Origin of the sequence: Ursidibacter arcticus, assembly GCF_009761375.1 — a bacterium.
GTDB classification, from domain to species: domain Bacteria; phylum Pseudomonadota; class Gammaproteobacteria; order Enterobacterales; family Pasteurellaceae; genus Ursidibacter; species Ursidibacter arcticus.
In genome coordinates this window covers 1-47,066 of sequence record NZ_LEKM01000136.1, presented here as the reverse complement: position 1 = coordinate 47,066, position 47,066 = coordinate 1, and the positions used below count along the sequence as shown (strand labels likewise).

Genomic DNA, 47,066 nt, shown 5'->3' with positions numbered 1-47,066 from the left:
GACGCCACGCTGGCGTCCGAATGAAAAAAGACTTTGTCAATAATCTGAATCATTATATAAATTATTATATAATGATTTATAAAAGATGACAAACTAGCTTATATTCGTTTTGCTAATTTAAGTTAAATTGATACCGAATAAAATGTTGATAAACTTCATTTGCTTTCAAAATCCCACCCAAATGCCACCATTCTGGGTGGTTTGGCGTATCAGGGAAAAATTCAGGCTCAAGAGCAACACCCGCATAATCAGCGTAAACACCACCTGTTTTATTCGGTTGCCCTGCTAACCAATTCCCTGTATAAAGCTGTAATGCAGGCTTAGTTGTACGCAGTTCAAGTGTTATATCCGCCACAGAAAGCACTGCATCAGGCGTACAAGCGGTAAGATCTGCTGATTTTTTTGCAAGTAAGAAAGCGTGGTCGTAGCCTTTTACACATTTCTGATCCTGATCTTTTAGTAAATCCTGTCCAATAAATTTGGCTTGTCGAAAATCAAAACTCGTATTCTCAACGGCTTTTAATGCTTGATTTGGAATACCATTTTCTGCAACGGGCAAATAATAATCTGCATTGATTTGTAACTTATGCTGATGAATTGTATCTTCATTAGATAAATTAAAATAAGCGTGATTAGTTAAACAAAATGGCGTGTCTTGATTACTTATCGCATCAAAGATAACTTCAAGTTGATTATCCTTTAAACGATATTCCACATAACTTGTTACTTCTCCCCCAAATCCTTCTTCGCCATCTGCAAAAACTTTCTGAAATCTCACCGCTTGTGCAGTAGCAAACTCAACGCCCCAAACTTGCTTGTCTGCCCCTAACACACCACCGTGTAAGCTATTTTCACCGTTATTTTTAGCAAGCTGATAACTTTTTCCATTCAGCTGATAACAACCATTGGCAATACGGTTCGCATAACGCCCAACTATTGCCCCAAAATAAGCGGTCTGTTTTTGCCAATTTTCTGCAGATGTAGTTACAAGCACTTCTCGTTCTTCATTGGGTAATTTCACTAAACAAGAGAGCCAACTGGCACCTAGGTCTGATAGGGTAATTTTGAGATATTCGTTTTCAAGAAAATAAAGGTTCATATTTTGTTCTCTTTATTTATAAGGGCTAATGTAATTAGCCCCTACATTTCGGACATTTGGTTCATACGTAGGGGCATTTGGTTCATATGTAGGGGCAAAATTACATTTGCCCTAAATGAACGTTCTATTTAACTTGATGAACCCCATCACAAGCAGTACAAACATAGAAGGTTTCTTGAATCCCCGTTTGCTTCTGATAGTTTTCTGCAATTAACTGACGTAATGCATCAACTTTTTGATTTGGTACAAGGCAAACAATACAACCACCAAAACCACCGCCAGTCATTCTTGCTCCACCATCTTTACCAATTGCTACTTGTGCCAATTCAACAAGATAATCTATTTCAGGCGTGGTAATTTCAAAATCATCACGCATTGAATCGTGAGAATCTGCCATTAACACACCTAATTTCTGCATATCATTTGCTTTTAATGCCTCTACGGCTTCTAATACACGATGATTTTCACTAACGACGTGTTTTGCTCGTTTATAGGCTAACTCGTTAAGTTGCTGTAATTCAGCTGCTCTTTCAATAAATTGCTCAGGTGTAACATCACGCAATGCTTTAACACCAAAGAATTGTGCGGCTGTTTCACACTCTTGGCGGCGGCTATTATATTCCCCTGTAACAAGATCGTGCTTAACGTTAGAATTGATAATTGCAATAGAATAGCCTTGTGGTACAGGCGTTGGCGTAATATCAAGGCTACGGCAATCGATCATTATAAGATGATCTTTCTGACCCAATGCGGAAGTCAGTTGATCCATATTGCCACAGTTTGCACCAACAAATTTATTTTCTGCTTTTTGACCAATCAATGCAATTTCTGCCAGTGTTAATGAAAAATTCCCTAACACTTGGCAAGTCTTCCCGATAGCAATTTCTAATGCGGCAGATGAACTTAGCCCAGATGACATCGGCACATTACTGGTCATCGCAATATCTGCACCTTGAATAAATTCAGGGCAACGCTCTTGAATATATTTCACTACGCCACGCACATAATTTTTCCATTTATCTTCACTTTGTGGAATCGGCTTTTTAACATCAAACGCATCGGTTTCGTTAATATCAATGGCATACACTCGCCAAATAGAATCATCTCGCGGGCTAAAGCTGACTGCCATTCCATAATTGATCGCACAAGGCATAACAAAACCATCGTTGTAATCAGTATGCTCACCGATAATATTAACTCGCCCCGGAGCAAATACCGTTTGCAGTGAGTCATAACCAAAATGTTGTTCAAATTGCTGTTGTGAAAGTTCAATTGGGTTCATTTTCTCTTCCTTCTATTTATTATTTTTATAATGAATTTCATCACTAACGGCTAATAAACGTTCTGCCGCTTGCTCTGGGGTTAAATCACGCTGAGTTTCTGCCATCATTTCATAGCCAACCATAAATTTACGCACCGTTGCCGAACGTAAAAGCGGTGGATAGAAATGAGCGTGCAGTTGCCAATGAGAATTATCCGATTGATTAAAAGGGGCAAAATGGAATCCCATTGAGTATGGGAAACTAATGTTAAATAAATTATCGTAGCGAGTAGTCAGTTTTTTCAATGCAAGTGCAAGATCTTCTCGCTCTGTTTGATTTAACTGCGTAATTTGCGTGAAATGTTTTGATTTTGGTAGAAGCAAGGTTTCAAACGGCCAACTTGCCCAATATGGCACAACCGCAATCCAATCTTCTGTTTCTACCACAATTCTTTCTCTTTTTTCTAATTCACGTTGGGCATAATCAATTAACAGTGGCGAACCGTATTGCTTAAAATAATCTGCCTGACATTGATCTGCTGTGGCAATTTCATTAGGCAAGAAATTACTTGCCCAAATTTGCCCGTGAGGGTGTGGATTAGAACAGCCCATCATCTCGCCTTTATTCTCAAAAATCTGCACCCATTGATAACGCTGACTTAGCTCCGTTGCTTGAGATTGCCAAGTTTGAATCACTTTTTCAATTTCGGCTGGCGTTAAAAGTGGGAGCGTTTTGCTGTGATCGGGAGAAAAACAGATAACTCGGCTTTCGCCTTGAGTGTGTGAAATTTTAAATAATGGGTCGTGATTAGAGTCTGGAGCAGGTGTATCAGGTAAAAGTGCAGAAAAATCATTTTTAAACACAAAAGGTTCAGTATAGTTTGGATTAACTTCGCCTGTAATCCGCTTATTACTAGGGCAAAGATAACAAGTTGGATCATAACTTGGTTTCTCGTCTTGTACCAAGGCTTCTTGTTGCCCTTGCCAAGGGCGTTTTGCTCGATGTGGAGAAACTAAGACCCATTGATTTTTAAGCGGATTAAATCTGCGATGAGGGTGATCATTCAGTACAAATGTTTCATTCATATTCACTTCCTTTTCAGATACCAATTTGGTTAAAAGTATAGCGAAAATTATATCAATAAAAAATGATTTTGATCACAAAATAAAATATAACTCCATAAAATAATTATAATTTGGAGTATCTCTGCAAATAAAATTACTTCATCATTTGTCGATCATTATCGCATAATTTGAATAACTGTACAAAATATCAGTTTTATTTGATGATTTTTTTTTTGAAATCAGGCAAAATAGCTGAGATTTTATATTTCAATAATTTAGAGGATACTATGGCAAGTGTAAATAAAGTGATTATTGTGGGTAATTTAGGTAACGATCCTGAAATGCGAACAATGCCAAATGGTGAAGCAGTAGCAAATATCAGCGTTGCCACCACAGAAAGCTGGACAGATAAAATGTCGGGCGAACGTCGTGAAATTACAGAATGGCACAGAATTGTATTTTATCGCCGCCAAGCTGAAGTTGTTGGGCAATATCTGCGTAAAGGCTCACAAGTATATGTTGAAGGGCGTTTAAGAACTCGCAAATGGCAAGATCAAAACGGGCAAGATCGCTATACCACTGAAATTCAAGGCGATGTATTACAAATGTTGGGTAGCCGTAATGCACAACAAGGTAATGGATACGGTAACGATCAAAATCAAGGTTGGGGGCAACAATCAGCACCATCAAATAACTACAACCAAGGTGGAATGAATGATGGCTATGCTCAAAATCAAAGCTACAATGCACCAAAAGCTCAACCGCAACAAGCTAAACCTGCTCCACAAGCAGAACCCGCATTAAATAACTTTGATGATGATATTCCGTTCTAATATTTAACAAAAAAACATAGTAGACAAAAAGGTTGGTCTTTTTGCGAACTATGCCTCTATTGAACAAAAGAGTTGGTTTTATGATTCCCTTACCATTATTACCAACTCTTTTTATTTAAAAATCCTTCTATCCGATTTGTCGTCTTTTCAATATTTAATTTTTGGATATTTCTCATAAGTAAGTAGATATTCAAAATATCGCTTAATACTGGCATAAGTACTTCTTACATCTCGATGTTTATAAGTGCTAATCACATTACTAAATTATTTCCGTTCATTTCGAATAGAGATACCTATGCCTAAGTATCATTATTCGTCCTTATATTCAATCAGTACTCTTGGGGTGAGTTTAGTGATCAGCTCATAGTTGATTACACCGATGGTTTCTGCGACTTCTTCAATCAGTAGTTCTTCGCCCCATAAAATCACTTCATCGCCCACTTTATCTTGGCTATCAATGCCTAAATCAACGGTCATCATATCCATTGATACTCGCCCAACAATAGGAACTTTACGTCCATTGATAAAGACAGGTGTGCCTTCAGGGGCATTTCTTGGGTAGCCATCACCATAACCAATCGCAACAACGCCAATTTTGGTATCTTTCGGGCTAATCCAGCCTGCACCATAGCCGACAGGTTCGCCTGCTTTATGGGTGCGAACGGTAATTAGCGATGAAGAAAGGGTCATTACAGGTTTAAAACCAAGTTCAGTAATCGGGCGATTATGGGGGGAAATACCGTGCATTATAATTCCTGGGCGAACCCATTCATAATGGGCTTGCTGCCAATACAAAATACCACTTGATGCGGATAAACTGCGTTCTACTGAATACCCTTTATTCACTTCTTCAAATACCGCAATCTGTTTTTCACTATAACCACATTCTAATTCATCTGCTCGGCTAAAATGGCTGATAAAGCTAATGCTTGCAACTAAAGGACATTGGCTTAATCGTTGGTAAAATTCTGTTACTTGTTCAGGGTGAATACCTAAGCGGTGCATTCCTGTATCAATTTTCAACCAAACATTGACTGGAAAATAAATTTTTGTTTTGCGTTTCCAAAAACCTTTCGCTTGCTCTTTCTGCCGCTCTTGTGCCACTTGCTCTAGCATTTCTAGTTGTTCAATACAGTGAATGACTGTGTCAAAACGGCGAGATAGCGTTTTAAGCAGTTCTTCTCGGTCAAAAAAACCTTCAAGCAACACGATTTTTCCTGCATAGCCACTCTCTTGAATACTCAGAGCCTCTTTAATTCTGGCAACTCCAAAAGCATCTACCATATTTTCAATAGTTTTAGTCACACGGCGAATACCTTGCCCATAGGCGTTTGCCTTAACGACAGCACAAATTTTACTATTTGGAGCAAGTGATTTAATGAGTTTCAGATTATGGCGTAAAGCACTACCATTGATTGTTGCAGTTGCTGGTTTCATAGGATTTGATGATATAGGTTGAAAAGAAAGGTTCGATTATAAACTTTAAGTAGAAAAATGCGAATGGGATTTTAGATTACATCATTCTAAAATTAAATAAGGGATACCAAAGTATCCCTTATTACAACAACTAGTTACAACGGCTAGTTATATTTATCTCTCTTGTAATGCCTGCTTCATTCGAGTAATTGGTTTAATGAGATATTGGAATACGGTTTTTTCACCTGTTTTAATATCTACTGTTGCAGTCATACCCGGCGTAATTTCCAATACATTCCCCGCTCTATCGGTAATATTATTACGTGTAGTTTCAACCAACACTCGATAATATGCCTGATCTGGGTTTAATTTTAGTTCACTTGGTCGTCTTTCATCTTGTAGAGTATCAGGGCTGATCAACACCACTTTACCTTCAATTCCGCCATAAATTGCATAATCATAAGCACTAATTTTAACAATAGCTTCTTGTCCAGTGCGAATAAAAGCAACATCTTTCGGACTAATGTAAGCCTGAACCACGAGTTTGTCGTCAATAGGGACAATTTCTAAAATATCTTGTGCTGCTTGAATAACACCTCCAATTGTATTCACTCGGATATTTTTCACAATACCTTTCAATGGAGCTCTAAGTTGTGAACGTTCTACTGGATCTGCTCTTACCGCCATATTTTCTAAGGCTTGAGCTAATTCAGATTCCGTACGAACCAATTCTTGGTTAGCATCTGAACGATATTTATTTTTCCTTTCAGTAATTTGCTGGCTAAGCTCTAAGGATTGACGTCTTAATCGTAAAAGTTCAACTTCTGACATTACCCCACGATTAACCATAGGCTGAGTAATCGAAATTTCACGATCTAACACTTTCTTACTTTCGCTTAACCCTGCTATAGCTTCATTTAGTGTCTTTTGGCTAGCTTGATAAACTGCAAGTTCTCGTGCTTTTAATTCTTCTGATATATGTTCGGGAAAAACCAACGGAATATTGTGAGCCTCAGCTTGTAAACGAGCAGAAATTGCTTGTAAATTATTAACTTTTGCTTGGCTTTCACGAAAAATAGCCGAACTTCTTGTATCATCTAGCACCAATAATACTTGGCCTTTTTCAACAATATCCCCTTCCTTTACTCGTATTTCTTGCACAATACCAGGGTCGATACTCTGAACAATTTGATCTCGACTACTTGGAATAACGCTACCTTGCCCACGAGTTACTTCTTCAAGAGGGCTGTTATATGCCCATATTACAAAAACAACGATAAAGATAAAAAACAATACGATAACAGAAAAAGTACCTGTATGTTTTTCAACTTGTAGGGCTGCATTTAGATCATTTAATAACGGCAGATCTGCTTGTGCTATTTTTTCTTTTTCATTTTTTATACTAGGAGGTGTATTTTCTTTCTTCATTAGATTCTGTTCCTACGCTTTTAGCTATTCTCTTCTGATGATTGCTCAGACGAAGCCTCAGTAGATTTATGCTCTACTTTTTTAGTATTAGATACGTTATCTTGTTCTTGTAAATGGCGTAATACCGCATCTCTAGGTCCATCAATCACCACTTTACCTTTATCAATCACAATAATACGATCGACTATTTGCAATACTTGTGGACGATGTGTCACAACGATAAAAGTACGATCTACCGACCAACGAGCTAATGAATTGAGAACTAAATTTTCAGAATTTTGATCTAGACTATGCGTTGGTTCGTCCAGCAACACCACTCTCGGATCACGCAATGTCATACGAGCTAAAGCAACCAATTGCTTTTGACCACCTGAAAGCCCCATTCCATTTTCACCTAATGGCATATCCAGCCCTCTCGGGTGATCTTTAATAATATGATCTAATCCAAAGCGGCGAAGTGCCATTAATAATTCCTGATCTGTTGAGAAATTATCTTGGCGAGCAAGATTTAGATTCTCTCTCAATGTTCCTAAGAACAATCTCGGCGATTGTGGCAATTGAGCAATCTGACTTCTTAAGAAATTAGGGTCAAGTTGGCGAATATCCACATTATCTAAAGTTACACTTCCTTCAACAGGTTCGTATAGACCAGAGGTTAAATTTAATAATGTCGTTTTACCGCTACCCACTCTACCTAAAATACCAACACGTTCGCCCGGCTGAATTTCAATATTAACGCCTTCTAAAGCAAGATGCCCTTCTTTGCCATATTTGAATGAAACATTATTGAAATTAACCTTTCCTTCTACTCTATCTAAGCGAATATATTGATGATCTGGACGGCGTTCAGTTGGACGATCCACAATATTATTTACCCCAGATAAGGCAACTTTTGCTTGTTGGAAACGAGTGGCTAAGCCTGCAATTTGTGACAATGGTGCTAATGCTCTACCAGAAAGAATCACAGAAGCAATTAATGCCCCCATAGTAATTCTCTCACCTTCGACAGTACTGTGAATTAAATAAGTCCCGAATAATACTAAAAAGACGGTATTTAGCTGCTGCATTCCCACTGCAAAGTTAATCACAAAGTTATTGAGATCTTTCATTTTGGTCTGAATACTTGCTGTTTTCGCAGTATATTGATCCCAACGTTGTTGTGCCCAGCTTGTTGCATTATTCACTTTTAGGGTTTCAATTCCTTCTATTGCTTCTACTACTAGCCCTTGTCTTTGTGATGATTCTTTCATTGACGCTGTCATATAGTAAGCAATTTTAGGTTGTACCAATAAACCAACAATAATTACCAATGGAATTAAAATCATTGGCACGATAGCCAATTTGCCACCAATTAACCAAATCACAAAAACAAAGAGTAATAGGAATGGTAAATCAACAAGTACCAATAAACTGGCACTCGTCATAAATTCGCGTACAGATTCAAAATCCCTCAAATTATTAGCATAAGATCCTGATGAAGCAGGCTTATCCGCTAATCGAATTGACATAACTCGCCTAAAGAGAGCGGAGCTAATAATCAAATCGGCTTTTTTACCTGCAATATCGGTTAAATGCCCACGAATAAGTTTCGCAATAAATTCAAAGGTAATCGCTAAAATAACGCCGATACTTAGTACCCATAAGGTTTCATAGGTTTTATTAGGAATAACTCTATCGTAAACGTTCATTACATATAATGAACTTACTAAGGCTAAAAAGTTAATTAAGAATGTGGCAAGAATAACTTGGAAATAATAGGGTTTAAATCGCCAAATGACTTTCCAAAACCAAGCTTTAGGCAGATGATATTCGGGTAATTCTGAACGCACATCAGCCATAATTTTAGGTTTAATAAACCAACAAAATCCCAGATATCTCTCATCTAATTCTGTGTGCGATATTTTTTTTAGCATACCGTCTGTTTGACGAATATGATATTCTCGAGCCGTGCCACTACCTTCAATTTTTGTAATCACAGCTCCTTCTTCACCACCTAAAAAAACAACGACAGGAACCGCTAAAGAAGGGATACTTGTTAGTGGGCGTTTGGAGATATTATTTTCAAAACCATTAGCTTTTAATAATTCAATCAACGATGAATAATTAATACGTTGGTATTGATCTCTCACAATCTGTGCCGATAATGCTTCTTTTGCCACAGGAGAGCCTAACAGTTGAGTTGCTAATGCAACGTGTTCAATAATTGATTCCATAAAATCACTTCTTTATTTTTATAAATTTAGGTTAATTCGTTGAATACCAGCCCATTTAGCCACTTGAGCCTGAGAAATAAGATAATTCAGAGCTGCAATGCGGTAATCATTTTTAATATTCACTTCTTCTACTTGAATTTCGGTTAATTCTTTATAGGAATTAAGCACATCCAATAAAGAACGCTGCGCTATATCAAATTGCAATTCAACTGAGGATAATACCCGCTTCTGAGAAGATATCTGCTTGGATACAACTCCTAAACGACGATTATTCTGTTTCATATCAATTTCAGAACTTCTTGCTTGTTCTTGTAATTCCAACAAAATTTCTTGCAATTTAGCTTTTGCAGCAGCTTCTGAATACTGGTTATGATCAACGGAATGGTAAGCTGCGGAGTCGAAGATATTCCAAGATACACCTAAGTAAACTTCATACCCCTTATTATACACTTCACCTTGTAAATTAATTGCTGGCAGTAATTTGGCTTTAGCTGCTTTTACACCTGCTTGAGTACTCGCTAATTCTTCTTGTTGAGCTAAATACGTAGGATTCTGATTTAATGATGAATTTTTGTAGTCCGCAATAAATTTCTCAGGCTGTCTATTTGGAAATGGATCAAATAGATCATTTTCTGAAATTGGCGATTTTGTATAACGATTAATCTGGCTAAGAGAAACATTGAGTACTCGACTTTGTTGCTCAATGATAGACTCCACTTGTAGCAATCTTGATTTTGCTTCTTCTACTTCAAACTCACGACCTTCATCATAGTTTGCAATAGTTTGAATACTGCGCAAAATATTTTGATGGCGTTTTAAACTTTCTTTATACACAACAATATTTTCTTTTGCTCGCAGAGCTGTCAAATAAAGTTCTGTAATTGTTTTACCGACCTGTTCTTGCGTTTCATCTTTTTTAAATTTAAAGAAGCCTTCTTTATGACGATCTCTCTGAACTTCACTTTCAATTGCCCCCCAAGAGAATAAATTAATCTGCCCTTTTAAGGTTGGTCGAGAACTTTTTTTATCAGCTGTATCTTTATGTTTTTGTGATAATACTTGAGTATTCGCTACAGAAAGAATAGGGTAATGACCTGCCTGTGATATTTTTGTTTGTGTTTGTGCAACTGCTACATTTGCTTTCGCCTCTAATACTCGTGGGTCTTCATTGAGTGCATAGCGTAAAATATCTTGAAGTTTTGTAGAGTTTGCATTGACTGACAAGGTATAGAACATCGCCAATAATCCTAAAGATAAAGATGAGTATTTCATTGTTTATATCCTACTTTAATTGAAATTATTTAATGTATTTTCATCGTTAGTGGAAAGATTATAGATCAAATACATGATAAATAGAATTGAATTATTCCACTAAATCGCAACAATATAATCAAAGAACAAAATAGACACATAATTTTCTTACAAAATTATAATGATGCACTCTATTTTCTTCATAAATATATTTAATAAGGCATATTTAATACACTCCAGACTGATGACAAACTCTAATTTTTTGTATTCAATAAACCGATGCCAGCGTAGAATCCTTTGTATAAGAAATATCAAAAAAGACTTTATCAATAATCTAAGCATATTCATATTCTTTTGAAAATCCCCCAAATTGGCGGTATTAAGTTTTATGGAATACCTGAAAGGTAAATCCTCGCTGATAATATTTAAAAGGAATGCGAATCTGAAACATCAATCTGGAAATAAGCACTTTTGTACAAAGAGGTGCTATGTAAGTAAAGTTGGATTAAACACAAAAGTGCTGGAAGAATATATAAGAAATCAAGAAAAAGAAGATATACCAATTTTAATCCCTCTCAAAGTTCTCTACAACTTGTAGAGTTTGAGAGAGAAAATTGGTTATTTGATCGAAGTAAACATTCTTTCAAAACGTAACCCACTTGGGAACTGATTTGGTTTTTTATCCAGGCTTAACCAAATCACCGATGCTTTACCAACAAGGTTCTTTTCGGGTACAAAGCCCCAAAAACGACTATCTTCACTGTTGTCACGATTATCGCCCATTACAAAGTAATGCCCTTGTGGAACAAGCCATTCGCCAGCTGGTAAGCCTTCTTGTTGGTAGAAATAAGGTGCATAATTAAACGGTTGTGGGTTATTTAAAATTTGGTGCGTTACATCGCCTGTTTCAGTACGTTCTAATTGCATTTCACCGTGATATAAGAAATCAGGGTTTGGTTTTGCATCGCTATAAGTAAATGTGACTACTTCACCTGTGTCGCCACGAGTTAAAGTCAGATGTTGCGTTGCAAAATCGTATTTGATTTTATCGCCACCTACCGCAACAACACGTTTAATGTAATCCACGTGCGGTTGTTTTGGAGCTTTAAACACAACAACATCACCACGTTGTGGTTTACCCGTTTCAATCAAAGTATTTTGCCAAATCGGATCTTTAATGCCATAGCTAAATTTATTCACAATTAAAAAATCACCAACACGCAAAGTCGGTTCCATTGAGCCACTTGGGATTTGGAATGGTTCAAATAGAAAAGAACGTAGCACGGTCACAAAAAATAGCACCCCAAAAAGTGATGCAAAAAATTCACCCACTGCTGAACGTGGTTGGATTTCTTTCATCTCTTCATCTGTTAATGCTCTGCCTAAGCGTTTTTCTTCACGGGCGATTTTAGCCTTACGACGTGGGTCGGCACTGAATTTGTAAAATGCGAAAAACGCACCACAAATGACAACTAATGCAACTAAAATAATTGAAATCGTATTCGGCAGCTGCATTCCGTCTAACACTTTCCAAACGCCATATAAAATGGCGATAAAAATAATTGGCATAAGATTTGCCATTGGTTTCTCCTTATGTCTAATCATAAGCGGTTAGATTTGCAATATATTTTGCAAAACCAACCGCTTGCCATTTTCATTTATTAATCTTTACCCACGTGTAAAATCGCTAAGAATGCTTCTTGTGGAACTTCCACATTACCTAACGATTTCATTCGTTTTTTACCTTCTTTCTGTTTCTGTAAGAGTTTTTTCTTACGGCTTACGTCACCACCATAACATTTCGCTAATACGTTTTTACGCAACTGTTTTACCGTTGAACGAGCAATAATATGGTTGCCGATAGCTGCTTGAATCGCAATATCGAATTGCTGGCGTGGAATGAGTTCTTTCATTTTTTCTACTAACTCACGCCCACGATATGGTGCATTGGCTTTGTGGACGATTAAGGCTAACGCATCAACACGTTCACCGTTGATCATAATATCCACACGCACCATATCTGCTGTTTGGAAACGTTTAAAACCGTAATCTAACGAGGCATAACCACGAGAGGTTGATTTTAATCGGTCAAAGAAATCCAATACAACTTCGCCCATTGGGATTTCATAGGTTAAAGCAATTTGGTTACCGTGATACACCATATTTGTTTGTACGCCACGTTTTTCTACACAAAGTGTAATAACGTTACCTAAAAACTCTTGTGGAACAAGCATATTACATTCTGCAATTGGCTCTCGAATTTCTGCAATGTTGCTAATTGGCGGTAACTTCGATGGGCTATCTACATAAATAATTTCGCCATTGGTCTGTTCGACTTCATAAACTACGGTTGGTGCTGTGGTAATTAAATCAAGATCGTATTCACGTTCTAAACGCTCCTGAATAATCTCCATATGCAATAAACCTAAGAAACCACAACGGAAACCAAAGCCTAACGCTGTTGAATTTTCTGGCTCGTAGAATAAAGAGGCATCATTTAAGCTCAATTTACCTAACGCATCGCGGAAAGCTTCATAATCATCTGAGCTGATTGGGAATAAACCTGCATAAACCTGTGGTTTTACTTTTTTAAAGCCCGGTAAGGCTTCAGTCGCAGAGTGATGATGAGAAGTCAGCGTATCACCTACTGGGGCACCTAAAATATCTTTAATCGCACAAACTACCCAGCCTACTTCACCTGTTTTTAATTCGGCGGTATCAACTTGCTTTGGCGTGAAAATCCCTAAACGATCAACATTGTAAGATTGACCTGTACTCATTACTTTGATTTTATCGCCTTTTCTGATTGATCCGTTTTTAACTCGAACAAGCGAAACTACCCCTAAGTAGTTATCAAACCAAGAGTCAATAATCAGTGCCTGTAAAGGTGCATCAGGATCACCTTCTGGGGCAGGAATTTTGGCGACAATTTCTTCGAGAACTAAATCAATGCCTAAACCTGTTTTTGCTGAACAACGCACCGCCTCCATTGCATCAATGCCGACAATGTCTTCAATTTCTTCTGCAACACGTTCTGGCTCTGCTGCAGGTAAATCAATTTTATTTAAAATTGGTACAACTTCGAGATCCATTTCGATCGCTGTATAACAGTTTGCTAGGGTTTGTGCTTCAACCCCCTGCCCTGCATCAACAACCAACAAAGCACCTTCACAAGCGGCAAGAGAGCGAGAAACTTCATAAGAGAAATCCACGTGTCCTGGTGTATCGATAAAGTTTAATTGATACGTTTCACCATCTTGTGCCTTATAGTTCAATGTAACACTTTGGGCTTTAATCGTAATACCACGCTCACGCTCAAGATCCATTGAGTCTAATACTTGAGCTTCCATTTCTCGATCAGATAAACCACCACAGGTTTGAATTAAACGGTCTGATAACGTTGATTTACCGTGGTCGATATGTGCAATAATTGAAAAGTTACGAATATTCTGCATTTTCATAAGGGCAGCGAATGTCCTATTTGTTGTAAGTTAAAAGAAAAATAATCGGCAGATTGTACCTGAAATTAGCAAAAAATGTAAAAGGAAAGCGGTGAGTTAGTGTGAAAATTTTGCAATTTAAACCTAATTAATCCCAAAGTATTTCTATATCAAGCATAACCTGAATATATCTCATTCATAATCCACATTGTTTTGTAAATTCTCTTCTATGGTAATATAGTGATTAGATATAATTTATCTAGCTCCTATAATGATAATAACAGAGGATTCTATGGGATTTTTTGATTACAAAAACTTTGATAAAAAAACAGCTACTACCCTAGCAAGCGAAAGCTCTAAATTAGCTATTTATACTAACGCCGCCTATTTTATGGGACTTCCTGGTGCCAAGCTATTAAATTTTTTAGGCTCAATCAGTGGTAGCTACCATTCAAATAAAGTTAATATTGCTCCACCTAAAAATTGGCGGGAAATTGAACCCCACGAGCTAGGTTTGCCACAATCCAGTAAAGATAAATTTGGCTATTATACCTTTGAAAGTCCAGTTTGGGGAAAACCGCTTATTACTGGAGGCCCTCAAGCTAAAATTTTTGGTAAAACTGACACTAATGGCAAAATCACACAAGTGTCTATGGTATGGTCTGGCACTAATGATTTATTAGATATTGCTGATTATTTCCACCTCAATTCGGGTAAAGTCGTTCCACCAATGGAACCTCTGCTCAATACATTAAGAGAGTATGCCATTTCACAAGGGTTAAATGGAGAAGACGTTCTTGTGACCGGTTATAGCTTAGGCGGTGGCTTAACTAACCTAATGGCAAAATATAGAGAAACACTCGCTGACGGTTTCTATAAAGATTCGAACTATTTTGGTTATGCTTCACCATATATCTATGATAATGCTGATGTTATTTTTAATATGGGATTTGAAAATGATGCGGTGTATCGAATTTTAGGCGACAAAAATACATTCAAAGAATCTATTCAAGATCTACAAGGCTTTTTTGTCAATCCAGATAAAGCATTTTCAAGTGGTGCAGATAATGTCGTTTCTTTTAACAATAATTATGCCTCTTTTATTTGGTCTCAAAAACTTGTATCAATCCTTAACAGAACACTAGGTGGTTGGTCTGCCCACGCAGATGGGGTTAGAAGCGATATGATTGATCGTATTATTAACTCTGAGTTTTACGATTATATGCATAAAGATAGCACCATTGTTATTGATCATCTTTCGGCTTTAAACCGTTGGTACACCTGGGTTAAAGATAAACCACAACAAAAAATGAGTGAAGGTCGTTCAACATTCATTATTGGGAATGAATACAATAATTTGCTTGAAGGTGGTAAGGGACACGACTACATTGAAGCAAGAGGTGGAAACGATAAAATTAAGACTGGTGTAGGATTTGATCGAGTAGATGGAGGAACTGGTGTTGATACGGTTATTTTAGACGGCTCTAGATTGAATTGGAATTTCTATCGTCTAAAAGATGGCACGCTGTTTGCTAATGCAAATGAAAGAACAGGATTAAAACAGCTTGATAACGTAGAAAAAATTGCATTTTCAAAAGAATTACGCAGTTTAATTAGTGCTTACGACATTAAAGAAGATCATCTACAAGATAATCGTTATCTTATTAAGTCACGCAATCAAAAAATTGGCTATAAATCTCACATAGAAGGAACCGAAAATGATGACTCTTTAACAGGAAGAGTGGTTTTTGGCAAAGAAGGCGATGATCAATTATCTGCTCATCATAAATATGGCAGCTTACTTCACGGTGGTGAAGGAAATGATATTCTTATCGGAAAAAATGGGAGTGATGAAATTTACGGTGCAGAAGGTAATGATTACATCTTCGCTGGTGCTGGGCAAAACCTTGTTTATGGTGGCGTAGGTAATGATATTTTTGCATTCGGTAGCCAATCTAAAGGAAGAACAATTATCAGAGATTTTAACTCTCATTCGGGAGATAATGATAAACTACTGTTTTCTAAAGAATTATTCTCATCAGCTGATGATGCGCTAAGTTCGATGAAACAAACAGGCAAAGATGTTACTTTCACAAGTAAAGGCGTTTCTGTTCTTATTCAGAATACTCTTATCAGTGAGTTAGATTATTCTAATGTTGGTATTCTATAATTTTTGTAAAGATAGGTGGAAGCACCTATCAGATTATTGACGAACTTATTTCGTGTAGGGTGGGCTTAAGCCCACCATTTTGTAACTTATTGATTTTAAAGATGGTGGGCTAAAGCCCATCCTACAGATTTTACGTTCTTTTGAAGTTTGTCATCAGTCTGATAGGTAGAAGTACCTATCTTTTTTACATTACCTTTCTAACAAATTAATCTTTTCTTTGCGAAAAATCAGCTTTCCTATAAAGATTATCATTGATGATATTTTAAAATGGGCAAATTTTTGCTATAAAGAGCGGGTTTCAAATTCAATTTACATTCTTAATAGGAGAACTTATGGAATTAGTATTTATTCGTCACGGTTTTAGTGAATGGAATGCTAAAAATTTATTTACAGGCTGGCGTGATGTTAATTTAACAGAACGTGGTGTTGAAGAAGCTAAAGCAGCAGGTAAGAAATTACTTGAAGCAGGCTATGAATTTGACATCGCTTTTACTTCTGTTTTAACTCGTGCCATCAAAACTTGTAACATCGTGTTAGAAGAGTCCAACCAACTATGGATCCCACAAGTGAAAAACTGGCGTTTAAACGAGCGTCACTATGGTGCATTACAAGGTTTAGACAAAAAAGCAACCGCTGAACAATATGGTGATGAGCAAGTTCATATTTGGCGTCGTTCTTATGATATTTCTCCACCTGATTTAGATCCACAAGATCCGAATTCAGCACATAACGACCGCCGTTATGCACACTTACCAAAAGATGTTGTTCCAAATGCGGAAAACTTAAAAATTACACTTGAGCGTGTATTACCATTCTGGGAAGATCAGATTGCTCCTGCTCTACTTTCAGGTAAACGTGTTCTTGTGACTGCTCACGGTAACTCACTTCGTGCATTAGCAAAACATATTATTGGTATTTCTGATGAAGAAATTATGGATTTTGAAATCCCAACAGGTCAGCCATTAGTGTTAAAACTTGACGACCAGTTAAATTTTGTTGAGAAGTTCTATTTATAATAAAATCTGGGGCTGATAGTATTTCAGCCTTTATTTTTAAATATCGAAAAAAGAAAGATCTATGAAAAAAATTAAGCTACTCCCATTATTTTTCACCCTATCTTTAACCTCCTGTATTGCTCCAACAACAAACTATTATTTTGATTCTAGTGCTCTGTCTTCTAGAATTTACAATAAGTTTTGGGCAATGGAACCTAAAGACGATATTGCTAATATTATGCAAATTAAACCTGACGGTTCAGCGACTTTATATCGCTATAGCTGTGATAAATTCAACAATTATAAAACTAAGAATAAAGGGAACTTAGGACAACTAGTTGAATATATAGCAAATCAGGCAGAGCAAAAACAAAAAGGTTCTGGAGATTTAATTAGAGAGTTTGTCAAAATTGAACGCTATAAATTAGAAACAATAGGAGCAAATGAAATTAAATTACATGCTATTATTGTAGGTGGATTTTCTAGTATAAAATTTAATACAGTGAGTCACAAGCACTTAACTGCCACACAGAATATATTAGGAATAACAAAAAACTTTAAATATACAGCTGTACCAACCGCATACACTCCTAAATGTTCATAATAACTGTAGAAGATCAAACTGGTAGTTTGATCTTCTACAATTTAAGTTCAACTCTTATTCTTCCACTTCTGCTGAAACTTCATCACTCTCTTCGCTGTCAATTTCACAAATTCGCTCTAAACTTACCACTTGTTCATCTTGAGCAGTACGAATAATGCGTACCCCTTGAGTGTTTCTACCCACTAAGCTCACTTCATTAACACGAGTACGAACTAGTGTGCCTGCATCAGTAATTAGCATAATTTGGTCATTTTCTTCAACTTGAACTGCTGCAACCACTTTACCGTTACGTTCGTTCACTTTAATTGAAACAACCCCTTTTGTTGCACGAGATTTAATCGGATATTCACTTAAAGCAGTACGTTTACCATAACCATTTTGCGTTACGGTTAGAATTTCGCCTTGGGTATGCGGAATCACTAAGGATACCACTTTATCGGCGGTTAAATTAACACTTGATGTTTCTTCTGCATCTTCATTTTCAACAGTTTCAATTTCCACCTCTTCTATCTCATCAGTAGAAATTTCTGTGGTAGCTAATTTAATGCCACGCACACCTGTTGCGACACGTCCCATTCCACGCACTTGGGTTTCCGCAAATCGAACAACACGCCCTTGTGCAGAGAAGAGCATTATTTCGCTTTCACCATTAGTAATATCAACCCCGATCAACTCATCGCCTTCGCGAAGTTTTAACGCAATCAGACCGCTTGATCTCACATTGCTAAAGGCATCTAACGATACTTTCTTCACCGTTCCACTTGCCGTTGCCATAAAGATAAATTTGTCTGCACTAAATTCACCATTTGGAACAGGTAAAATAGCCGTAATACGTTCATTTTCTTCTTTTACCAGTGGCAAGATATTAACAATTGGTGTTCCCCTTGCGCCACGACTCGCTTGTGGAAGTTGGTAAACCTTCAGTTGATATAAACGTCCACGGCTAGAGAAACAAAGAATGGTATCGTGAGTATTCGCCACTAATAAACGCTCAATGAAATCATCTTCTTTCATTTTCGTTGCAGACTTACCCTTACCGCCACGACGTTGGGCTTCGTAGTCGGAAAGTGGTTGATATTTCACATAACCTGCGTGAGAAAGCGTCACAACAACATCTTCCTGAGCAATAAGATCTTCTAAATTGATATCACCTGATGCGGCGGTAATTTCGGTACGGCGTTCATCACCAAATTCCGCTTTCACTTTTTCTAGCTCTTCACGAATAACTTCCATTAAACGTACTGGGCTATTTAAGATGTGTAATAACTCACCGATAATCACTAAAATTTCTTTATATTCATCTAGAATTTTTTCGTGTTCTAACCCTGTTAAACGATGTAAACGTAATTCAAGAATTGCTCTTGCTTGCGTTTCAGAAAGGAAATATTCGCCATTGCGTACACCGCAATTTTCTGGAGCATCATCAGGACGAGCAACATCAACGCCAGCAGCTTCAAGCATTGGAGAAACATTGCCTAATGCCCAAGAGCGAGAAAGTAGTGCTTCACGCGCTTCATCTGCAGTTTTAGAATGACGGATTAACTCAATGACAGGATCGATATTTGCGAGTGCAATTGCCAAACCTTCTAAGATGTGAGCTCGTTCACGCGCCTTGCGTAATTCAAAAATAGTACGGCGAGTAACCACTTCTCTACGATGTAGTACAAAAGCTTCGATAATTTGTTTTAGATTAAGCACTTTTGGCTGACCGTGATCCAGTGCCACCATATTGATACCAAAGGTAACTTGCATTTGCGTTAGGGCGTAAAGGTTGTTTAAGACTACTTCGCCAACTGCATCACGCTTAATCTCAATCACAATGCGTAAACCATCTTTATCCGACTCATCACGCAACTCGCTGATCCCTTCCACTTTTTTATCTTTGACCAATTCTGCAATCTTTTCGATCAATTTTGCTTTGTTCACTTGGTAAGGAATTTCGGTAACGATGATTTGCTCACGACCTTTAGCGGTAGTTTCAACACTCGCTTTTGCACGCACATAAATTTTTCCACGACCTGTACGATAAGCATCTTCAATCCCTTTACGTCCATTGATAATGGCTGCCGTTGGGAAGTCAGGGCCTGGAATATGTTGCATTAGTTCTTCAATACTAATTTGATCGTTTTCAATATAAGCCAAGCAACCGTTTAATACTTCATTTAAGTTATGAGGTGGAATATTTGTTGCCATTCCCACCGCAATCCCCGATGAACCGTTCACTAACAAAGCTGGAATTTTTGTTGGCAATACATCTGGAATCATCTCTTTGCCATCATAGTTTGGCGAGAAATCAACGGTTTCTTTATCTAGATCAGTGAGCAACTCTTGGGTAATTTTTTGCATACGGACTTCGGTATAACGCATTGCCGCAGGTGCATCGCCGTCAATTGAACCAAAGTTCCCTTGCCCATCAACTAACATATAGCGTAATGAGAACGGTTGAGCCATACGCACAATAGTGTCATATACCGCTGAATCACCGTGAGGGTGATATTTACCGATCACATCACCAACCACGCGGGCAGATTTTACATAAGGCTTGCTCGCGGTGTTGCCACTCTGATCCATTGAGAACAACACTCGGCGGTGTACAGGTTTTAAGCCATCACGCACATCGGGTAAAGCACGTCCGACAATGACTGACATTGCGTAGTCAAGGTAAGATGTTTTCAGCTCTTCTTCAATACTGATGGGGGTAATATCTTTGGCTAATTCGCTCATTGAAATTTCCTAATCACGTTACAAAAAATCCCCATTTTCTCAGGGGCAAAAATTGGACGAGAGTATAACACAAAAGCGACATAAACGGGGGATTTTCCTAATACGAAAAATCATTCAACCTTTTTGCAAAAAAACGCTAAAATGTCACTGCTTATTCTCAGAATAACAACAATAGATAAAAGGAGTGAACAATGATTAAAGATATTGACGAACTAACAGAAGAACAGATTGAAATTTGTTTAAACAGCGGTACAGAAAGACCATTTACAGGCAAATTCTTAAATGAAGATAGAGTGGGGACTTATCGTTGTGTACGTTGCCATAATGCACTTTTCCGCTCTGACACTAAATTTGATGCAGGCTGTGGCTGGCCAAGTTTTTATGAAACGATATCAGAAACATCGCTACGTTATTTAGATGATTACAGTTTAGGTCGCCATCGTACTGAAATCCGTTGCGGACACTGTGATGCTCATATGGGACACGTTTTCCCAGATGGCCCACCGCCAACAGGATTACGTTTCTGTTTAAATTCTGTCGCATTAAATTTTAAATGGGACGAAACAGGCGAAGAAATTGATGGGTAAATAAAATTAGCAGATACAGTATTTTAATTAATTATAAGAACTGTATCTGCCCAAATTTAAATAAAAAGCACTATTACTTCGCTAATTTAACTTCTGATAACCACTTATCAACTAAGCGTTTTCCTTCTTCGCTTGAACCAAAACGTTCAAAGTCTAATTCCACTAATTTAACACCGGATAATTTAACCGATTGTGGAGCCACTTCTGCGTTCACATTGGTTGGAATTTGATAAACACCGTGTTCACGCCAAGGAATTTCTTGAGCTTCTTTAGATAATACCCAATCCATAAATAGTTTTGCGTTATCTAAATTTCTTGCTCCCTTGATAATACTGCTTCCCCCTAACGCATACCCGACTCCATCTTCAGGTAATACGGCTTCAACAGGTGCACCTTTTTCTTTTTCAGTGGCATAGCTATGTACAAATCCAACGGTAGCTGTACTTTCACCACGAGATAAATTGGTCGTCACTAGGCTACTTTTTACATATTGAGAAATGTTAGCATCAAGTTGCTTTAAGTATTCAAAGGCTTTTTCTTCACCCCATAACTGAATTAACGTTGCGATAATGGTGTAAGTTGTGCCAGAAGTACGCGGATCAGGTAACTGTACTTCCCCTTTCAATTTAGGGTTAAGTAAGTCTGCCCATTTTTTAGGTGCTTCAATGCCTAACTTCTGTAATTTCTCGGTATTTACCCCAAAACCAAGAACGAGCATATAAACAATAGAAGTAAAATCACCTTTTTTGCTGTCCATTAAGTTTTTAAATTCAGGTAAGATTTCAGCTTGATTGGGTGAGCGGTAAGCTTCTAATAAACCGAGTTGCCCTGCTTGGAAATGAGGTTCGATTGTGCCACCATACCAAATATCAGCTTGTGGGTTATCTTTTTCCGCTTTAATGCGTGCAAAAATAGTACCTGTTCCACCGTGAATAAATTGGGTTTCTACATTGTATTTCTGCGAGAATTTTTTGGTCATATTTTCACAGACGTTATTTTGAACAGTACAGTAAACGGTTAATTTACCCTCTGCATTTGCATTGCTTGTAACAAACAGCGGACTTGCAAGGCATAGGCTTGCGACTAATGACTTGAATTTTCTTTGCATTTCACATTCTCCTTCAAATGAAATTAAAGTGTAACATCTACGCAAACGATTGCAAATAATCACTTAGATATAATCTATGCTAAAATAAGCTAACTTAACCTATTGATGTAATTAGTGATGTAATGATGGACTTACTCAAGCAAATTCAAATTGTACTTGTTGAAACTTCCCATAGTGGCAATATCGGCTCAACTGCTCGAGCGATGAAAACAATGGGGCTATCACATTTACGTTTAGTTTCCCCCAAACAAGAGATTGATGAACAAGCAATCGCACTTTCCGCAGGGGCAAAAGACCTCCTTGAGCAAGCTCAAGTTTTTAACAGTTTTGATCAGGCGATTGCCGATTGCCAGTTGGTTATTGGGACAAGTGCCCGTTTACGTCATTTACAAAGCAGTTTAATTGAGCCAAGAGCCTGTGGCGAACTCGCTATTCAACGAGCAATACAAGGTAAAGTCGCCATTGTCTTTGGACGTGAGCGAGTCGGTTTAACAAATGAAGAGCTACTAAAATGCCACTATCATTTAAACGTACCAACAAACGCTGAATATGGTTCATTAAACTTGGCTATGGCTGTGCAGTTAGTGAGCTATGAAGTGCGAATGGCGTGGTTAAATTTTTCCAAAAACTTGCAAAAAAGCCCACAAAACTCACCGCTTGTAGAGAAGGCTAACATCAACTACCCTTCGGCTGAATCATTGGAGCATTTTTTCAATCATACTGAGCGATTATATCGTGAGTTGGGGTTTATCCGTAACGATGCAGTAATGTTAAAACTCCGCCGTCTTTATCAACGTTGCGAATTAGAAACAGCGGAATTAAACTTATTAAGGGGAATGCTTACTTCAGTAGAAAAAAAGATACACCAAGATTAGCTGGTAAAAATTACCCCTAAACTCACCGCTTGTGTTGCACCTGTGACACTTGGAAGATTAGAAGGCAAATGATGAATGCGTTGATAAGCTAACCACGCAAAAGCGGCAGCTTCCACATAATCAATATCCAAACCATATTCTATGGTGGTACTTACTGTCCAATGAGGCAGTAATGCGGTAATTCGTTCCATCAGTAGTGCATTCCTTGCTCCGCCACCACAAATTAACAATACGCAAGGTAGATGTTGTGGATTATTGATTTTTTGTAAGGCATCTGCAATCGTCTGAGCGGTAAACTCAAGCAAAGTTCGCTGTACATTCTCCGCAGGAATACTCGGCAATATTGCGTGATATTTCGCCAATTTTTGTTGTAACCACTGAAGATTAAATAGCTCACGCCCTGTGCTTTTGGGCGGCGGTTGTTGAAAAAAGGGTTCATCGAATAGCATATCTAATAACTGTTGGTCAATCTGCCCTGTTCTTGCCCATTCACCATTTTGATCAAACCGCTTACCTTGTTGGGTTTCGATCCAAAGATCTAATAATGTATTACCTGCTCCAATATCGTAGCCAATAGTTTCTTGCTTGGGAGCTAATAGTGATACATTACTAATTCCACCAATATTTAATACCGCAGTAATCCGCTGTTCATCTGCAAAAAATGCTTGATGAAAGGCTGGTACTAAAGGTGCACCTTGCCCACCATATGCCATATCTTTACGGCGAAAATCCCCCACCGTTGTAATACCTGTTTTTACTGCAACTAAGTGCATATCGCCAATTTGAGTGGTAAAAGGAAACTGAGATTGTGGTGAATGCCAGATAGTCTGCCCGTGGCAACCAATTGCTTCAATTTGAGATGTTTTTAATCCTAGTTTAGCTAAAAACTGGTTGATACACTCTGCATAAAGCAAACCCAGTTGATGATCGACTTCGCCAAGTTGTTGTAAAGTAACTTCGCCTTTCTTTACTATTTCTCCAATAGCAAAACGAAGTGGCTCGGGCATTGATGTAAAGTCTGATGCGATCAATTTTGGTGGTGTTTGAGCAAAATCCATTAATGCTAAATCCACACCATCTAGGCTAGTACCTGACATTACGCCAATATAGTATGCTGTTGCCATTATTGTTCCTTCGTTTGTGTATTCGTTATGCAATATTTTCGACCCATTCTACCGCTTCAGCTAAATCAGCTTGCCAATTTTGTTGAAGTTGTGCCACCCATTCTGCGATATGTTGTTGCCACTCTTCACCATTATCAGTTTGAGCAAGCTGTGCTACTTTTTGCAATTTAATTAAGCCAACCGATGCTAATGCACCCTTGATTTTATGAGCTTCATCAGCAGTGGCTTTGCGTTGCTGTTCATCGTTCGTTTGTTGCCATTGCTGTAAATACTGGTTGAGATAATTGAGATAATCGGGCATCAATTTTGCAAAGAGTTCAAAATTAGCTAATACCGCTTTTTTTCCCATTACTTCGACTAATTCGCCCAAAATGCGACAATCGAATGCTTGATTATCTGCACGCTGACTTGCTACAAGCGGGCGGTTTTCACTCGAATTTTCCAAAAATCCTTCATCGAAATGGCGGTTTAAACAATCGGCTAAAGCTTCTAATGAAAGTGGTTTACGCAGAATATCGTCCATTCCTTGTTGCTGATATTCTGTTTTAGTCTGCATAATGTTAGCGGTTAAAGCCACCAATAGCGGTAAATAATCTACATCACCATTTTCGTAACGTTCACGCAGTTTTTGAGCAATTTCAAAACCAGTCATATCGGGTAATTGAATATCTAATAGAAGTAGGTCGTAGCTATTTTTATCAAATAACTCAAAGGCCTCTGCCCCTGTCATTGCGACATCTACATCACACCCAAATTTATTAAGCATTGCCTTTGCCACGACAATATTGACTTCGATATCTTCAACTAACAACACCTGTAAAGCGTGTTTGTTTATAGACATTTCCTGTTTTGCTGAAACTTCGTTTGCTTGAATAGTTAAAGTAAAAGTTGCCCCTTCATTCGGCTTACTTTCAACCGTTAAATCGCCTCCCATTAACTTCGCTATACGTTTTGAGATCGCCAATCCGATACCGCTACCAATCGCTTTTTTGCCATCTTCACTCTCAACTTGGTAGAACATTGCAAAAATTTTTCGTTGATCGCTCTTTTTAATGCCGATCCCTGTATCTCGTAAAATAAAGCCAAAATGATCCTGATCATAACGAACAACTTTTAGATAAATATCACCACCAGCAGGAGTAAATTTCACTGCATTGCTAACCAAATTCCACAAAATTTGGCTAAGACGGGCATTATCTACATAAATGAAAGGGGGTAAATCGTGAGCATACTCAATGTGGAATTTAATTTTTTTCTGCTCAGCCATCAAATTAGCAAAGTGGCTAATGTTACTGATGAGCTGTGAAAACTCTATTTCGCTACGAAATAGTTCAATACGGCGACTATCAATTTTTTCTAGGTCGATAATATCGCTAAAAATATGCCCCAATGATACCGCACTAACGTTGATCGTTTTTAAATATTCTCGCTGTTGTTCCGACAATTCCCCTTCCAATAAAATACGACTTAACCCAATAATGCCATTAAGTGGGGTGCGTAGCTCGTGGCTAATTGTCGCCATCAATGTCGTTTTATCTCGGCTATTTTTTTCGATAACTTCTTGATAACGCTTGCGTTCGGTAATGTCTCGACCAAATCCCATAATACAATGGCGATCTTGTACTCGGTCATAATAAGGCACTTTGCGAATTTCAAAACAAGCTAATTTATTATTAGGGTATCTGATCCATTGTTCATAAGTTACCCCCATATTTGTATCGAGAGTTTCTTTATCTGTGGACATTATCAACTTAGCGGTTTCGTCCGAATAAACATCGGCTGGCATTAAATTGATCAGCTCTTTTTCTGTTTTACCCGTCAGCAATTCCATTGCTTTATTACTACCTAAAAAATGCCCTTGTTCATCACGATAAAAAACTAAATCTGGCGAGGCATCAAAGAAAGAACGTAAAAATTCCGCTTTCTGTTCTAATTCCACATTTAAACGAGCATCTTGTTCTCGCAATAATGATAAATCTTCTAGCGACTGTTCTAACCGCATTCGAGAGCGTTCTAGTTTTTCTACAATTAAATTGTAAAAATAGAGTACAAAAGGAGCGGAAATTAAGCCAAAAGCAATAGAACGAAAAATATCATTTGCTTGAATATCCCCTGTGAAGATCAAACTTAATAGCATCTGAACCACTATTGCAAAAACCGCCAATACGACTAATCCAAGCAATGCCGCCCAGCCTTTTCCTAAACGTAAAACCCAGTTTACATAGTTTTGCCCATACTGTTTCAGATTTTTCATTATATGATCCTTATAGGTCTATCAAGATTTTAACGCCAATAAAACAAACAAATAATGGCGATAATTGCAATCAATACGCCTAAATAGTTAATTTTATTGATTTTCTCTTTAAAGAAGAAAGCACCAATCAATGTGCCTAAACAAATCACCCCTAAGTTCATTCCAGTAAAAACAAGGGTTGGATCATCTTTCATTGCTTGGTGAGCTTTAATATAAAATAAAATGTTACCAAAGTTTAATACGCCTAATAATAGGCCAGTCAATACACTTGGGACATTCCATTGTGTGCGTTTAAGTAATAAATAGATAAACATTACACAACCTGCACCAATAAAAGAAATTAGTAAGGTCAATGGGAAAGCCGAACCCGATTTTGCCATCTGCTTAAACAGAATATCAATGATACCAAAACCAATCCACACTAACGCAAGACTGACTATCGCTGTTTTGCCCCCTTTATTCATTCCTTCGTGGCTTTTCCATAATAGACAACCTAACGCAGAAAATGCCAGCAATAAGGCAATGAGTTTGTTACTCGTTACCGCTTCACCAAATAAGGTGAACGCAGCCAAAATAGGTAAAAAGAGAGAAAGTCGTTGTGCTGCATCTGTACGGATAATTCCTGCAAACTCTAGGGCTTTAGCTTGGATTAAAAAAACCGTTGGTAATAAAATACCTAATGCAAAAAAGAGATAAGCGGATGGGTTAGTTTGTACAATTTCAACAATGGTCTGCCCTTTGAAGTCAGGTTTAAGTAAAAAATAGCAAAGTGCGGTAGCGACCACATAATTCATTGCAATACTTTGGGCGATAGCCACCCCTTTACTGCGTGCTATTTTAATTAACACACCAACAAAAACGCTACATAAGACAGCTAAAGCAAGTTCTAACATTTTGTTTCCTTTTTAACTATTTTGTTATTCAATGAAGTTTAAATAAAGCAGATTTCACCTATAAAAAAGGTAGGATTTACAATTGATATTGAAAATCCTACCGCTTATTTATCCAACTTTAAGCCCAACCGTTATTACGTTTACGGCGTGGTAATAATAAAGGAATAATTAGTCCTAACAATAAGCCTACACCTAATACAGAGCCACCATAAATAAAGTATTGGATCATAATTTCTCGTGATTGAGCATCTTGCATTGCTTCTAAATCTCGATTTTTGCTCTTTAAAATATCTAATTCACGTTTTAATTGGGCATTTTGATCAAGCAATACATTACTTTGTTGATTAGCTTGCTCTGTTCTACGTTGCATTTCTGCGGTACGTTGTTGCCAATCGCTATCAATTTTATTTAATTTTAACGTCAATTCCTCGACTTTTTGCTGTAACTGTGGCGTTAATTCTTTTGAACTTGGCGTCGATGTTAACTCACTATTTAAAATCCACGCTTCCCTATTTTTGCTATCTCGAATTAACGCATAGCGATCCTTGCGATCAAGTAATGTTACTTTATCTCCCGCTTGAATAGTGCCCGAAATTTTAAATTGATCGCCAGGGCCTTTTCTCAGGTAAGTATTTAAATTTTCTGTGACATATTGTGTTTGAGCTATGGCAACCGTTGATAAGGAAACCAATAAGCAGCCGAATAAAGTAGTTAGATATTTTTTCATAAGTACGCTTCCTTGAAATAGAGAAAAGAAAAGTGCGAATACCGCACTTTTCTAGAAATCAGCTACAATTAAAAAATAGCACGAAGAATATAATAAATAATTATTGAGAGAACAGCACCAGCAGGTAAGGTAATTACCCAAGATGCAACGATATTTCGAATTACACCTAGATTTAATGCTGCAATACCACGTGCAAAACCAACACCCAATACTGCACCTACTAGTGTTTGAGTAGTAGAAATAGGTAAGCCCGTTCCAGATGCCAATACAACAGTAATTGCACAAGAGAACTGTGCTGCAAAACCTCGGCTTGGTGTTAGGTCAGTAATACCAGTACCAATGGTACTCATTACCTTATGTCCCATTACTGCTAAACCTACAGCAATACCAACTGCACCTAGTGGTAAAATCCAAGGAGCCATTACGGTTTTACCTTCAATAACACCACCGTGATCAACGATAGAAACAACGGCTGCTAAAGGTCCAATTGCATTAGCTACATCGTTTGAACCGTGAGCAAACGCCATTGCACAAGCAGTAATTAACATCAAAATACTGAATACTTTCTCCACTCCACTAAAACCACCGCTTTGTAGACGAGAAATAAACGATTGACTGCGTAGGTAGAAGAAACAAGCGATAGTAGAGATAACCGCAAGCACTAAACCTAGAATAACTGTTTGAATATATTTCAATTCTAGTCCAACGTGTTTTAAACCTTTGTCTAAAGTTACAACACAGATAATAAAGACTGTCAAACCTGCATAATAAGGTGCATATTTTTGCGCATTAGCTAATGGTTTTTCTGTATCAAAAATCAGCTTTTGTGTAGATACAAAAATAAAGAATGCAACCAATCCAGCAATAACAGGGGTAACAAACCAACTACCAACAATCCCACCAAACTGAGACCATTGTACCGCTTCAGTACCAACAGTAACACAAGCAAAGCCAACAATTGCCCCAATAATTGAGTGAGTCGTTGATACTGGCCAACCTTTTTGAGAAGCAACAAGTAGCCATACACCAGCAGCAAACAGTGATGCCATCATACCAAGGACTAAAACGTCAGGTTGCCCTACAAAAGCATCAGAGGCAATAATGCCACTCTTGATGGTTTCTGCAACTTCTCCACCAGCAAGATAAGCACCGGCAAATTCAAATACTAATGCAATATAAACAGCTTGTTTTGCGGTAATTGTACCAGAACCCACAGATGTTCCCATCGCATTTGCTACATCGTTCGCCCCAATACCAAAAGCCATAATAAAACCAAAAACAGCAGTAATAACTACGATCATAAAACCGTATTGATTAATCAGTTCCATTGTTTATTCCTCTATGATTATGAACGAGCTAGCATTAGTTCAATGCGAGAGCCAACACGTTGCGCTTGATCGGCTAATACCCCGATCCATTCAATAATTTTATATAAGAACATAATATCAATTGGATTATGTGCGCTTTCAATACTGAGTAATGCTTTGCGTAATACAATTTGTAGCTGATCTGTATCATCTTCTATAGTATCTAATTCCAAAATCATATTGTTCACAAAATTCAACTCACGACCACGGAATCCCGTTTCAAGTAACTGATCCATTTCATTGATAACCTTATCTGATTGAATCGTTGCATCAAGACTACGAGAAAGAAAATGTAAGAAAGAAGGCTGCATTTCAACAGGGATCAACAACTGACGACCAATAACACGTCCTGAAATATCTTTAGCATAATTTGCTAATTTATCTAATTGTGTTACTAACTCTAACAAGTCTGTACGCTCAACAGGCATAAATAAACCACGAGGTAACTTTAAACGAATTTCACGTTTAAGCGAATCTGCTCGGCGTTCTAAATCAATGATCTGACGGCGAAGTTCTTCTGCATCTTCCCAACGATTTTCAAAGGTCGCTTCAAAAAATGGAACTAATAAACCACAACATTCAGTTACCTTTTTTGAATGTTTTTGTAATGGTTTAAGTGGCGAATGAGCGAATAATCCTAAAATATTATTCATTGCCATAATAACATCTCCAATTAGTTAATATAAAAAGTAAGATTGAAATGAATCAAATTGGTGTTAATTCTACTTGATGTTGCTAGGAAGATCACGAATTAAAACATATTTTTCACTAACAAGCGGTTAGTTTTTATATCTTTTTTACCTAAATACGAGCTAAATTCATACCTATTTTTAAGCTCTGCACCCTACTTTTTATCATCATTCAGATATTGAAAAATCAAGGATTTAGTCCAAATATCAGTGATTTTTAAATTTACAATTTAGGAGAGAAGTATTACTATTCATAGATTATTGTCAAAAAACAGATAACTGTATTATTTTTAAACAAATTTAGAGGATAGGTATGCAAAACCTAGAAAATATTGTTGCACAAGCAATTGATACTATTACACAAGCCAATGACGTAGCAAGCCTTGAAGCATTACGCGTTGAATACTTTGGCAAAAAAGGGCATTTTACTCTGTTAATGCAAGGGTTACGAGATGTTCCTGCTGAAGAACGCCCAGCTGTTGGTGCTAAAATCAATGAAGCAAAACAAAAAGCTCAAGATGCTCTAAACAGCAAAAAAGAACAGTTAGAAGCCGATGAACTCAATGCTAAATTAGCCAATGAACGTATTGACGTGAGCTTACCAGGACGAAAAACCGAATTAGGCGGTTTACACCCAGTTTCAATTACCATTGAGCGTGTAGTTAAGTTTTTTGCCGAGTTAGGGTTCAGCGTAGAAAAAGGTCCTGAAATTGAAACTGATTACTATAATTTTGACGCATTAAATATTCCTACTCACCACCCTGCTCGTGCTGATCACGATACTTTCTGGTTTGACGCTCAACGTTTATTGCGTACACAAACTTCAGGCGTACAAATTCGCACAATGGAAAAAATGCAACCACCTATTCGCATTATGGCACCAGGACGTGTTTATCGTAATGACTACGATCAAACCCACACACCAATGTTCCATCAAATTGAATTACTTTACGTGGATAAGAAAGCAAACTTTACCGAGTTAAAAGGATTGTTACACGATTTCTTACGTGCCTTTTTTGAAGAAGACCTTCAAGTCCGTTTCCGTCCTTCTTACTTCCCATTTACTGAGCCATCAGCCGAAGTTGATGTAATGGGTAAGAATGGTAAATGGTTAGAAGTATTAGGTTGTGGAATGGTGCATCCGAATGTACTACGCAATGTTGGTATTGATCCAAATGAATACTCTGGCTTTGCTGTGGGAATGGGGGTAGAACGTTTAACAATGCTACGCTATAACGTAACTGATTTACGTTCATTCTTTGAAAATGATCTCCGTTTCTTAAAACAATTCAAGTAAAAGCGGTTAGATAATTAAAAAATTTTGCAAATTAAGATAGGTTTTATCATCAAATAAAACCTATCACGAATTCGAGGTAGAGATAAATGAAATTTAATGAATCTTGGTTGCGTGAATGGGTAAACCCAACCATTAGTACAGAAACGCTATGCGACCAAATCACAATGTTAGGTTTAGAAGTTGATGATGTAGAAGCCATTGCAGGTGAGTTTTCAGGTGTTGTTGTCGGTGAAGTTGTTGAATGTGTACAACACCCAGATGCCGATAAATTGCGTGTAACCAAAGTCAATGTTGGTGGAGATCGTCTGTTAGATATCGTGTGTGGCGCTCCTAACTGCCGTCAAGGCTTAAAAGTTGCCTGTGCAACCGAAGGTGCGGTTTTACCCGGTGATTTTAAGATCAAAAAAACCAAACTACGCGGTCAGCCTTCTGAAGGAATGTTATGTTCTTTTACTGAATTAGGCATTAAAGTTGAGCAAGATGGTATTATTGAATTACCTGCTGATGCACCTGTTGGCGAAGATTTTCGTCATTACTTACAACTTAACGATAAAGCGATCGAAATTAGTTTAACCCCAAACCGAGCTGACTGTCTTAGTATTGCGGGTATCGCTCGTGAAGTAGGAGTGATTAACCAAGCAGCAGTTAATATTCCAACCATAGATGCCGTTAAAGCAACTATTTCAGATAAAGTTGCCATTGAATTACAAGCCCCAGAAGCTTGCCCACGTTATTTACTGCGTGTTGTAAAAGGTGTAAATGTTAATGCTCAATCACCACTATGGTTACAAGAAAAGCTACGCCGTTGTGGACTACGTTCAATCGATCCTATTGTAGATATTACCAATTTAAGTTTACTTGAACTTGGGCAACCAATGCACGCCTTTGATATGGCAAAAGTGGCTCAGCCTGTACAAGTTCGTCTAGCGAAACAAGGCGAAGAGCTCGTTTTATTAGATGGTTCAACAGCAAAATTACAAGATAATACATTGCTAATTGCAGACCAAAACGGACCGCTTGCAATGGCAGGTATTTTTGGTGGTCTAGCAAGTGGTGTAAGCAGTGATACAAAAGATGTCATTTTAGAAGCTGCCTTCTTCGCTCCACTTGCAATTACAGGCAGAGCTAGACAATACGGCTTACATACTGACTCATCTCACCGCTTTGAACGTGGTGTCGATTACGAACTCCCACGCAAAGCAATGGAAAGAGCAACCGCATTATTACTCGAAATTTGCGGTGGTGAAGCAGGTGAAATTGTTGAAGCGACTAGCCAAGAGCATTTACCAAAAGCCAATACAGTTACTTTACGCCGTAGCAAATTAGATAGTTTGTTAGGTCATCACATTGCCACAGAAACAGTTACTGATATTTTCAACCGTTTAGGCTTTGAAACAGAATATACAAATGATACTTGGACAGTAAAATCACCAAGTTGGCGTTTTGATATCGAGATCGAAGAAGATCTGATTGAAGAAGTGGCTCGCATTTATGGCTATAACAGCATTCCAAATAATGCCCCACTCGCCCACCTTCAAATGAAAGGTGTACCAGAGAAAATTTTAGAAGCTATTCGTATTAGAACAGCATTAGTTGATAGCGATTACCAAGAAGTTATCACTTATAGCTTTGTTGATCCTAAAACACAAGAATTACTTCACCCTGAACAAGAAGCTCTCATTTTACCAAACCCTATCTCAAGTGAAATGTCAGCAATGCGAGTATCACTCTTAACAGGTTTACTTGACACTATTGCCTATAACCAAAACCGCCAACAAAGTCGCGTACGTATTTTTGAAAGTGGTTTACGTTTTATCCCTGATGCAAATGCAGAGAACGGTATCCGCCAAGAGCTAGTGTTCGGTGCTGCAATTGTTGGGGATAAACGCCCTACACATTGGGAACATAAAGCAGAAAATGTAGATTTCTTTGACTTAAAAGGTGATTTAGAACGAATTCTTTCTTTAACATCAATCAAAGATAAATTGAGTTTTGTCGCAAAACAATATCCAGCACTACATCCTGGACAATCTGCGGCAATTATGCTTGATGGTGAAGAAATCGGTTTTATCGGTACGGTACACCCTAAAGTAATCCAAAAATTAGGATTATCTGGTAAACCTGTTGTTTTTGAACTTCTAGCGTCTGCGATTGCTGAACGCTCTGTACCAAGTGCAAAAGAAGTTTCTCGCTTCCCTGCCAATAAACGTGATATTGCTGTTGTTGTTGATAGCACCATCGCTGCAGGTGAAGTATTAACTGAATGTCGTAAAGCTGGCGGTGATAAATTAGTTGCAGTTAATTTATTTGATGTTTACCAAGGCAGTAATTTAGCCGAAGGTAAAAAGAGCCTAGCGATTAGCTTAACTATTCAAGACAAAGAAAAAACTCTTGAAGAAGAAGAAATCAATAACGTTATCCAAAACGTATTAGCAGCATTAGCACAACAATTTAATGCTTATCTAAGAGATTAGAATTAAGGAGCATACTATGGCACTGACCAAAATTGAAATTGCAGAAAACCTTGTCGAAAACTGTGGGTTAGATAAACGCACGGCAAAAGAATTTGTTGAGCAATTTTTTGAAGAAATACGTCTTTCTCTTGAAAAAGGGGAAGAAGTAAAACTATCTGGTTTTGGTAACTTCTCTGTTCGTGATAAAAAATCCCGTCCAGGTCGGAATCCTAAAACTGGTGAAGATGTCGCTGTTTCAGCAAGACGTGTTGTCGTATTTAAAGCAGGTCAGAAATTACGTCAGCGAGTAGAAAGTGCCAAAGTTAAAAGCTAATAATGTAGTATAGTTTAAAGGCATTCATAGAATGCCTTTTTAAAAGGAAATAAAATGGTTTTCTCTGTTAAGAAGACAACACTGATTAGTGCGGTATGCTTATCTCTATTTGTTATTACAGGTTGTACTAACTCTAATACAGTAAAAACTAAGCCATCTGCTTCTAAAATATACCGTAATCCTCCAGGTAGTTTATCTGATCCAATTATTGCAATTAGTAGCTTAAGTGAACATCAACACCAATGGAAAGGTACACGCTATCGATTAGGTGGAATATCTCGTGATGGTATTGATTGCTCAGGATTTATGCAAGTAACGTTCCGTGACCTATTTGGTATTGATTTACCAAGAACGACAGCAGAGCAAGCAAAAGAAGGTAATCGCATTTCAAAATCTGAATTACGAACAGGCGATCTTGTTTTCTTTAATACTGGCCGAGGTCCTAACGGAAAGCACGTTGGTGTTTATGTAAAGAACGGTCAATTTTTACACGCATCAACTAAAGGTGGCGTTATTTATTCTGATATGAATTCACCTTATTGGTCTCGTACTTTCTGGCAAGCTCGCCGTTTATAGTAGTAAAAATATGAAGTAGATCACAAAGTTAGCAAAAAGTTACTTGTTTGAGTAAATAGAATTTGAAAAATTGAATAACTTGACGTAGTCTATACAAACTAAAAACAAGTGTTGTGTTCAACAACCGATTTCATAAATTTGCTTTCCGAGTAGCCCCTTAACACTGGGGCTTTTTTTCAGTTTATAGTATAGAAATATTTAAACTACTCTACTTTTCTCCCCTTCAATAATTGACGTATCCAGCTCCGATTTGGACTAAGTGCGTGTAAAATATCTTGGCTTATCGGTAGAGGTTCTTGGCAAATTTGGCTTGCCAGTAATTCCCCTAGTAGAGGTGCTGTAGTTAGTCCACGAGAGCCAAGACCGGCAATTAAATAAAGATTTGTGTGATTTTTCGCCTGTTCGATAGGTTCTTTACGGCGAAGTTGATTATACAGATTCTGAAATTGTCTTTTTTGTTCCGCAAAATGAGGTACTGAACCAACCATTGGTACTCGATCACGAAAAGCGGATCGAATGCCGACCTTTCCTTTGTTCGCGGTACTGTCGATATTCAATGTCCAATCACAATCGGTTAGATTTTGCTGAAGTTTTGCAATATTTTGCTGATGTTCAGCCAAACTAAATTCCATATCGGCATTATCTCGCAAATGGCTCGCACCAATGCAATGGGTTTGAGAAGCAGATACTGGCGTAATATAACCGTCATAGCACACTACACATTTTAATGCATTTAATGCCACATTGGTTGGCACTTGGCTGACTTGTCCACGAACAGGGTAAAGAGGAATACCATCTGTTTGTTTAAAGGCTTTAAGCTGATGTCCATTCGCCAATACCACAACCGAATGGCGAAATACTTCCCCACCTTGTTGCCACTGCCACGCATTTTGTTGCCAAGTTAATTCCGTAACTTGATGATTTAAAACTAGTTTTAAGCCTTTAGTTTGTAAATAAGCAATGCCATTTTGTACTAGCTGAATGGGTGAGAGCCAGCCCCCTTGTTCAATAAAAGCGCCGCCATTTTGAACAGGCAAACCAATTTTTTCACTCAGTTGTTTTGCATCATAAAGCTGGTAAAGGGAATGATCCCAATCTTGTTCAGCCATTTTTGTTAATTTTTGTGCTGTTTTTTCGTTATACGCATAAAGAGCCACACCTGTAAATTGATGCTCAAACTCCACCACTTGTGCGAGCTGTTTTAAACGTTGCAAGGCATAATCAAAGCTATGCACATAAAAGCGAACATTTCGCTCATCGTCATCACTTAATTGGGGATAAATTGCCCCTTGTTGATTACCCGACGCATTTTGAGCCACTTGTTCATCTTGGCAATATAGCGTAACTTTTTTACCTTTTTCTAATAGTGAATACGCAAGAAATAAACTCGCAACGCCCCCGCCAATAATAGCAATATCATCACAATCAACTGAATGGTTAGGGTAAAAATAAGGATACTGTAAAATTGCTGCTAGACTTTCCTGCGGTTTTTTGCCCCATAGCATTTCTCGCTTTTTGCCAAAACCCTTGCGTTTCTTCACATCAAAACCTACCGCTTGTAGCCCTTTTCGTACTGCACTTGAGGCAGTAAATGTTGCAAAACTTCCGCCATTTTGTGTTAAACGAAACATTGCTTGGTATAATCCAGTGTTCCACATTTCTGGATTTTTATCTGGCGAAAAACCATCTAAAAACCAACAATCGACTAAACCGTTATAACTATCGCCTAGCTGCTCCAAATTCTCCGCCATTTCGCCAAACCAAATATCTAAATAGACTTGTTCAAAATGGTAACGCTGACAACCAACTTGGCGAGGCTGCCAATAAGCGGTGAGTTGCTGAGAAAGTTTTGCAAATTGTGGGTAGAGTTGATGAATATCGGCTAATTGGCTTGCCGTTAATGGAAATTTTTCAAAGGAAATGAAATAGAGCCGTTTTAATGGCGAATTAGGATATGTCTGCTGAAATTGTTGAAATTTTTCTGCAACCGCTAAAAAATTTAACCCTGTACCAAAGCCCGTTTCCGCAATAATGAATGCAGATCTTGTATGATCCTGCCATTTTTGCCAAAGTTGATTGCCTTCCTGAAAAACATAATAGCTTTCTGCCAATCCGTCTTGAGTAGAAAAATAAATATCGTCAAATTGTTCTGAGACGGGAGTTTGCGTTGCATTAAACGCCAAAGATGCAAAAGTGAGTTTAGCCATAAGAGAATAAAAAGAGATAAAAAGAAAGAGCGTCAAATGACGCTCTCATTGAGAAATTCTTAATTTAGAAAATATTGATTGCAAATGTCACAATCATACCTAAAGCAAGTGCAACAACTAACATTGAATAACCAAAAGTACCCATACCATCTCCTTTCAAAATAATAAGTAATTGCACTATTTTAAAAGGATTTATTAAAAATGCAATGCAAGCGGTGATTTTGTTTTAGCATTTTGCAAAATTGGCTATAATGAGCCAATTTTTTATTGTGAGGAATTTTTAATGGCTACGATTAAAGATGTTGCCAAATTAGCAGGCGTGTCCACTACGACAGTCTCTCACGTGATCAATAAAACACGATTTGTGTCTGAAGATACCACAAAAATTGTTTGGCAAGCCGTTGCTGAATTAAATTATTCGCCAAGTGCTGTTGCCCGTAGTTTAAAAGTGAATACGACTAAATCAATTGGAATGATCATTACAACGAGTGAAGCCCCCTATTTCGCTGAAATTGTATTAGCGGTGGAAGAATACTGCTATCAGAAAGGCTATTCATTATTTCTATGTAATACCCAAAACCAACCTGAAAAAATCCAAAACCACTTAGATATGTTGGTTAAAAAACGGGTAGATGGTATTTTAGTAATGTGTTCCGAATATACTGAAAACTCGCTTGCACTCTTTAACGGTACAAATGTACCACTGGTGGTAATGGATTGGGGGCCAAACGATGAGCAGAGTGATCGTATTCAAGACCATAGTTTTGATGGTGGTTATATGGCAACCCGTCATTTAATTGAAAATGGGCATCGAGATATTGCCATTATCACAGGCGATCTATTTAAAACGACAGCTAAAGCTCGCTTTGATGGCTTTGTTAAAGCGATGACGGATGCGGGGTTGCTTATTCGAGATGAGTGGATTTGTGAAAATGATTTCGAGCCTGAGGCAGGCTATGAAAGTATGAATAATTTACTTAAACAAGAAAAATTGCCTACAGCGGTTGTTTGTGCTTGTGATGTCGTTGCTTTAGGTGCAATTTCTGCAATTACAGAAAAAGGGTTATCCGTACCGCAAGATATTTCGATTATTGGCTACGATAATATTCATAACTCGCGATTCTATGCTCCGCCACTTACCACTATTCATCAATCTAAAACACGTTTAGGACAGATGGCATTAGATTTACTACTTGAACGTATTCAACATAATGAACAAAGCCACGAACCTAAGGTCTTAGAATTTTACCCCGAGCTCGTTGTGCGTAGCTCTGTCCGAAACCTAAATCAATAAGAGGAATTGTAATGGAATTACTAATTGAATTTTTCAGTAGTTATGGCTACTTTGCCGTTTTTTTTGTACTGTTAATTTGTGGGTTTGGCGTACCTATTCCTGAAGATATTACACTCGTATCAGGCGGTGTCATCTCTGGCTTAGGCTATACAAACGTACATTGGATGCTTGTCGTAAGTATGATCGGCGTATTAGTCGGTGACAGCACAATGTATTGGCTTGGACGAATTTACGGTGAAAAAATCCTACAATTCCCACTTATTCGAAAGATTGCGACTCCTGAACGCTTTGCAACGGTACAAGAGCGCTTTGAAAAAGAAGGTTGGAAACTCTTATTTGTTGCTCGTTTCTTACCAGGACTTCGAGCTGTGGTTTATTTAGTATCGGGCATTACTCGTAAAGTTACTTTTACTCGTTTTGTCTTGGTCGATTTCTTTGCTGCAATTATTTCTGTGCCAATTTGGGTCTATTTGGGCGACTTCGGAGCAAAAAATTTAGATTGGTTACATCGCCAAATTCAGAAAGGACAAATGGCAATTTGGGTCATTTTAATCATTGGTGGAATTTTCGTATTTTGGAAGTGGAAAAAGAGCCGTAAAGCAAAATCAGTAAATAAACCAACTCAACATATAGATAATAAGCCTTAATGAATAAAAAATCCCTAGTCGTAAGACTAGGGATTCAGGCTATGAGCAAAGCGGTATTGAACTCTATACAGATATTTTCAAAAAATTAGATATTATCGCTTTTATGCCAACAATCGGTGTTGCTCGTGATGACGGTACACGAGAAACATTTATCAGAAACTATCGCATTGTATATGATGAAATATTTGGTGATAACGTTTACATCATTACAGTTATTCATACACGCAGAATTTACCCACGCCCATTCCTGTACGGTCAATGGTGATTTTCTTTCCATTCTTCGTAGGAATCCACCGCACAACGTTGCAGGTCATCAAGATTGAATGCTTTGCCAGACCAAAATTCATAAGCTGCACTGGCAGTCGTTGTTGGGGTAGAAAAATAAGTTTGGCGATATTGTTTCTGTGATGCCATTGCAGAAGCCACTTTCCGCATTTCATCAAATTTTGGCACCCAAAAGATTTCATCGAAGTACAAATTACCGTGGTAAGATTGAGCTGTTGCCGAGTTCGTTCCCAAGAAAATTAACTCCGCCCCATTGGGTAATAAAATTGTTTCGCCTGCTTGATACCAATGCCGCTGATACTGGAACATTCCCTGCATAAAGCCATTGATGAGCAATTCTTCCTGCTCAGGTGAAATCGGATTTTTATCCGCTGGCTTGCGTTCGCCCTTGTTGCGATTGCGAATTTTGGGATTAAGATCGGCTTCGAAAGTTTCCTTGCCAAAATCAAGGCAATGTTTAGCCAGCAACGCACAGATAACGCAGAACAATTCAAGGAACACCAAAAAACCATTGAATTATTAGCACAGGAAATTACCGCTCATTCCACACAGCTTGAGACTAAAAATGCAGAAATTGCAAAACTGACGGCTGATCTCACCGCTTTACAAAACCAAGTTGAGCTTATCGCCAACCAACCTGAAGCAAATTTCACTCCACGTCCTGAAATTACGGGTGCAGATCAACGAGAACCTTATTATTGCCCTGCTAATGTACTTACCGTTGGCATCGGCTCAACCGAAGCAAGCGGTCAGAAAATCGAATTAAATCGCAAATATAGCGATCAAGAAATTGCAGAACGCTGGGCGAACGATATTCGCTTGGCTGAAAATTGCGTTAATCGCTACGGCTACGGCAGAAATATGCCACAAGGGGCATTTGATGCAATGGTGTCGCTTACTTTCAATGTCGGTTGTGGAGCAATGCAAAAATCCACCCTATTTCGCCTTGCACAAACAAAATATAGCCCTGAAATGTGCGAACAGTTTCCACGCTGGAACAAAGCAGACGGAAAAGTGCTGAAAGGCTTAACCATCAGACGAGAAAAAGAGAGAGCATTATGTTTAGCCAAGTAGCCCGATTATGTATCGCCCCTAGTTTTAACAAAGCAACGAACGCAAAGTGCTACAAGCCCAAAACCAAGCTCAACAAACTGAAATTGTCCTAGTGAGATCGGACAATCAAAACCTAGCAAATCAGCTCGAACTGGCACAAAGCCACATTCAACAATACCAACAACAGATTGAAAAAATTGAGCTAAAAAGCTGGGCGGAATGTGTAGAGGGGTACAATCGGAATTTGAAATAAAGAAAAACTACGCCCAATCGGGGAGCTGTTGAGCGTAGGGGGATAAATTACATTACAAAGGCTGCACCTTGCCCACTGTTTGCAACTTGCACTTTCGCAAGGCTTTGTTGGAAGCGGTTGTTATGGTTGAGTTCCCATAAATCGACATTGGTTTGTAGGTTTAGCCAAAACTCAGGTGTGGTACTAAAGGCTTTAGCCAGTTTTACTGCCATTTCCAAGGTAATGCGTGAGCTGTTGTTGATGATGTTACTTGCAGTGTTGCGATGAACATCAAGAATTTGGGCTAAGTCCCCCACTTTGAGATTGAGCGGTTCTAGAAATTCTTCTTGTAGGATTTCGCCAACAGAAGTTGGTTTGCGTTGCGTTACTAGCATTGTTTGCTCCTATACGTTGTAAGTATGTGGATCTAAATATAAGTCTGAGAGTTCGCCATTCTCAAATTTGAAAATAAGGCGGTACTGTTTATTCACTCTGATGGAATAGCATTTATTTTCTTTTGGTTCGAGCAGTTCAAGATGATTTGCTGGAGGTGAGCGTAAATCGTTGATGTTTTCTGCCGCACTTATCATATCCAGTTTGCGAGCTAATACTTTGGTTAAGTTCGCAGGGATATTGCGATGGCTTTCTCCATATTGGAAAAAACGGTAGAGGTAATCATCTCTAAAATGGGCTAATGTTAAGTTGAACATTGCTTTGCTCGGTAAGTTTAACAATACGATGATTTTAAAATAAATAATTGCACAATGCAAATATGCAAAGCATTAAGGTATAAAAATGCACAATATAAATTTAATGTAAGGTAAGTGATGGCTATAAGACTAATTTGCTAAGCGGCTTTTTGCTGTGTTGTAGGCTTCTGAGCGTTCTCGTTTGCCGATCGCTACAACATAAACAGTAATACGTTCATTTTGAACTTGATAGACCAAACGGTAACCGACTTTACGCAATTTAATTTTATAGCAGTTTGGGTAACCATTGAGTTTATTCGCTGGAATTTCAGGGCATTTAAGTATCTCTGCGAGTTTCTTTTTAAATTGTTCCCGAATAGTGTGATCCAGTTTTTGCCATTCTTTTAATGCTCGTGGGTCAAATTCTAATTCATAGGTCATCAAGACTTACCTTTATGCCCTGTTGTGGATTGGCTAGACGGTAGCGAACCGTTTGAATAAGTTCATCTTCTTCATCGGTAATGACTGCTTGTTTTATTGGAAGACTGCGATTGTCGGTGATGTACTGGAAATAAAGACGGATCGCTTCGCTTGGGCTGATGTTTAAATCAGCTAATACAGCATAAGTCTGTTGTTTGAGATTGTCATCTAAGCGGACGTTAAGGGTTGCCATAGGTTTCTCCTTGTGAGTAATGGGAATGTAATGCGGATTGTAATGCAAAAAAGAACAGAATGCAAAATCGACTTGAACAAGTAAAAAACGGAGAAAAAATGCAAGACCAAATAGACAAAGCCAATGAATTAGCGGAAAAGGAGCGAGAATTTGCACTTGCAAAACTACGCAACAAACCGACCGCTTGCAGTTTAACGCACTGCCAAGATTGTGACGAAGTGATCCCCGAAGCTCGCAGAAAGCACGCAATAGGTTGCACACGTTGCATCGACGGCCAACAAATTTACGAACGAAAAGCCGAGGCAAGAACCCGTAGTAGTTTGCGAGATCGGGGTTAATTGACAAAATAAAATAATAGGCATACTATACTTCTAAAGAGTACAGGGGATAAAATGCGAATTTTTAAAACACGAGCTTTTGCAAAATTTGCATCCAAACAGAAAATTGAGGATACTCAGTTAGTGGAAGCCATTAAACGTGCAGAATTTGGATTGATTGATGCGAATCTCGGTGGCAATATCATCAAACAACGTATTGCAAGGCAAGGACAAGGAAAATCAGGCGGTTATCGTTCTCTGATTTTTTACAAAATCAATGATAACCACTTTTTTGTTGTCGGTTTTGCCAAAAATGAGCAAGAAAATATCTCTGCAACGGATTTAGCAAGCCTAAAATTATTAGCTGAACAATATGCAAACTATCAAGATGAGCATATTGCATTATTGCTTCAAACAGGAGCATTGATTGAGGTAACACAAAATGAAATATAACAGTGAAATCGCCCAAATGATCCACGAAAACGCAGTCGATTTATTTGATGCGGGTTTAATGGATAAGAAAACAATGCAACAGTTTGATAAGAACTGCTTAACCCCAGTAAAAACGCTCTCTCCCGATGAAATTCGCTCTATTCGTGAAAAAGAGAATTTTTCCCAAGCGGTTTTTGCAAACTATCTCAATATCAATAAAAATCTAGTGTCTGAATGGGAACGTGGTGTCAAAAAACCAAGTGGCACAGCTTTAAAGCTCTTAACACTTATTCAACACAAAGGCATTGAAATTATTGCCTAACACAAACAAGCGACTGCGGTCGCTTTTTCTTTCTCTGTTAAACCCCAAACCACAACGCCCACCGCTCGCCCTACGCTTAAAGAGTGCCGACAATATCGCTATTTTTAACTGCCGATATTTCCAATGACTGAACCAAAGCACATCGGTAATGACGTTAAAGCGTTGGGAACCACGCATTGAAATTACTCGCTTTAAAATTCACTACGACCCGAATTACCCAAGTCAAGTAGCCGCTGATTTAGACGGCATTAACAAGAATAATCAGACCAAATTAGCCTTTGCTGATTTGGCGTTACGATAAACAAGGGCGTTGATTTCTTCGTGTGAATAACGGCGTGTACGTGCCTTTGGTGTTTCGGGCTTTCTCATGCCTTTTAGGTAGTTGGTTTCAATTAACTTCCATTCGTACTTTGCGATGTTGTAAATGTGTTCGCCCATAGTTTTGCTTCAGCTTTGGTGCGAAAAGTTACAGTTTTGGATATGCCTTTTTTCTTATTGGGTTTTACAACCATATTCGGTTTTGATGAATGTCGCCATTATTTTTACCCCTATTTTACGGTGCAATTCAATGTTACATTAGATCATTTTTTATAAGCAAATCACTGTTTTATGCTATATAAAAAAATGGCTAAATATGCAAAAAATTAAATAATATCAATGAATTATCACGTTAGTTCGGGAATTTTTGGGGTATTGAAAACACTGGGGAATAGTGTGATGGTGCGACTAGCTGGACTCGAACCAGTGACCCCCACCATGTCAAGGTGGTGCTCTAACCAACTGAGCTATAGTCGCATTTGATAAGTAAAAACAGGGCTAATTCTAATGAAAAAAGTAAACTTAGGCAATAGTTTACCTTTTCATTTGCTTGTTTTTAATCCATATTTAGCGAGTTAAACGTGGTTGTGTATAGATAGCTTTATCTTCCCAACGTAAGATAGTGAGATGATTACCCCAAACACAGCCTGTATCTAGGGCATAAATGTTTGATGGCGTTGGATAACCAATTAAACTTGCCCAATGCCCGAAAATGATAGGATATTGCTGATAAAGCGGATTATCTAGCTCAAACCAAGGTTTTAATTCGCTAGGTGCTTGTTCAACTGGTAATTTACATTCAAAATCTAACCGCTTATCAGAGTAGCAAAAACGCATTCGAGTAAAAGCATTGATAATATAACGCCAGCGTGCTATCCCTGTTAAATCATCATTCCAGCTATCTGGTTGGCTGTCATACATTTGAGCGAGAAGCTCAATATAATCTTCACTCTTTAATATATTTTCGACTTCATTAGCACAAGCAAAAGTGGTTTTAAGATCCCATTCAGGACTAATCCCCGCGTGAGCAAGAATAAATTGATGAGTAGGGTGTTGAGCGACAAACGGTCGGTTACGCAACCAATTTTGTAATTCTTCACGATCTTCAGCCATAAAAATGGCATCGACTTTATCTTTAGGTTTTACCTTTTTAATACCTTGTAAAGTTGCCAGTAAATGCAGATCGTGGTTACCTAATACTACTGTTGCTTTTTTACCCAACTCTTTCACCAATCGTAAACAAGCAAGAGAATTTTCACCACGAGCCACCAGATCGCCTGTTAGCCATAATTCATCGTAAGTAGGATTAAAATCAACTTTTTTCAGTAGTGCTTGAAATTCATCAAAACAACCGTGTAAATCACCAATAAGATAAGTAGCCATAATGTTAATAAGAAAAGAAAGAGAAATTGGAGAGTATTTTAGGCAACAAGCGGTAAGATAGATAGAAAAATTTGCAAAAATTATAGAGATAACATTGCAATTTACTTAAATTTAAATAAGAATAGTTATCGTTTGTTTGTTTTAAAAGGAAGAGTTCAAAATGATGTTAAGAAAAAAACAAATCGCTATTTTTATCGCTTCAGCTTTAGCTGTAAATAATGTGGTTGCAGAGCAAACAGCAGCGTTACCTGAAATCAAAGTTACTGAGGGTATTGTAGATACAGGAATTACTAATACTCTAATCAACAAAAAAGATATTCAGCGTAAGCAACCAAATGATATTAAAGCTTTATTTGCTGACCAACTTGATGCTCAAGTCAATGACTTACAAAATAGTCGTTCTGGTAATGATGGTGTGAATGTGAGAGGATTGCAAGGTAACCGAGTTGCAATGAACATTGATGGTGTTCCACTTCCTGAAACTCAAGAGAACAAATTATTTGTTTCACTCGGACAAGATTTTGGAGCGGGGAATAGCGTTGAACCGACATCACTACGTTCTGCGACAGTTCAACATAGTGGTTCTTTCCAATCATTATCAGGTAGCGTCAGTTTTGCAACATTGGAGCCTACCGATGTTATCCAATCAGGTAACGTTGGTGGTTTCGTGGCAACGGGCTATGATAGTTCAGATAAATCTATTTATGGCTCTGTTGCAGGTGCAGCTAAAAATGAAAATTATCAAGGGCTTGTATTAACCACAACTCGGTGGGGAAATGAAAAAGGTAATCGTGGTGAAGTAGGTGGAGAAGGCGATACACGTACAAAACCTAATCCTGCAGATTACAAAAATAGTTATGTGCTAGTGAAAAACGCTTACCGTTTGAATGATGAAAACCAATTCAAATTAACTTTTGAACATCAACAGAAAGTCAAAGATACTTCCCTATTATCTAATAATGGTTCTTCTATTGATAGAGCAACAGGTGAACAAATTTCAGGCTTTACTGAAGATAAAACTCGTCGTTCTAGAGTATCGTTAGGGCATCAATATCAAAGTGATAATGGTTTTATCAATAATATAGATAGTAACATTTATTATCAAAATGCTACTACGCAAAATTATCGTAAACGTAGCTCTATTCGTTCTTCTCGTGTTGAAAACGGTGAATATAGTAATAAAAATTGGGGGGTAAGCTCTAATTTTACGAGTTTAGTTGATGCAACTATTCCAAATGCTATTCGTTATGGATTTGCTTATCACTATTCTCGTATTAAAAGTGATTTAGCTTGTTCAAGTTGCTCACGAGCATTAACTTTTGATCCTGCAGCAGACACAAAGCAATCTAAAACGCATCTCTATGTTGAGGATGAGATTGCATTAAATAACTTCACGATCACTCCGCATTTAGGCGTATTACATTATCGTGTGAACCCATCTAAATCGGGCTATATTCAAGCAGCTGCAGAACACGCAGAAGTAAAAGCACGGAAACATACCGTATTCTTGCCAAAATTCACGCTTGCTTGGAAAATGAACGATACATTCCAGCCATATTTCCAATATTCTCGTGGCGTTAAAACACCATCTGCCCAACAATTAACGTCATCTTTTGGTAATACTGTTGCAGTTGGTGGACGAGTTGTTCGTCAATATGCGGTGGTCGGTAATGCAAATTTACGCCCTGAAACAGCAGATAACTTTAGTTTAGGCGTGAAAGGTAAATCAGATAATATTCAATATCACGTTGTAGGTTACTACAATAAATATCGTAACTTTATTGATTGGGTATCTGGTGAGGCTGGTAACTTTAACCCATTTATCCAATATCATAATTTAGATAAGGCTCGTATTTATGGGATTACCGCAGATGCTAAATGGTCTTGGAATAACTTCTTTATTTCAGGTGGAGTGGCTTATGCGAAAGGGAAATCGGAACAGCAAGAGAAAAAATCACCAATCAACACAATTCAGCCTTTGAAATTAAAAACAGGTTTAGGTTATGAAGCAGAACAATTTGGTGCCGATATTCAACTCACTCACATTAGAGCGAAATCGGATAAAGATATTAATGGTAGTATTTATAACCCTGTTCGTTCAGTCAATCTTGTTGATTTAGGCGCTTACTGGAAACCAGTTAAGAATTTAACTCTTTCTGCGAATGTGAATAATGTTTTCAATAAAAAGTATTGGAATTGGTCTGATATTTCATATTTTGCAGTTCAAAGTTCTTCTGAATCGGCAGATCGTACAGCAACTTTAAATAGACAAAATGCAGATACTTATTCTGCATTAGGGCGTAATTTTAATATTGGCATACGTTATGAGTTTTAAGTAGACGAAATATCGAGTGTAAAATGCTAAAGTGTTCTTAAAATTTAAGCGGACGTTATGTCTGATCTGCACCCCAATTTGTTGTATCCAATTAAC

Annotated in this window: 43 protein-coding genes, 1 tRNA gene and 2 pseudogenes; 21 read left to right on the top strand and 25 right to left on the bottom strand. The window is 37.9% G+C overall.

Annotated features, from left to right (window positions below; all coding sequences use genetic code 11):
- Positions 1-112: 112 nt before the first annotated feature.
- The 3 genes from A1D25_RS05760 to galT all read right to left on the bottom strand — a co-directional run bounded on the left by A1D25_RS05760 (position 113) and on the right by galT (position 3,446).
- Entirely contained in the window at positions 113-1,099 is a 987-nt protein-coding gene (locus A1D25_RS05760; RefSeq protein WP_157394735.1) for a galactose-1-epimerase, read from the bottom strand.
- 124 nt (positions 1,100-1,223) lie between these two features.
- A complete protein-coding gene (galK, locus tag A1D25_RS05755; RefSeq protein ID WP_157394734.1) occupies positions 1,224-2,381 on the bottom strand; it encodes a galactokinase in 1,158 nt (385 codons plus the stop codon).
- Positions 2,382-2,393: 12 nt separating this feature from the next.
- Positions 2,394-3,446, bottom strand: coding sequence for a galactose-1-phosphate uridylyltransferase (gene galT, locus A1D25_RS05750; RefSeq protein WP_157394733.1), 1,053 nt, complete (start codon positions 3,444-3,446; stop codon positions 2,394-2,396).
- Positions 3,447-3,712: 266 nt separating this feature from the next.
- Between galT and A1D25_RS05745 the strand changes: the two genes are divergently transcribed.
- Positions 3,713-4,258, top strand: coding sequence for a single-stranded DNA-binding protein (locus A1D25_RS05745; protein ID WP_157394732.1), 546 nt, complete (start codon positions 3,713-3,715; stop codon positions 4,256-4,258).
- Positions 4,259-4,567: 309 nt separating this feature from the next.
- On the opposite strand, the gene alr is transcribed toward A1D25_RS05745, so the two are convergent.
- From alr to A1D25_RS05720, 4 genes are all read right to left on the bottom strand, one after another.
- On the bottom strand, positions 4,568-5,695 hold the full coding sequence (gene alr, locus A1D25_RS05735) for an alanine racemase (RefSeq protein WP_157394731.1): 1,128 nt from the start codon (positions 5,693-5,695) through the stop codon (positions 4,568-4,570).
- Between the two features lie 153 nt (positions 5,696-5,848).
- A complete protein-coding gene (locus tag A1D25_RS05730; protein ID WP_157394730.1) occupies positions 5,849-7,102 on the bottom strand; it encodes an HlyD family type I secretion periplasmic adaptor subunit in 1,254 nt (417 codons plus the stop codon).
- 20 nt (positions 7,103-7,122) lie between these two features.
- Positions 7,123-9,315, bottom strand: a complete 2,193-nt coding sequence (locus tag A1D25_RS05725; RefSeq protein WP_157394729.1) for a type I secretion system permease/ATPase — start codon at positions 9,313-9,315, stop codon at positions 7,123-7,125.
- A gap of 18 nt (positions 9,316-9,333) precedes the next feature.
- Positions 9,334-10,587: a TolC family protein gene (locus tag A1D25_RS05720; protein WP_157394728.1), complete on the bottom strand. Its 1,254-nt coding sequence runs from the start codon at positions 10,585-10,587 to the stop codon at positions 9,334-9,336.
- Between the two features lie 315 nt (positions 10,588-10,902).
- On the opposite strand from A1D25_RS05720, the pseudogene A1D25_RS05715 reads away from it, so the two are divergent.
- Positions 10,903-11,164 (top strand): annotated as a pseudogene (locus tag A1D25_RS05715) (transposase); the annotation flags it as partial.
- Between the two features lie 20 nt (positions 11,165-11,184).
- On the opposite strand, the gene lepB reads toward A1D25_RS05715, so the two are convergent.
- Together lepB and lepA are read right to left on the bottom strand one after the other, a co-directional pair.
- On the bottom strand, positions 11,185-12,147 hold the full coding sequence (lepB, locus tag A1D25_RS05710; protein WP_157394727.1) for a signal peptidase I: 963 nt from the start codon (positions 12,145-12,147) through the stop codon (positions 11,185-11,187).
- Between the two features lie 80 nt (positions 12,148-12,227).
- The gene (gene lepA, locus A1D25_RS05705; RefSeq protein WP_157394741.1) at positions 12,228-14,021 is read right to left on the bottom strand and encodes a translation elongation factor 4; all 1,794 of its coding nucleotides are present in this window, start codon (positions 14,019-14,021) and stop codon (positions 12,228-12,230) included.
- A gap of 277 nt (positions 14,022-14,298) precedes the next feature.
- Between lepA and A1D25_RS05700 the strand changes: the two genes are divergently transcribed.
- The 3 genes from A1D25_RS05700 (at position 14,299) to A1D25_RS05690 (ending at position 17,775) form a co-directional block, all read left to right on the top strand.
- On the top strand, positions 14,299-16,176 hold the full coding sequence (locus A1D25_RS05700; RefSeq protein WP_162853273.1) for a calcium-binding protein: 1,878 nt from the start codon (positions 14,299-14,301) through the stop codon (positions 16,174-16,176).
- Between the two features lie 332 nt (positions 16,177-16,508).
- A complete protein-coding gene (locus tag A1D25_RS05695; RefSeq protein WP_157394725.1) occupies positions 16,509-17,192 on the top strand; it encodes a 2,3-diphosphoglycerate-dependent phosphoglycerate mutase in 684 nt (227 codons plus the stop codon).
- 61 nt (positions 17,193-17,253) lie between these two features.
- The gene (locus A1D25_RS05690; RefSeq protein ID WP_157394724.1) at positions 17,254-17,775 is read left to right on the top strand and encodes a hypothetical protein; all 522 of its coding nucleotides are present in this window, start codon (positions 17,254-17,256) and stop codon (positions 17,773-17,775) included.
- A gap of 54 nt (positions 17,776-17,829) precedes the next feature.
- Here A1D25_RS05690 and gyrA read toward each other — a convergent pair whose 3' ends face one another.
- The gene (gene gyrA, locus A1D25_RS05685) at positions 17,830-20,499 is read right to left on the bottom strand and encodes a DNA topoisomerase (ATP-hydrolyzing) subunit A (RefSeq protein ID WP_157394723.1); all 2,670 of its coding nucleotides are present in this window, start codon (positions 20,497-20,499) and stop codon (positions 17,830-17,832) included.
- Positions 20,500-20,690: 191 nt separating this feature from the next.
- Here gyrA and msrB point away from each other — a divergent pair, with 191 nt between their 5' ends.
- The gene (msrB, locus tag A1D25_RS05680) at positions 20,691-21,086 is read left to right on the top strand and encodes a peptide-methionine (R)-S-oxide reductase MsrB (protein ID WP_157394722.1); all 396 of its coding nucleotides are present in this window, start codon (positions 20,691-20,693) and stop codon (positions 21,084-21,086) included.
- Between the two features lie 73 nt (positions 21,087-21,159).
- Here the strand turns inward: msrB and A1D25_RS05675 are convergent, their stop codons facing one another.
- Complete coding sequence (locus tag A1D25_RS05675) at positions 21,160-22,194, bottom strand: ABC transporter substrate-binding protein (RefSeq protein ID WP_157394721.1); 1,035 nt, start codon at positions 22,192-22,194, stop codon at positions 21,160-21,162.
- Positions 22,195-22,319: 125 nt separating this feature from the next.
- Here A1D25_RS05675 and trmJ point away from each other — a divergent pair, with 125 nt between their 5' ends.
- On the top strand, positions 22,320-23,069 hold the full coding sequence (trmJ, locus tag A1D25_RS05670; RefSeq protein ID WP_157394740.1) for a tRNA (cytosine(32)/uridine(32)-2'-O)-methyltransferase TrmJ: 750 nt from the start codon (positions 22,320-22,322) through the stop codon (positions 23,067-23,069).
- Here the strand turns inward: trmJ and A1D25_RS05665 are convergent.
- The 6 genes from A1D25_RS05665 to A1D25_RS05640 all read right to left on the bottom strand — a co-directional run bounded on the left by A1D25_RS05665 (position 23,066) and on the right by A1D25_RS05640 (position 30,093).
- A complete protein-coding gene (locus A1D25_RS05665; protein WP_157394720.1) occupies positions 23,066-24,193 on the bottom strand; it encodes an anhydro-N-acetylmuramic acid kinase in 1,128 nt (375 codons plus the stop codon). The genes trmJ and A1D25_RS05665 overlap by 4 nt on opposite strands.
- 25 nt (positions 24,194-24,218) lie before the next feature.
- Positions 24,219-26,447: an ATP-binding protein gene (locus A1D25_RS05660; RefSeq protein WP_157394719.1), complete on the bottom strand. Its 2,229-nt coding sequence runs from the start codon at positions 26,445-26,447 to the stop codon at positions 24,219-24,221.
- Positions 26,448-26,476: 29 nt separating this feature from the next.
- Positions 26,477-27,340, bottom strand: coding sequence for an EamA family transporter (locus tag A1D25_RS05655; protein ID WP_157394718.1), 864 nt, complete (start codon positions 27,338-27,340; stop codon positions 26,477-26,479).
- Between the two features lie 118 nt (positions 27,341-27,458).
- A complete protein-coding gene (locus tag A1D25_RS05650) occupies positions 27,459-28,067 on the bottom strand; it encodes a TIGR04211 family SH3 domain-containing protein (RefSeq protein ID WP_157394717.1) in 609 nt (202 codons plus the stop codon).
- A 68-nt stretch (positions 28,068-28,135) separates the two neighbouring features.
- The gene (locus A1D25_RS05645) at positions 28,136-29,395 is read right to left on the bottom strand and encodes an inorganic phosphate transporter (RefSeq protein ID WP_157394716.1); all 1,260 of its coding nucleotides are present in this window, start codon (positions 29,393-29,395) and stop codon (positions 28,136-28,138) included.
- A gap of 17 nt (positions 29,396-29,412) precedes the next feature.
- The gene (locus tag A1D25_RS05640) at positions 29,413-30,093 is read right to left on the bottom strand and encodes a TIGR00153 family protein (RefSeq protein ID WP_157394715.1); all 681 of its coding nucleotides are present in this window, start codon (positions 30,091-30,093) and stop codon (positions 29,413-29,415) included.
- Positions 30,094-30,436: 343 nt separating this feature from the next.
- On the opposite strand from A1D25_RS05640, the gene pheS reads away from it, so the two are divergent.
- The 4 genes from pheS (at position 30,437) to A1D25_RS05620 (ending at position 34,783) form a co-directional block, all read left to right on the top strand.
- The gene (pheS, locus tag A1D25_RS05635) at positions 30,437-31,420 is read left to right on the top strand and encodes a phenylalanine--tRNA ligase subunit alpha (protein WP_157394714.1); all 984 of its coding nucleotides are present in this window, start codon (positions 30,437-30,439) and stop codon (positions 31,418-31,420) included.
- Between the two features lie 86 nt (positions 31,421-31,506).
- On the top strand, positions 31,507-33,894 hold the full coding sequence (gene pheT / locus A1D25_RS05630; protein WP_157394713.1) for a phenylalanine--tRNA ligase subunit beta: 2,388 nt from the start codon (positions 31,507-31,509) through the stop codon (positions 33,892-33,894).
- A 16-nt stretch (positions 33,895-33,910) separates the two neighbouring features.
- Positions 33,911-34,207, top strand: a complete 297-nt coding sequence (locus A1D25_RS05625) for an integration host factor subunit alpha (protein ID WP_157394712.1) — start codon at positions 33,911-33,913, stop codon at positions 34,205-34,207.
- Between the two features lie 54 nt (positions 34,208-34,261).
- A complete protein-coding gene (locus A1D25_RS05620) occupies positions 34,262-34,783 on the top strand; it encodes a C40 family peptidase (RefSeq protein ID WP_157394711.1) in 522 nt (173 codons plus the stop codon).
- A gap of 203 nt (positions 34,784-34,986) precedes the next feature.
- On the opposite strand, the gene mnmC is transcribed toward A1D25_RS05620, so the two are convergent.
- The gene (gene mnmC, locus A1D25_RS05615) at positions 34,987-36,990 is read right to left on the bottom strand and encodes a bifunctional tRNA (5-methylaminomethyl-2-thiouridine)(34)-methyltransferase MnmC2/FAD-dependent 5-carboxymethylaminomethyl-2-thiouridine(34) oxidoreductase MnmC1 (protein ID WP_157394710.1); all 2,004 of its coding nucleotides are present in this window, start codon (positions 36,988-36,990) and stop codon (positions 34,987-34,989) included.
- Positions 36,991-37,273: 283 nt separating this feature from the next.
- On the opposite strand from mnmC, the gene purR reads away from it, so the two are divergent.
- The 3 genes from purR to A1D25_RS11065 are packed head-to-tail and all read left to right on the top strand — an operon-like array spanning position 37,274 to position 39,196.
- Entirely contained in the window at positions 37,274-38,284 is a 1,011-nt protein-coding gene (gene purR / locus A1D25_RS05610) for an HTH-type transcriptional repressor PurR (RefSeq protein WP_157394709.1), read from the top strand.
- Between the two features lie 11 nt (positions 38,285-38,295).
- Entirely contained in the window at positions 38,296-38,931 is a 636-nt protein-coding gene (locus tag A1D25_RS05605) for a DedA family protein (protein WP_157394708.1), read from the top strand.
- 10 nt (positions 38,932-38,941) lie between these two features.
- Positions 38,942-39,196 (top strand): type II toxin-antitoxin system RelE/ParE family toxin, encoded by a 255-nt coding sequence (locus A1D25_RS11065; RefSeq protein ID WP_157394739.1) that lies wholly within the window; start codon positions 38,942-38,944, stop codon positions 39,194-39,196.
- A 53-nt stretch (positions 39,197-39,249) separates the two neighbouring features.
- On the opposite strand, the pseudogene A1D25_RS05595 reads toward A1D25_RS11065, so the two are convergent.
- Positions 39,250-39,642: pseudogene (locus tag A1D25_RS05595) on the bottom strand (terminase large subunit domain-containing protein); the annotation flags it as partial.
- Between the two features lie 27 nt (positions 39,643-39,669).
- Between A1D25_RS05595 and A1D25_RS05590 the strand changes: the two are divergent.
- Positions 39,670-40,290, top strand: a complete 621-nt coding sequence (locus tag A1D25_RS05590; RefSeq protein ID WP_157394707.1) for a glycoside hydrolase family protein — start codon at positions 39,670-39,672, stop codon at positions 40,288-40,290.
- Between the two features lie 46 nt (positions 40,291-40,336).
- On the top strand, positions 40,337-40,522 hold the full coding sequence (locus A1D25_RS05585; RefSeq protein WP_157394706.1) for a hypothetical protein: 186 nt from the start codon (positions 40,337-40,339) through the stop codon (positions 40,520-40,522).
- Positions 40,523-40,569: 47 nt separating this feature from the next.
- On the opposite strand, the gene A1D25_RS05580 is transcribed toward A1D25_RS05585, so the two are convergent.
- The 4 genes from A1D25_RS05580 to A1D25_RS05565 all read right to left on the bottom strand — a co-directional run bounded on the left by A1D25_RS05580 (position 40,570) and on the right by A1D25_RS05565 (position 41,863).
- Complete coding sequence (locus tag A1D25_RS05580; RefSeq protein ID WP_157394705.1) at positions 40,570-40,896, bottom strand: HigA family addiction module antitoxin; 327 nt, start codon at positions 40,894-40,896, stop codon at positions 40,570-40,572.
- A gap of 9 nt (positions 40,897-40,905) precedes the next feature.
- The gene (locus tag A1D25_RS05575; protein WP_157394738.1) at positions 40,906-41,211 is read right to left on the bottom strand and encodes a type II toxin-antitoxin system RelE/ParE family toxin; all 306 of its coding nucleotides are present in this window, start codon (positions 41,209-41,211) and stop codon (positions 40,906-40,908) included.
- Positions 41,212-41,340: 129 nt separating this feature from the next.
- Positions 41,341-41,631 carry a type II toxin-antitoxin system RelE family toxin gene (locus A1D25_RS05570; RefSeq protein ID WP_157394704.1) on the bottom strand — a complete coding sequence of 97 codons (291 nt, stop codon included), beginning with the start codon at positions 41,629-41,631 and terminating at the stop codon, positions 41,341-41,343.
- Positions 41,621-41,863 (bottom strand): type II toxin-antitoxin system RelB/DinJ family antitoxin, encoded by a 243-nt coding sequence (locus A1D25_RS05565; RefSeq protein WP_157394703.1) that lies wholly within the window; start codon positions 41,861-41,863, stop codon positions 41,621-41,623. The genes A1D25_RS05570 and A1D25_RS05565 overlap by 11 nt, the downstream gene beginning before the upstream one ends.
- Before the next feature lie 98 nt (positions 41,864-41,961).
- On the opposite strand from A1D25_RS05565, the gene A1D25_RS05560 reads away from it, so the two are divergent.
- The 4 genes from A1D25_RS05560 (at position 41,962) to A1D25_RS05545 (ending at position 43,235) form a co-directional block, all read left to right on the top strand.
- Positions 41,962-42,201 carry a TraR/DksA family transcriptional regulator gene (locus tag A1D25_RS05560; RefSeq protein ID WP_157394737.1) on the top strand — a complete coding sequence of 80 codons (240 nt, stop codon included), beginning with the start codon at positions 41,962-41,964 and terminating at the stop codon, positions 42,199-42,201.
- Positions 42,202-42,255: 54 nt separating this feature from the next.
- Positions 42,256-42,633, top strand: coding sequence for a type II toxin-antitoxin system RelE/ParE family toxin (locus A1D25_RS05555; protein WP_157394702.1), 378 nt, complete (start codon positions 42,256-42,258; stop codon positions 42,631-42,633).
- Complete coding sequence (locus A1D25_RS05550) at positions 42,623-42,934, top strand: helix-turn-helix domain-containing protein (protein ID WP_157394701.1); 312 nt, start codon at positions 42,623-42,625, stop codon at positions 42,932-42,934. The genes A1D25_RS05555 and A1D25_RS05550 overlap by 11 nt, the downstream gene beginning before the upstream one ends.
- 148 nt (positions 42,935-43,082) lie before the next feature.
- Positions 43,083-43,235 carry a GPW/gp25 family protein gene (locus A1D25_RS05545; RefSeq protein ID WP_157394700.1) on the top strand — a complete coding sequence of 51 codons (153 nt, stop codon included), beginning with the start codon at positions 43,083-43,085 and terminating at the stop codon, positions 43,233-43,235.
- A gap of 417 nt (positions 43,236-43,652) precedes the next feature.
- Here the strand turns inward: A1D25_RS05545 and A1D25_RS05540 are convergent.
- Together A1D25_RS05540 and apaH are read right to left on the bottom strand one after the other, a co-directional pair.
- Positions 43,653-43,729 (bottom strand) — tRNA-Val (locus A1D25_RS05540).
- 90 nt (positions 43,730-43,819) lie between these two features.
- On the bottom strand, positions 43,820-44,635 hold the full coding sequence (gene apaH, locus A1D25_RS05535; RefSeq protein WP_157394699.1) for a bis(5'-nucleosyl)-tetraphosphatase (symmetrical) ApaH: 816 nt from the start codon (positions 44,633-44,635) through the stop codon (positions 43,820-43,822).
- A gap of 160 nt (positions 44,636-44,795) precedes the next feature.
- Between apaH and A1D25_RS05530 the strand changes: the two genes are divergently transcribed.
- Positions 44,796-46,970 (top strand): TonB-dependent hemoglobin/transferrin/lactoferrin family receptor, encoded by a 2,175-nt coding sequence (locus A1D25_RS05530; RefSeq protein ID WP_240327110.1) that lies wholly within the window; start codon positions 44,796-44,798, stop codon positions 46,968-46,970.
- The last annotated feature ends 96 nt before the right edge of the window (positions 46,971-47,066 follow it).

Coding starts and splice junctions, on each gene's coding strand:
- A1D25_RS05590 (WP_157394707.1), top strand. CDS start 39,670: ATGTTTAGCCAGCAACGCACAGATAACGCAGAACAATTCAAGGAACAC.
- pheT (WP_157394713.1), top strand. CDS start 31,507: ATGAAATTTAATGAATCTTGGTTGCGTGAATGGGTAAACCCAACCATT.
- A1D25_RS05625 (WP_157394712.1), top strand. CDS start 33,911: ATGGCACTGACCAAAATTGAAATTGCAGAAAACCTTGTCGAAAACTGT.
- A1D25_RS05530 (WP_240327110.1), top strand. CDS start 44,796: ATGATGTTAAGAAAAAAACAAATCGCTATTTTTATCGCTTCAGCTTTA.
- A1D25_RS05640 (WP_157394715.1), bottom strand. CDS start 30,093: ATGGCAATGAATAATATTTTAGGATTATTCGCTCATTCGCCACTTAAA.
- A1D25_RS05700 (WP_162853273.1), top strand. CDS start 14,299: ATGGGATTTTTTGATTACAAAAACTTTGATAAAAAAACAGCTACTACC.
- galT (WP_157394733.1), bottom strand. CDS start 3,446: ATGAATGAAACATTTGTACTGAATGATCACCCTCATCGCAGATTTAAT.
- msrB (WP_157394722.1), top strand. CDS start 20,691: ATGATTAAAGATATTGACGAACTAACAGAAGAACAGATTGAAATTTGT.
- A1D25_RS05545 (WP_157394700.1), top strand. CDS start 43,083: ATGACGTTAAAGCGTTGGGAACCACGCATTGAAATTACTCGCTTTAAA.
- A1D25_RS05560 (WP_157394737.1), top strand. CDS start 41,962: ATGCAAGACCAAATAGACAAAGCCAATGAATTAGCGGAAAAGGAGCGA.
- A1D25_RS05570 (WP_157394704.1), bottom strand. CDS start 41,631: ATGACCTATGAATTAGAATTTGACCCACGAGCATTAAAAGAATGGCAA.
- A1D25_RS05645 (WP_157394716.1), bottom strand. CDS start 29,395: ATGGAACTGATTAATCAATACGGTTTTATGATCGTAGTTATTACTGCT.
- pheS (WP_157394714.1), top strand. CDS start 30,437: ATGCAAAACCTAGAAAATATTGTTGCACAAGCAATTGATACTATTACA.
- A1D25_RS05555 (WP_157394702.1), top strand. CDS start 42,256: ATGCGAATTTTTAAAACACGAGCTTTTGCAAAATTTGCATCCAAACAG.
- alr (WP_157394731.1), bottom strand. CDS start 5,695: ATGAAACCAGCAACTGCAACAATCAATGGTAGTGCTTTACGCCATAAT.
- A1D25_RS05695 (WP_157394725.1), top strand. CDS start 16,509: ATGGAATTAGTATTTATTCGTCACGGTTTTAGTGAATGGAATGCTAAA.
- galK (WP_157394734.1), bottom strand. CDS start 2,381: ATGAACCCAATTGAACTTTCACAACAGCAATTTGAACAACATTTTGGT.
- A1D25_RS05760 (WP_157394735.1), bottom strand. CDS start 1,099: ATGAACCTTTATTTTCTTGAAAACGAATATCTCAAAATTACCCTATCA.
- A1D25_RS05745 (WP_157394732.1), top strand. CDS start 3,713: ATGGCAAGTGTAAATAAAGTGATTATTGTGGGTAATTTAGGTAACGAT.
- A1D25_RS05655 (WP_157394718.1), bottom strand. CDS start 27,340: ATGTTAGAACTTGCTTTAGCTGTCTTATGTAGCGTTTTTGTTGGTGTG.
- A1D25_RS05660 (WP_157394719.1), bottom strand. CDS start 26,447: ATGAAAAATCTGAAACAGTATGGGCAAAACTATGTAAACTGGGTTTTA.
- A1D25_RS05650 (WP_157394717.1), bottom strand. CDS start 28,067: ATGAAAAAATATCTAACTACTTTATTCGGCTGCTTATTGGTTTCCTTA.
- A1D25_RS05725 (WP_157394729.1), bottom strand. CDS start 9,315: ATGGAATCAATTATTGAACACGTTGCATTAGCAACTCAACTGTTAGGC.
- apaH (WP_157394699.1), bottom strand. CDS start 44,635: ATGGCTACTTATCTTATTGGTGATTTACACGGTTGTTTTGATGAATTT.
- lepB (WP_157394727.1), bottom strand. CDS start 12,147: ATGGCAAATCTTATGCCAATTATTTTTATCGCCATTTTATATGGCGTT.
- A1D25_RS05665 (WP_157394720.1), bottom strand. CDS start 24,193: ATGGCAACAGCATACTATATTGGCGTAATGTCAGGTACTAGCCTAGAT.
- A1D25_RS05580 (WP_157394705.1), bottom strand. CDS start 40,896: ATGCTAGTAACGCAACGCAAACCAACTTCTGTTGGCGAAATCCTACAA.
- trmJ (WP_157394740.1), top strand. CDS start 22,320: ATGGACTTACTCAAGCAAATTCAAATTGTACTTGTTGAAACTTCCCAT.
- A1D25_RS05550 (WP_157394701.1), top strand. CDS start 42,623: ATGAAATATAACAGTGAAATCGCCCAAATGATCCACGAAAACGCAGTC.
- gyrA (WP_157394723.1), bottom strand. CDS start 20,499: ATGAGCGAATTAGCCAAAGATATTACCCCCATCAGTATTGAAGAAGAG.
- mnmC (WP_157394710.1), bottom strand. CDS start 36,990: ATGGCTAAACTCACTTTTGCATCTTTGGCGTTTAATGCAACGCAAACT.
- A1D25_RS05690 (WP_157394724.1), top strand. CDS start 17,254: ATGAAAAAAATTAAGCTACTCCCATTATTTTTCACCCTATCTTTAACC.
- purR (WP_157394709.1), top strand. CDS start 37,274: ATGGCTACGATTAAAGATGTTGCCAAATTAGCAGGCGTGTCCACTACG.
- A1D25_RS05565 (WP_157394703.1), bottom strand. CDS start 41,863: ATGGCAACCCTTAACGTCCGCTTAGATGACAATCTCAAACAACAGACT.
- A1D25_RS05605 (WP_157394708.1), top strand. CDS start 38,296: ATGGAATTACTAATTGAATTTTTCAGTAGTTATGGCTACTTTGCCGTT.
- lepA (WP_157394741.1), bottom strand. CDS start 14,021: ATGCAGAATATTCGTAACTTTTCAATTATTGCACATATCGACCACGGT.
- A1D25_RS05720 (WP_157394728.1), bottom strand. CDS start 10,587: ATGAAATACTCATCTTTATCTTTAGGATTATTGGCGATGTTCTATACC.
- A1D25_RS05575 (WP_157394738.1), bottom strand. CDS start 41,211: ATGTTCAACTTAACATTAGCCCATTTTAGAGATGATTACCTCTACCGT.
- A1D25_RS05730 (WP_157394730.1), bottom strand. CDS start 7,102: ATGAAGAAAGAAAATACACCTCCTAGTATAAAAAATGAAAAAGAAAAA.
- A1D25_RS05620 (WP_157394711.1), top strand. CDS start 34,262: ATGGTTTTCTCTGTTAAGAAGACAACACTGATTAGTGCGGTATGCTTA.
- A1D25_RS05675 (WP_157394721.1), bottom strand. CDS start 22,194: ATGCAAAGAAAATTCAAGTCATTAGTCGCAAGCCTATGCCTTGCAAGT.